At 57.5% G+C, this 55,741-nt stretch carries 58 protein-coding genes, 1 tRNA gene and 1 riboswitch (2 of these 60 only partly in view); of the genes, 19 read left to right on the top strand and 40 right to left on the bottom strand.

Features of this window, described 5'->3' with window-relative positions; genetic code table 11:
* From NFU03_RS08140 to NFU03_RS08075, 14 genes are all read right to left on the bottom strand, one after another.
* Positions 1–1,397: the 5' portion of a (Fe-S)-binding protein gene (locus tag NFU03_RS08140; RefSeq protein WP_251637719.1), read on the bottom strand. It extends 754 nt beyond the left edge of the window; 1,397 of the gene's 2,151 nt are visible here — the first part of the coding sequence; its start codon is at positions 1,395–1,397; the stop codon falls past the left edge of the window.
* 620 nt (positions 1,398–2,017) lie between these two features.
* Positions 2,018–2,716, bottom strand: a complete 699-nt coding sequence (locus NFU03_RS08135) for an alpha-ribazole-5-phosphate synthase (RefSeq protein ID WP_251637718.1) — start codon at positions 2,714–2,716, stop codon at positions 2,018–2,020.
* A complete protein-coding gene (locus NFU03_RS08130) occupies positions 2,713–3,306 on the bottom strand; it encodes a cob(I)yrinic acid a,c-diamide adenosyltransferase (RefSeq protein WP_251637717.1) in 594 nt (197 codons plus the stop codon). The genes NFU03_RS08135 and NFU03_RS08130 overlap by 4 nt, the downstream gene beginning before the upstream one ends.
* A gap of 15 nt (positions 3,307–3,321) precedes the next feature.
* Positions 3,322–3,723, bottom strand: coding sequence for a bifunctional adenosylcobinamide kinase/adenosylcobinamide-phosphate guanylyltransferase (locus NFU03_RS08125; protein WP_251637716.1), 402 nt, complete (start codon positions 3,721–3,723; stop codon positions 3,322–3,324).
* A complete protein-coding gene (locus tag NFU03_RS08120; protein ID WP_251637714.1) occupies positions 3,663–4,262 on the bottom strand; it encodes a histidine phosphatase family protein in 600 nt (199 codons plus the stop codon). The genes NFU03_RS08125 and NFU03_RS08120 overlap by 61 nt, the downstream gene beginning before the upstream one ends.
* Entirely contained in the window at positions 4,235–4,996 is a 762-nt protein-coding gene (gene cobS, locus NFU03_RS08115; RefSeq protein ID WP_251637712.1) for an adenosylcobinamide-GDP ribazoletransferase, read from the bottom strand. The genes NFU03_RS08120 and cobS overlap by 28 nt, the downstream gene beginning before the upstream one ends.
* On the bottom strand, positions 4,993–5,829 hold the full coding sequence (locus tag NFU03_RS08110) for a cobyric acid synthase (protein ID WP_251637711.1): 837 nt from the start codon (positions 5,827–5,829) through the stop codon (positions 4,993–4,995). Before NFU03_RS08110 ends, cobS begins: the two co-directional genes overlap by 4 nt.
* Positions 5,826–7,475, bottom strand: a complete 1,650-nt coding sequence (locus NFU03_RS08105; RefSeq protein ID WP_251637708.1) for a bifunctional adenosylcobinamide kinase/adenosylcobinamide-phosphate guanylyltransferase — start codon at positions 7,473–7,475, stop codon at positions 5,826–5,828. Before NFU03_RS08105 ends, NFU03_RS08110 begins: the two co-directional genes overlap by 4 nt.
* On the bottom strand, positions 7,462–8,430 hold the full coding sequence (gene cbiB, locus NFU03_RS08100; RefSeq protein ID WP_251637706.1) for an adenosylcobinamide-phosphate synthase CbiB: 969 nt from the start codon (positions 8,428–8,430) through the stop codon (positions 7,462–7,464). Before cbiB ends, NFU03_RS08105 begins: the two co-directional genes overlap by 14 nt.
* A complete protein-coding gene (locus NFU03_RS08095; protein WP_251637704.1) occupies positions 8,418–9,887 on the bottom strand; it encodes an adenosylcobinamide amidohydrolase in 1,470 nt (489 codons plus the stop codon). The genes cbiB and NFU03_RS08095 overlap by 13 nt, the downstream gene beginning before the upstream one ends.
* Complete coding sequence (locus NFU03_RS08090; protein ID WP_251637702.1) at positions 9,887–10,882, bottom strand: FecCD family ABC transporter permease; 996 nt, start codon at positions 10,880–10,882, stop codon at positions 9,887–9,889. The genes NFU03_RS08095 and NFU03_RS08090 overlap by 1 nt, the downstream gene beginning before the upstream one ends.
* The gene (locus tag NFU03_RS08085) at positions 10,879–11,889 is read right to left on the bottom strand and encodes an ABC transporter substrate-binding protein (protein WP_251637701.1); all 1,011 of its coding nucleotides are present in this window, start codon (positions 11,887–11,889) and stop codon (positions 10,879–10,881) included. The genes NFU03_RS08090 and NFU03_RS08085 overlap by 4 nt, the downstream gene beginning before the upstream one ends.
* Before the next feature lie 115 nt (positions 11,890–12,004).
* Positions 12,005–12,190, bottom strand: a riboswitch (cobalamin riboswitch).
* A gap of 123 nt (positions 12,191–12,313) precedes the next feature.
* Complete coding sequence (argS, locus tag NFU03_RS08080) at positions 12,314–13,981, bottom strand: arginine--tRNA ligase (RefSeq protein WP_251637700.1); 1,668 nt, start codon at positions 13,979–13,981, stop codon at positions 12,314–12,316.
* Complete coding sequence (locus NFU03_RS08075) at positions 13,978–14,415, bottom strand: YwiB family protein (protein WP_251637699.1); 438 nt, start codon at positions 14,413–14,415, stop codon at positions 13,978–13,980. The genes argS and NFU03_RS08075 overlap by 4 nt, the downstream gene beginning before the upstream one ends.
* Positions 14,416–14,578: 163 nt before the next feature.
* Between NFU03_RS08075 and NFU03_RS08070 the strand changes: the two genes are divergently transcribed.
* Complete coding sequence (locus NFU03_RS08070; RefSeq protein ID WP_251637698.1) at positions 14,579–16,636, top strand: transglycosylase domain-containing protein; 2,058 nt, start codon at positions 14,579–14,581, stop codon at positions 16,634–16,636.
* A gap of 508 nt (positions 16,637–17,144) precedes the next feature.
* Here NFU03_RS08070 and NFU03_RS08065 read toward each other — a convergent pair.
* Positions 17,145–17,675 carry a YwhD family protein gene (locus NFU03_RS08065; RefSeq protein WP_251637697.1) on the bottom strand — a complete coding sequence of 177 codons (531 nt, stop codon included), beginning with the start codon at positions 17,673–17,675 and terminating at the stop codon, positions 17,145–17,147.
* A gap of 68 nt (positions 17,676–17,743) precedes the next feature.
* Here NFU03_RS08065 and NFU03_RS08060 point away from each other — a divergent pair, with 68 nt between their 5' ends.
* Positions 17,744–17,929, top strand: coding sequence for a 2-hydroxymuconate tautomerase (locus NFU03_RS08060; RefSeq protein ID WP_251637696.1), 186 nt, complete (start codon positions 17,744–17,746; stop codon positions 17,927–17,929).
* A gap of 81 nt (positions 17,930–18,010) precedes the next feature.
* On the opposite strand, the gene NFU03_RS08055 is transcribed toward NFU03_RS08060, so the two are convergent.
* Both NFU03_RS08055 and NFU03_RS08050 read right to left on the bottom strand, forming a co-directional pair.
* A complete protein-coding gene (locus NFU03_RS08055; RefSeq protein ID WP_251637695.1) occupies positions 18,011–18,514 on the bottom strand; it encodes a YwgA family protein in 504 nt (167 codons plus the stop codon).
* 16 nt (positions 18,515–18,530) lie between these two features.
* Positions 18,531–19,829 carry an HD domain-containing protein gene (locus NFU03_RS08050; RefSeq protein ID WP_251637693.1) on the bottom strand — a complete coding sequence of 433 codons (1,299 nt, stop codon included), beginning with the start codon at positions 19,827–19,829 and terminating at the stop codon, positions 18,531–18,533.
* A gap of 176 nt (positions 19,830–20,005) precedes the next feature.
* On the opposite strand from NFU03_RS08050, the gene NFU03_RS08045 reads away from it, so the two are divergent.
* The gene (locus NFU03_RS08045; RefSeq protein ID WP_251637692.1) at positions 20,006–20,641 is read left to right on the top strand and encodes an RsfA family transcriptional regulator; all 636 of its coding nucleotides are present in this window, start codon (positions 20,006–20,008) and stop codon (positions 20,639–20,641) included.
* A 30-nt stretch (positions 20,642–20,671) separates the two neighbouring features.
* On the opposite strand, the gene lipL is transcribed toward NFU03_RS08045, so the two are convergent.
* Complete coding sequence (gene lipL, locus NFU03_RS08040; protein WP_251637867.1) at positions 20,672–21,514, bottom strand: octanoyl-[GcvH]:protein N-octanoyltransferase; 843 nt, start codon at positions 21,512–21,514, stop codon at positions 20,672–20,674.
* A 205-nt stretch (positions 21,515–21,719) separates the two neighbouring features.
* Between lipL and hemQ the strand changes: the two genes are divergently transcribed.
* Complete coding sequence (gene hemQ, locus NFU03_RS08035) at positions 21,720–22,472, top strand: hydrogen peroxide-dependent heme synthase (RefSeq protein ID WP_251637691.1); 753 nt, start codon at positions 21,720–21,722, stop codon at positions 22,470–22,472.
* A 469-nt stretch (positions 22,473–22,941) separates the two neighbouring features.
* On the opposite strand, the gene NFU03_RS08030 is transcribed toward hemQ, so the two are convergent.
* Entirely contained in the window at positions 22,942–23,895 is a 954-nt protein-coding gene (locus NFU03_RS08030) for a nuclease-related domain-containing protein (protein ID WP_251637690.1), read from the bottom strand.
* A gap of 643 nt (positions 23,896–24,538) precedes the next feature.
* Here NFU03_RS08030 and NFU03_RS08025 point away from each other — a divergent pair.
* The 3 genes from NFU03_RS08025 to gerQ all read left to right on the top strand — a co-directional run bounded on the left by NFU03_RS08025 (position 24,539) and on the right by gerQ (position 27,150).
* Positions 24,539–25,816, top strand: a complete 1,278-nt coding sequence (locus NFU03_RS08025; RefSeq protein ID WP_251637689.1) for an IS110 family RNA-guided transposase — start codon at positions 24,539–24,541, stop codon at positions 25,814–25,816.
* Between the two features lie 503 nt (positions 25,817–26,319).
* Entirely contained in the window at positions 26,320–26,739 is a 420-nt protein-coding gene (locus NFU03_RS08020) for a cell wall hydrolase (RefSeq protein WP_251637688.1), read from the top strand.
* An 18-nt stretch (positions 26,740–26,757) separates the two neighbouring features.
* Entirely contained in the window at positions 26,758–27,150 is a 393-nt protein-coding gene (gene gerQ / locus NFU03_RS08015; RefSeq protein ID WP_398290021.1) for a spore coat protein GerQ, read from the top strand.
* Between the two features lie 49 nt (positions 27,151–27,199).
* On the opposite strand, the gene NFU03_RS08010 is transcribed toward gerQ, so the two are convergent.
* The 5 genes from NFU03_RS08010 to NFU03_RS07990 are packed head-to-tail and all read right to left on the bottom strand — an operon-like array spanning position 27,200 to position 29,560.
* Positions 27,200–27,580, bottom strand: coding sequence for a DUF423 domain-containing protein (locus tag NFU03_RS08010; RefSeq protein WP_251637687.1), 381 nt, complete (start codon positions 27,578–27,580; stop codon positions 27,200–27,202).
* A 40-nt stretch (positions 27,581–27,620) separates the two neighbouring features.
* The gene (locus NFU03_RS08005; protein WP_251637686.1) at positions 27,621–27,896 is read right to left on the bottom strand and encodes a YwdI family protein; all 276 of its coding nucleotides are present in this window, start codon (positions 27,894–27,896) and stop codon (positions 27,621–27,623) included.
* A complete protein-coding gene (locus NFU03_RS08000) occupies positions 27,893–28,069 on the bottom strand; it encodes a uracil-DNA glycosylase (protein ID WP_251637685.1) in 177 nt (58 codons plus the stop codon). Before NFU03_RS08000 ends, NFU03_RS08005 begins: the two co-directional genes overlap by 4 nt.
* Positions 28,070–28,094: 25 nt before the next feature.
* Positions 28,095–28,772 (bottom strand): uracil-DNA glycosylase, encoded by a 678-nt coding sequence (locus NFU03_RS07995; protein ID WP_251637683.1) that lies wholly within the window; start codon positions 28,770–28,772, stop codon positions 28,095–28,097.
* A 5-nt stretch (positions 28,773–28,777) separates the two neighbouring features.
* Positions 28,778–29,560 (bottom strand): DUF4230 domain-containing protein, encoded by a 783-nt coding sequence (locus NFU03_RS07990; protein WP_251637681.1) that lies wholly within the window; start codon positions 29,558–29,560, stop codon positions 28,778–28,780.
* 90 nt (positions 29,561–29,650) lie between these two features.
* Here NFU03_RS07990 and NFU03_RS07985 point away from each other — a divergent pair, with 90 nt between their 5' ends.
* The 5 genes from NFU03_RS07985 (at position 29,651) to NFU03_RS07965 (ending at position 33,496) form a co-directional block, all read left to right on the top strand.
* The gene (locus NFU03_RS07985) at positions 29,651–29,890 is read left to right on the top strand and encodes a hypothetical protein (protein WP_251637680.1); all 240 of its coding nucleotides are present in this window, start codon (positions 29,651–29,653) and stop codon (positions 29,888–29,890) included.
* Positions 29,891–29,965: 75 nt separating this feature from the next.
* Complete coding sequence (gene thiD, locus NFU03_RS07980) at positions 29,966–30,799, top strand: bifunctional hydroxymethylpyrimidine kinase/phosphomethylpyrimidine kinase (protein WP_251637679.1); 834 nt, start codon at positions 29,966–29,968, stop codon at positions 30,797–30,799.
* A gap of 127 nt (positions 30,800–30,926) precedes the next feature.
* Positions 30,927–31,277, top strand: coding sequence for a YojF family protein (locus tag NFU03_RS07975; RefSeq protein ID WP_251637678.1), 351 nt, complete (start codon positions 30,927–30,929; stop codon positions 31,275–31,277).
* 25 nt (positions 31,278–31,302) lie between these two features.
* A complete protein-coding gene (gene bshB2 / locus NFU03_RS07970) occupies positions 31,303–31,968 on the top strand; it encodes a bacillithiol biosynthesis deacetylase BshB2 (RefSeq protein ID WP_251637677.1) in 666 nt (221 codons plus the stop codon).
* 172 nt (positions 31,969–32,140) lie between these two features.
* A complete protein-coding gene (locus NFU03_RS07965; protein ID WP_251637676.1) occupies positions 32,141–33,496 on the top strand; it encodes a YjiH family protein in 1,356 nt (451 codons plus the stop codon).
* Positions 33,497–33,791: 295 nt separating this feature from the next.
* Here NFU03_RS07965 and NFU03_RS07960 read toward each other — a convergent pair whose 3' ends face one another.
* Positions 33,792–34,736 (bottom strand): L-threonine 3-dehydrogenase, encoded by a 945-nt coding sequence (locus NFU03_RS07960; protein WP_251637675.1) that lies wholly within the window; start codon positions 34,734–34,736, stop codon positions 33,792–33,794.
* 187 nt (positions 34,737–34,923) lie between these two features.
* On the opposite strand from NFU03_RS07960, the gene NFU03_RS07955 reads away from it, so the two are divergent.
* Positions 34,924–35,592: a hypothetical protein gene (locus tag NFU03_RS07955; RefSeq protein ID WP_251637673.1), complete on the top strand. Its 669-nt coding sequence runs from the start codon at positions 34,924–34,926 to the stop codon at positions 35,590–35,592.
* A gap of 11 nt (positions 35,593–35,603) precedes the next feature.
* Complete coding sequence (locus NFU03_RS07950) at positions 35,604–35,774, top strand: hypothetical protein (RefSeq protein ID WP_251637671.1); 171 nt, start codon at positions 35,604–35,606, stop codon at positions 35,772–35,774.
* Between the two features lie 83 nt (positions 35,775–35,857).
* On the opposite strand, the gene NFU03_RS07945 is transcribed toward NFU03_RS07950, so the two are convergent.
* From NFU03_RS07945 to NFU03_RS07910, 8 genes are all read right to left on the bottom strand, one after another.
* Positions 35,858–37,048: a glycine C-acetyltransferase gene (locus NFU03_RS07945; RefSeq protein ID WP_251637669.1), complete on the bottom strand. Its 1,191-nt coding sequence runs from the start codon at positions 37,046–37,048 to the stop codon at positions 35,858–35,860.
* Between the two features lie 72 nt (positions 37,049–37,120).
* Positions 37,121–38,194, bottom strand: coding sequence for a hypothetical protein (locus NFU03_RS07940; RefSeq protein WP_251637666.1), 1,074 nt, complete (start codon positions 38,192–38,194; stop codon positions 37,121–37,123).
* Between the two features lie 88 nt (positions 38,195–38,282).
* Entirely contained in the window at positions 38,283–38,915 is a 633-nt protein-coding gene (locus NFU03_RS07935; protein ID WP_309296261.1) for a YczE/YyaS/YitT family protein, read from the bottom strand.
* Positions 38,916–39,362: 447 nt separating this feature from the next.
* Complete coding sequence (gene ybaK / locus NFU03_RS07930) at positions 39,363–39,836, bottom strand: Cys-tRNA(Pro) deacylase (RefSeq protein ID WP_251637663.1); 474 nt, start codon at positions 39,834–39,836, stop codon at positions 39,363–39,365.
* A 67-nt stretch (positions 39,837–39,903) separates the two neighbouring features.
* Positions 39,904–40,473, bottom strand: coding sequence for a hypothetical protein (locus tag NFU03_RS07925; protein ID WP_251637662.1), 570 nt, complete (start codon positions 40,471–40,473; stop codon positions 39,904–39,906).
* An 81-nt stretch (positions 40,474–40,554) separates the two neighbouring features.
* Entirely contained in the window at positions 40,555–42,726 is a 2,172-nt protein-coding gene (locus tag NFU03_RS07920; protein ID WP_251637660.1) for a DNA topoisomerase III, read from the bottom strand.
* A gap of 112 nt (positions 42,727–42,838) precedes the next feature.
* A complete protein-coding gene (locus NFU03_RS07915) occupies positions 42,839–43,402 on the bottom strand; it encodes an NADPH-dependent FMN reductase (protein WP_251637659.1) in 564 nt (187 codons plus the stop codon).
* An 88-nt stretch (positions 43,403–43,490) separates the two neighbouring features.
* Complete coding sequence (locus NFU03_RS07910) at positions 43,491–45,422, bottom strand: cation:proton antiporter (RefSeq protein WP_251637658.1); 1,932 nt, start codon at positions 45,420–45,422, stop codon at positions 43,491–43,493.
* 332 nt (positions 45,423–45,754) lie between these two features.
* Between NFU03_RS07910 and NFU03_RS07905 the strand changes: the two genes are divergently transcribed.
* Positions 45,755–46,804 carry a hypothetical protein gene (locus NFU03_RS07905; protein ID WP_251637657.1) on the top strand — a complete coding sequence of 350 codons (1,050 nt, stop codon included), beginning with the start codon at positions 45,755–45,757 and terminating at the stop codon, positions 46,802–46,804.
* Between the two features lie 28 nt (positions 46,805–46,832).
* Positions 46,833–47,018, top strand: coding sequence for an SE1832 family protein (locus NFU03_RS07900; protein ID WP_251637655.1), 186 nt, complete (start codon positions 46,833–46,835; stop codon positions 47,016–47,018).
* 51 nt (positions 47,019–47,069) lie between these two features.
* Here the strand turns inward: NFU03_RS07900 and NFU03_RS07895 are convergent, their stop codons facing one another.
* From NFU03_RS07895 to NFU03_RS07885, 3 genes are all read right to left on the bottom strand, one after another.
* Entirely contained in the window at positions 47,070–48,554 is a 1,485-nt protein-coding gene (locus NFU03_RS07895; protein ID WP_251637653.1) for a phospholipase D family protein, read from the bottom strand.
* Positions 48,555–48,681: 127 nt separating this feature from the next.
* Positions 48,682–49,227: an RNA polymerase sigma factor gene (locus tag NFU03_RS07890; RefSeq protein WP_251637651.1), complete on the bottom strand. Its 546-nt coding sequence runs from the start codon at positions 49,225–49,227 to the stop codon at positions 48,682–48,684.
* A 108-nt stretch (positions 49,228–49,335) separates the two neighbouring features.
* Positions 49,336–50,586 carry a hemolysin family protein gene (locus NFU03_RS07885; RefSeq protein ID WP_251637649.1) on the bottom strand — a complete coding sequence of 417 codons (1,251 nt, stop codon included), beginning with the start codon at positions 50,584–50,586 and terminating at the stop codon, positions 49,336–49,338.
* A gap of 326 nt (positions 50,587–50,912) precedes the next feature.
* Between NFU03_RS07885 and NFU03_RS07880 the strand changes: the two genes are divergently transcribed.
* Positions 50,913–52,310, top strand: coding sequence for a dipeptidase (locus NFU03_RS07880; RefSeq protein WP_251637647.1), 1,398 nt, complete (start codon positions 50,913–50,915; stop codon positions 52,308–52,310).
* A gap of 48 nt (positions 52,311–52,358) precedes the next feature.
* Here the strand turns inward: NFU03_RS07880 and NFU03_RS07875 are convergent, their stop codons facing one another.
* The 3 genes from NFU03_RS07875 to NFU03_RS07865 form a co-directional block, all read right to left on the bottom strand.
* A complete protein-coding gene (locus NFU03_RS07875) occupies positions 52,359–52,943 on the bottom strand; it encodes a nitroreductase family protein (protein ID WP_251637645.1) in 585 nt (194 codons plus the stop codon).
* 83 nt (positions 52,944–53,026) lie between these two features.
* Positions 53,027–53,512: an amidase domain-containing protein gene (locus tag NFU03_RS07870; RefSeq protein WP_251637643.1), complete on the bottom strand. Its 486-nt coding sequence runs from the start codon at positions 53,510–53,512 to the stop codon at positions 53,027–53,029.
* A 112-nt stretch (positions 53,513–53,624) separates the two neighbouring features.
* Positions 53,625–53,696, bottom strand: a tRNA-Ala gene (locus NFU03_RS07865).
* Positions 53,697–53,806: 110 nt separating this feature from the next.
* On the opposite strand from NFU03_RS07865, the gene NFU03_RS07860 reads away from it, so the two are divergent.
* Together NFU03_RS07860 and NFU03_RS07855 are read left to right on the top strand one after the other, a co-directional pair.
* The gene (locus tag NFU03_RS07860) at positions 53,807–54,826 is read left to right on the top strand and encodes a DUF2804 domain-containing protein (protein WP_251637641.1); all 1,020 of its coding nucleotides are present in this window, start codon (positions 53,807–53,809) and stop codon (positions 54,824–54,826) included.
* Positions 54,827–54,922: 96 nt separating this feature from the next.
* Positions 54,923–55,384 carry a YusW family protein gene (locus tag NFU03_RS07855; RefSeq protein WP_251637863.1) on the top strand — a complete coding sequence of 154 codons (462 nt, stop codon included), beginning with the start codon at positions 54,923–54,925 and terminating at the stop codon, positions 55,382–55,384.
* Positions 55,385–55,705: 321 nt separating this feature from the next.
* Here NFU03_RS07855 and NFU03_RS07850 read toward each other — a convergent pair whose 3' ends face one another.
* Positions 55,706–55,741, bottom strand: partial view of an ABC transporter ATP-binding protein gene (locus NFU03_RS07850; protein ID WP_251637639.1) — the end only. 1,794 nt of this gene lie beyond the right edge of the window; the window shows 36 of its 1,830 coding nt (coding positions 1,795–1,830); its start codon lies off the right edge, out of view; it ends in the stop codon at positions 55,706–55,708.

The following is a 55,741-nucleotide window of genomic DNA, read 5'->3' as shown; positions in this document are numbered from 1 at the left end:
CCGACCCACAGAAGGTACTCGAAGTCTTCGTCCGCTTTCTTCAATTCTTTTACCGTCGGGATCTTAAGGTCCGGACGGGCATCCCGCCAGTTCTCTTTCTCTTTCCGGTTCAGTCCCCACGGATTGCCCTGGCGTTCGATGTTGGTCATCGCGCGCTGTGCATCCCCGTCCATCTTACCTTCCGTCATGACGAGATAACGGCGTAGGTCGATGATTTTATCAACGTGTTCGTTCATGACCGGACACTGGTCTTCACAGTTCCGGCACGTCGTGCATGCCCAGATTTCCTCTTCGGTGATGACGTCGCCGATCAGGGACGGGTTGTAGATGTCGTCCATTGACGCGCCTTCAAGACCTGCGGCGAGTGCGATCTGGTTGCCTTTCGTGTTCTTGAACATCGGCGCAGGCACCCACGGTTTCTGTTTCGTCGTAAGCGCACCGTAGTTCGTCAGGTTGTCACGCAGTTTCGTGATGAGGTCCATCGGCGACAGCATCTTGCCGGTGCCGGTCGCCGGACACATATTCGTACAGCGTCCGCATTCGACGCAGGCGTACAGATCGATCATCTGCTTCTGAGTGAAGTCGGTGATCTTGCCAACGCCGAGTGTCGGCATTTCGTCTTCATCTTCCACTTCTTCAAGGGCTGCGAAGTCAACCGGCGCAAGCTTCCCGCGGCGGTCAAAGCGCATCATGTACGTATTGACCGGCCCGGCGATCAAGTGCGCGTGTTTCGACTGTGGCACGTAGACGAGGAACGTCAGCAATGTCAGCAGGTGGACCCACCAGGCGACGAAGAAGATTGCAGCGGCGGCGGTCGGCGGCAGGAAACTGAAAACGGTTGCAATTCCCGACGCCATCGGCTCTGTCCAAGTCGTTTCGTGGCCCTGCCAGATCATGTTCATGCCGTTCGCGACGAGGGTCGAGACCATGAGCGTGCCGATGAAGATGAGCACGAGCCCCGATTTCCATCCGCGCTTCAGACGGACGAGCTTCTCCATATAGCGGCGGTAGAATGCCCAGACGACCGCGACGAGGATGACGGCGACGACGATTTCCTGGAAGAATGTGAAGAACGGATACACCGGGCCGAACGGCAGGTGTGAATCCGGTTTCAGACCTTTCCAGATGAGATCGATCGCACCGAACTGGACGAGCAGGAATCCGTAGAAGAACATCACGTGGATGGCCCCGCTTTTCTTATCCTTCAATAACTTTTTCTGTCCGAAAACGTTGACCCAAACTTCTTTCAGGCGCCGCTGGACGTTGTTGTCGAACTCCTCTTTTTGCCCGAGGCGGATGAACTGGATGCGTGTTTTGACGACATATGTGAATAGCGCAAGACCATACGCCACAACAGCCAGGAATAGTACCCAGTTGGCGATCAGTAACGGTGTCATAATGTCCTCCCCTTTTTGTATGGTATGAATGTTCTTACTAGTCTAGACGAAATTAGGCAGATTGTCGATGTGCTAGTTACTAGTTTAAGATATGAATGAGCATTCAGTCAACGACTATTTTGAAATCGCAGGGAATTCTGAGCGGTGTGGAGCGGATTTTTGTGTGGGCGGCGATGGGCATGCGTGGGTATGGGCGGTTGCTGCGGTTTAGGAGCGGAGTGGCGGGGTTTATGAGCGGTTTTTGTGATTTATGAGCGTTATTCGAGATTTATGAGCGGTTCCTGCGAATTATGAGCGTTTCCACGGATTTATGAGCGTTTTCCGCGATTTATGAGCGTTTCCACGGATTTATGAGCGTTTTTCACGATTTATGAGCGTTTCCACGGATTTATGAGCGTTTCCACGGATTTATGAGCGTTTTCCGCGATTTATGAGCGTTTCCCCGGTTTTATGAGCGCTCCCCCGTCCCGGAGCGCGATCCACGCGCCCTCCCGACCCACAGAAATGCTTTGCGCAGCAAAGCACACAAGCTGAAGAACTTGAATTGTCGGAGTGCTGACTTGGCGCGGACTGGGAGTGTGGCAGGTGCGGAGAACTTCCCGCGGATTCAAAAAAGCCGCTCATTCCCCCGCCGGCACGGTGAGCGGGCGGAGTTGGCGGCCGAAATATTTGCGGGCAGCGGGCTGGGCCGCTGCCGGAATCTGGAGCAGGACGACGGTTGCCGGGCCGGCGGAAGTGTGCAGATCGAGCGGGCTGCCTGCGATTCTTGCAGCGGCGGCCGGGTCCGCAATCATCAGTTCGGCGAGGATGCCGGCGGATCCGACGGGCCAGATGCGCATCGGTATGCACAGCCGCCGGACTTCCTGCAGGACGGCGAGTGACGCGATGTCGGCCGCTTCCGTCAGAACAGCTTCGCCGACGAGCGGCGTGCCGTAAGTGAACCAGTCGCCGGATGAACCGGACGGCGATGCGGCCGCCCTGCCGAGGAACGTCACCGTGAGCGCTGACTGGCGGAGCTCCATGTTCGTCTCCGTGCTGCCGCTGATTGGCGGAGCCGGTTCGCCGATTTCATCGAAAATGTCACGAACTCCCGTGCAGTATGCCTCCCAGCTCGCCCCGCCGCTAAAATTGTGCAGCAGGACGGCTTCAGGTTCGGCGCCCGCCGCCCACTGTTCAAGCAGGCAGACGCGCGCGGCGAACCGGGCGGTGATGCGGTCCGGGACCGCCACGAGATCGTCCGGCTTCTCGCCTATGCCGCCGGAGTTGTCCGTCGTGACGATCAGGCCGCCGATTTCGAGCGCGTTCCGCGGGCTGCTCACTCGCCGCCGGAGCCTTTCTTCTTGTCCTCCGTGCGGAACACTTTCGCACTGCGGACATATTCGTTGTCCGGCACGCCCGCCCGTTTGTTGACGATGCGCGCTGCGACGAACAGGTAATCGGACAGCCGGTTCAAGTAGCGCTGCACTTCGCCCGGCACGTCGTCCTCCTGTTTCATGAGGGTGACGGTGACCCGTTCCGCGCGGCGTGTGACCGTCCGGCATATATGAAGCGAGGCGGCGGCCGGTGTTCCGCCCGGCAGGATGAATTTCTCGAGAGGCGGCGCTTCTTCCATGAGTTCGTCGATCCGCTTCTCGAGCACTTCGATCGGCTCGTCGGACAGTTTGTAATGGCGCTCTTTCATGACGTTCGCCAAGTCGCCGCCGCCGTCGAACAGTTCGTTCTGGACCGCTTCGAGGTCGTCGAAAATGTCGCGGCATGTCGCCGGGTCGAGTTCCGACATTGCCTTGCCGATGAATGAATTCAGTTCATCGATCGTGCCGTACGCTTCCACGCGCAGGCTGTCTTTGTCGACGCGTCCCCCGATGAGGCTCGTCTGCCCTTTATCCCCGGTTTTCGTATAGATCTTCATAAGTAACCCTCTCCCTTACTTCAATTTTTGCGGAATGCCGAACCAGATTCGTGTGACCGTTTCCGCTTCCTGAACCAGCCGCTGCGTGAGCCGGCCGCAGGCGTCGCGGAGTGCCCGCGCTGCCGGGTCGGCCGGTACGATGCCGCGGCCGATGTCCGTCACTATGACGAACACGTTCCTGTTCCGGATGAATGAAAGCAGTTCCTCTGCGGCCCGGTCTTCATCCGACAGACGCCCTGCCATCCAGGTTTCGAGCCCCGTCACGACGACCGTGTCATCGGCCGCGGTTACCCGTGCCGCAGATAGGTCGAGCGGACTTTCCTCGCCGAGCCAGACGGCCTGCCCGGCCTGATCGATCAGCCGTTCCCGGACGTATCGCCGTCTGCCGTTCGCTTCTCCGCCGAGTATGACATGCATCGTTCCCCCTCCTTCCAGGCAGCTGCCGAGTCCCAATACAGCCGGTGGCAGCTGCCGTGCGGGACGCCGAAGTCCCAGAATTCCCGCTGCTCCGGCGCGAACCGGGCGAGCAGCAGGCGGATCGGTCCGCCGTGCGTGACGATCCGGGCGCCCGGCGGCAGTCCTAGGAACGCCGCAATGACGCGTTTTTCGAGCTGCTGCATCGATTCCCCGCCGGGCGGGGAGATGTTATACGGATCATCGACCCACTGCCGGTATAGTGTATTAGTTTCAAGCTGGTCATATGTTTTCCCTTCAAATACGCCGAAATTACATTCGCGGAAGCCGGCATCCGGATGGTAGTGTGCGTCCGGAAACAGCAGGGCGGCGGTCTGCCGGGCGCGCAGCAGATCGCTGCCATACACGACAGACGGCTGTTCTGCAGACGGCAGCACGTGCACCGGTACGATCGGTTCATCCGTCCAGCCGATATACTGCCGGAGCCCATTTCCCGCTGTCGGCAGGTGCCGGATCAGGACAAGCTCAATACCGTCAGCCATAGCAGAACCTCCATCCCTTCGATGAATGCCCCACTCAAATCACCCGTGACGCCGCCGAACTGGCGGACGGTCCATGATCGATACAGCCAGATGGCGAGCCCGATGACTGTGAGCAGCCCGAGCGGCAGCACAGTCGTTTTGAGCAGGAAGCCGAGCAGCACGACGACCGCCACGAGGCAGCCGGCCGTCCAGCCGATGAGCGGGCCGCTGCTTATTTTACTTAAGAAGAAGTGCGCGATGCCGCTTTCTTTCGCAGACGGCACCGATACGAAGTAGAGCGTCATCGTCCCTCTCGCTAAAAACGGGATGACCGCCAGCCAGTACCAGGCGGACGGCTGCGTGAGCGCCCACTCGTACAGCAGCGCGAATTTCAGCAAAACGACCGTCAGCAGACCGAGTACGCCGAATGCGCCGATGCGCGGATCCGCCAGGATTTCGTGGCGGTGCTGCTGATCGCGGTAGGAGAAGTACGCATCGCTCGTGTCCGCGACGCCGTCCAGATGCAGACCGCCTGTCAGGATGATCCCGGCTGCAAGCAGCAGGACAGCGGTGAGAAGCGGGCTGAACCCGGCGAAGCTGCTTGCGGCATGGACACCCGCGAGCACGAGGCCGATGAGCGCGCCGATCCATGGCAGGGCACCATACATGATGGTGATGTGGCGGCGGTCCATCGGCAGCTCCCTGCGGACCGGGATGCTCGTGAAGAACTGGAGGGCGAGCAGGATGCCGGTCATTCGCCCACCCCGCCAATGCCGATGATCAATCGGATGAGCGGCCAGTTGAGCGCGGTGCGGACGTGTGATGCCCAGTCTTCGAAGGCATCCGGCGACGTCATGTCCAACTTTCCGTGACGCAATGCGTCCTCCTCGGCGATACCATGGTCCGGCTTATAGGGGATCACACCGGCCACCGGAAGACCGGTATAGGATTCGATCCAGTCAATTCCGTCACGGAAACTGGCTGGATCTCCTTTGAATTGATTGATCACAATGGCTTTCACTCGCTGCCGCTCGTCAGGCGTGAGCAATGCGAGCGTACCTGCAATCGAAGCGAAAACACCGCCGCGGTCGATGTCGGCAATGAGGATCACTGGTACATCGGCCAGCTGGGCTACGCGCATGTTGACGATGTCACGGTCTTTCAGATTCATCTCCACCGGGCTGCCGGCTCCTTCGATGACGAGCAGATCATAGGAGGATGCCAGCACTTGCAGAGATTGCCGGATCGACCCGATCGCTTTGTCGAAATAGTTTTCACGGTAGGACATGCCGGTTGTTTCCGCCAATGGTTCCCCGCAAAACGTGCCGGTCAGCGTGCCGTCCGCACCGGTCTGCAGGATGATCGGATTCATGGCAGAGACTGGTTTCGTACGTGCAGCTTGTGCCTGGATGAACTGCGCGCGGCTGATCGGGATGCCATCTTCAGCGCGTTCTGTATAGGGAGATAGATTTTGTGACTTGAACGGGGCGACGCGCCATCCTTCGTTTGCAAGCAGCCGGCAGAGCGCGGTGCACAGCAGGCTTTTCCCTGCATCGGACGACGTTCCTATCACCATGATTCCCTTCATCGTCTGACGCCCCCTTTGTGGTATACAGGAATGCCGCTGTCCATCTCGATTGCGATGTCTGCGTCTGCGACAATCCGCTGATGGAGCGAGCCGAGTGTGAGCGTGTAGGAACGTGTCGCTTCCTCCGTGTTCAGCGTTTCGTCGAACACTTCGTTCGAGACGATGACGAGCTGACGGGCGATACGTCGGATCTCGCGGTTAGTGCCGAGCAGCGTTTCGAGTTCCTGTTCGAGGCAGCCGGGCTGCTCGATACACGGCGTTCCGGTCTCCCAGCCTGCGAATGCGACGTTCGCGAGCCACGTCGTCGCGCAGTCCCAGAGGACATGGTCGCCCGGCTGCAGCTGCGGCAGCACGCGCTCCAGGTCGGTCGGCTGTTCGATCGTCGTCCAGCCGTCATCCGCCCGGTCGTGCTGGTGACGGGCGATGCGGGCGGCCATTTCGGCGTCCCCCGGTGTGCCGGAGGCGATATAGACGAGGCGGCCGCCGGTCTTTTCCGCTTCCGTCCGGACGAGCTGTTCGGCGTAGGCACTCTTGCCGCTCCGAACCCCGCCGCAGATGAACGTGAGCGTACCGTCCGCCAAGCAAGCGTCGAGTGCTGTGCGAAGGGTTTTCATCTCATACCCGGTTTTCATGCCGATGCGGAGCCAGCGGCCGTCGAGCCCTTTGAAGTTTTCAGTGTGGCGGACAACGATTCCCGAGACGAGCAGTCGCCGGAACACGATGTCCGCCGGTATGCCCGCCGGCGGCTGGAACAGCAGGTAGTTCGTGACGGATGGGAGCACGGTACAGCTGCGCGCTTCCAGGAATTCCATCATCTTGCGGCGTTCGCAGGCCGCATACCGGACCGCTTTCTGCCTGTATTCTTCTTGATCAAGGCAGAGCGCACCGATGCGGGCGGCCACGGCATTGACGTTCCAGTGTGGTGCCCGCCGTTTCAGGCCGGCGATCCGCTCTGAATTCGCGATTGCGTACCCGAGCCGGATGCCGGGGATCGCGTACAGTTTCGTCATGGAGCGGACGATCGTGACGTGCGGGAATTCATCCAGGTACGGAATTAGAGAGTGCTCCTCTCCGACCCAGTCGATGAACGCTTCATCCACGATGACTTCGCAGCCGTGCTTCGCAGCGGTGCGGATCAGGCGGAGCAGTTCGTCCCGCTTCGGCAGCAGGCCTGTCGGGTTGTTCGGTGTGCACAAATAGAGCACATCAGCGTCCGGAAGTGCTGTTTCGATTGCTTCTGCAGGCAGGGCGAATCCGTCTTCCTCCCTCGCCTGGATGCGGGTGATTCGGGCGCCTGCCGCTGACAGCGTCGCTTCATACTCGGAGAACGCCGGGTCGATGAGGATGGCGCTTTTTCCGCGGTACTGCGCTGCGAGCAGCGACAGCAGTTCCGCCGCGCCGTTGCCGAGGATGATATTCTGCTGCGCGACGCCGTGGTAGGCCGCGATGGCGGATAGAAACGGTTCGCCGGAAGGATCGGGATACCGCGCGATGGCCGGGTAGAGCTGCTCCCACTGCTGGAACACCGCTGCCGGGGGGCCGGCGGGATTGCAGTTTTCGCTGAAATCCGTGATCGATGCGGGCGGCATCAGGCCGAGACGGTTGTAAAGCGCATGCGGGTTCGCGCCGTGGTCAGGCAATTGCATAGCAGAGTCCTCCTATCAGGATGCCGAGCGCCCAGACGGCCCACGAGGCGCGGGTGAGCTGGACGAGAGTCCTGTCGATATCGATTGCTGAGAGCGGGCGGAGTCCCGGGCCGAACTGAGGCCGGCGGGACGTGACGCCGCGGTATGTATTCGTTCCGCCGAGCGTGGCGCCGAGCTGCCAGGCCGTGGCCGCTTCCAGCCAGCCGCTGTTCGGACTCGGATGCTTGCGGGCGTCCGACCGCCAGCCGGCAAGCCGGGATTTCAGCGGGAGGCCGCTTGGGTTCGGCGAGAGGAGCACGATGGCGAGCCCAGTGAGGCGCGCCGGGATGAAGTTCAGGACGTCGTCCGTGCGGGCGGATGCTGTCCCGAATTGCGCATAGCGCTCGTCTTTGTAGCCGACCATCGAGTCGAGCGTATTGACGGCTTTGTACAGCCAAATGCCGGGTGCGCCGAGGAGGAAGGCGAAGAGGAGCGGCGCCGTCACGCCGTCCGAACTGTTTTCGGAGACGGTTTCGACGACGCCCCGGGTGATTTCGGGTTCATCGAGCGAATCGGTGTCCCTTCCGACGATCCACGACAGTTTGCGGCGGGCTTCCGGCAGATCGCCGGCTGCGAGCGGAACCGCGACGTCGTGCGCAGCGTCGCCAAGGCTTTTCTGCGCGAGCGCCACGGCGATGAGGACGCTTTCCATGACGGCGCCGGCCGCCGGGTGGATCCAGAACGCCGCGTACGTCAGCAGTCCGGCCGCGAGACTCGCGGGCAGGACGACTACAATGAGCAGCACCATTCCCTTCGCCGTCCGGTATTCCCCGCGGTTCAGCCGCTTCATCAGCCAGCTGATCCACGTCCCGATCCAGCGGACAGGATGCGGCCAGCCGGGCGGATCGCCGATGAGCCGGTCGAGAAGAAAGCCGGCCGTCACAGCAGCCAGGTGCAGGGCGATCAGCTGGTCCATCCTTTCGCCTCCTTGTACGTCCGGATCGCCCGGACGGTGCATTCGTAGACTCCGGTGCCGATCAGTTTACCGAGCGGCGCGACCGGTCCGGCGTAGTCGAGCTGCACGCCCGTCTGCACTGCGGCGATGAGCACGCTGTCCGTCGACGTCCCGGTCGCCTGTGTGCCGGTGAGCGGGTCGAGCACGCGTTCACTCTGCAACGCACGCGCTTTCGCTTCGGTCGCGGTGATCATTGCCTGGATGAACGCTTCGTCGGACAGCCGTCCGTTGACGAAGATCCATGTGTTGATCGTCCCGGCGGTCACTTCGCGCTTGGCGGCGCACGACGCATCGACGGCGTTGCCGACGCCTGCCGTGACGGCGATGACGACGGAGAACCCGTCGCCCATGTAACGCCGGATCTCCGCGTCTTTCGTATGGACGGCGGTCATCATGCCGACCGTGTCGGTCAGATGATGGCCTTCCGTCTCCAAGTAGTGTGCCATTTCCCCTTTGACGTCGTCCGCGTTGTAGGCGGCATCGACGCGCCGGTTGACGAACGTCCGGTACCAGCCCGTCCCCGGATTGTGGACAGCGGATGAGACCGTTTTCAGCGGAACGGCCGTGTTGAGGACGACGGCGTCGGACGTGACGGTGAACTGGATTTCATCGACTGAATAAGCGGGTTCCTTGCGCTCCGGCTTTGACGGCAGCAGCGTCATCTGCGGTTTCGGCAGCTCAGGGTGCGGCTGCGTGACGACGTCCGCCTTGTAGACGCTGCGGATGATCGGCTCCTTGACGACGTCCTGCGGTGCGCCGATGACCGAGACCTTCCCGTCCTGCATGAGCAGCAGGCGGTCGCAGTAGAGCGCAGCGAGGTTGACGTCGTGGAAGACGGAGACGACGGTCTTTCCTTCATCAGCAGCGAGGCTCCGGACCGTGTCAAGAAGCTGCTGCTGGTAGGCGATGTCGAGGTGGTTCGTCGGTTCGTCCAGCAGCAGGAGCGGTGCCTGCTGGGCGAGCGCCTGGGCGACGAAGACGCGCTGCTGTTCGCCGCCGGAGAGCGATTCGATGAGCGTATCGGCGTAGCGCATGACGCCTGTCCGTTCCATGGCGCGGCTGACGGCGGCTTCATCCTCTTCCGTCCAGCTCGAGAAGAGGCCGGTCTGGTATGGATAACGGCCGAGTTCGACAGTAGCCCGAACGGTGTGGGAAAAGGCGTGGGCGTGGAGCTGCGGCAGGACGGCGACTTCACGTGCGAACTCTTTCGCGGTGTAGCTATCCGCCGGTTTCCCGCCAATTTCGATCGTTCCGGTCTGTTTCGGCAGGACGCCTGAGATCAGTTTCAGCAGGGTCGATTTGCCGCTGCCGTTCGGGCCGAGGATGCCGAGCACTTCCCCGGGACTCACTTGAAATGACACATTGTCGACGACCAGGCCTCTGCCATAGCCGCCGGACAGTCCGTGAATATTCAGCATCAGGCATTGCCCCCTTTTCGCTGTCGATAAAAGATGAAGGCAAACACCGGTGCTCCGATGAATGCCGTGATGACACCGACGGGCAGTTCGGTCGGCGCGATGATCGTGCGTGCGAGCAGGTCGCAGATGATGAGCAGCGACGCGCCGTTCAGGAACGACAGCGTCAGCAGGTGCCGATGATCGGATCCGAACAGCAGGCGGGTCATGTGCGGAACGACGAGGCCGACAAAGCCGATCGTCCCCGAGACCGAGACGGCGGCGCCGGTCAAAATGGAGCCGCCGATCAGGATGACGAGCTTGCGGCGGGCGACGTCGACGCCGAGATGCTTCGCCCGTTCCTCGCCGAACAGCATTGCGTTCAGTTCCCTGCGGTTCATCCACAACAGGAAGGAACCGATGGCCGTGAACGGCACGATCATCCAGACGTAGTTCCAGCCGCGCATCGAGACGCTGCCGAGGAGCCAGCCAATGATCTGGCGCAGTTCCTCCCCGGTGAGTGCGATCATGAGCGACAGGACGGAGCCGAGGAACGACCCGAAAATGATGCCCGTCAGGATGATCGTCTCCATGTTGAGTCCGCGGTCGACGAGTTTTGCGAAGCCGAGGACGATGAACATCGTGACGGCGGCGCCGATCATGCTGAAAACGGGCAGCGTGTACAGGCCGAGGAACGGCAGGCTGATGCCGAAAAAGAGTGTCATCACAGCGCCGACCGAGGCGCCGGATGACACTCCGAGGGTGTAGGGATCCGCGAGCGGGTTCTTCAGCAGCCCCTGGAACGCGGCGCCGGCGATCGCGAGCGACGCGCCGACGAGCCCCGCGAGGATGACACGCGGCATGCGGATGTTCCATAGGATTGTTGCGGATGTCTGATCAGTTCCCGGGTTCCAGAGCGTGCTGATCGGGATATGTACGGCGCCGATCGATACACCGAGCCAGACCGCCGCGGCTAGGACGGCGGCTGACACAGTATAGGCGATCAGGGGCTTTCTCACTTGAAGGCCTCAGGGTAGACCGCTTTGGCGACTTCTTCGAGTCCTTCCGCCAGGCGCGGGCCTGTCCGGCTCGTCAAGTTGGCATCGACTTGGACGACATGGTCTTCCTTGACCGCTGTCAGGTCCGCGAAGCCTTCCCGTTTCTTGACGCTGTTGACGACATCCGGTGTGTAGTCATGCATGACGACGATGACATCGGGGTTCTGTTTGACAATCTCTTCCGGGCTGATCATGACCCAACCTTCTTCGGTCACAACGTTTTCAGCACCAATTTTGTCGAGGATCTCCTGCATGAAGGTGTTCTTTCCAGGTGCATAGATTTCCGGGACATCGGATGTTTCGACGAAGACCCGGCGCTTGTCCTGGACGTCCTTCGTCTTCGCTGCGACTTCGTCCGCTTTCGCTTTCATGTCTTCCACAATTTTGGCGGCTTCGCCTTTCTTGCCGACCGTTTCACCGATCGCTTCGATCGTGCCGTACGTTTCGTCGAAGTTCATCGCATTCTTGACGACGAACAGCTGGATGCCCGCGTCACGGATCTGCTGGAAGCCTGCTTCCGCGCCCGGCAGGGACATTTCGTGGCCGAATACGATGTCCGGCTTCAGGGAGATGATTTTTTCGATATTTAAGTTCATGTCGCCGATTTTGTCTTTATTGACTGCGGCCTCCGGGTAGTCGGAGTAGTCGTCGACTGCGATGATTTCGTCATCAAAGCCGAGCGCGAACAGGATTTCAGTGTTGCTCGGAAGGGTCGAGATGATTTTTTCAGGCGCCTTCTCAAGCGTGATTTCCTGCCCGGTCGCGTCCGTCATGGTCAATGGATAGGTGACGGTGTCCGTGCTGTCTTCGGTGGTACTTCCGGAATCCTTGCCGCTGTCCGATTGTTCCGTTGTTGCTGCGCTGTTGTCCGTACCGTTCTTGTCTTTCGTATCGTCCGTTCCGCCGCAAGCGGTCAGAAGCAGGACGGCGAGCACGGCGGTCAGCCAAAGCTGCCATAGTTTCTTCATGTTGGTTCCTCCTGTTTTTGCCAAACAAAATCCCCCGTTCAAATGTACGGAGGATGAGCGCAGACGAAATCAGGCGGAATCCGCCGAATTTCACCGTGCCTATCCGCGTAGGGACCGGGTGATCGACAAAAAGGCAGGTCTCCTGGCTTGTGCTCCGGACGCCCGGCTCCACGCCTTCCCGGTTTTCGGCCGGTGGCAGTTGTGGACGAGCTGGCACTTACAGTGGCGGGACCGCGCCGGACTTGAACCGGCTTCCCTTTTAACCCCGTCTTCACGGGGCACCTTTTTGCGTGTTTGGTATGTATTAGTGTTCCATTGCCATTATACAGAAGTGTGTGAAAAAAAGAAAGGGTGCCTGTGCGCCACACAACTTCGACACTATTCCGAATAGTGTCCGAATTGTGTGCTGCACAGGCACCGGTTTTTACATGCGTTCTGGAGCGTTGACGCCTATGAGTTTCAGGGCGTTGGCGATCGTCGTGCGGGCTGCGGTGATCAGAGCGATACGCGCTTCGGTCAGCTCGCGGTTCTCCGGATCGAGCACTTTCTCCGCGTTGTAGAAGCTGTGGAACGCGGCGGCGAGTTCCTGGATGTACGTTGTGATGCGGTGCGGCGCGCGCAGGCGTGCGGCGTCGCCGACGAGCTGCGGGAAGTCGCCGATCTTTTTCAGAAGTTCAATCTCTTTCTCGGACGTCAGCAGATCGACGTGTTCCGTGGATGCTGCAAAGCCCTGATCCCCTGCAGCGCGCAGGATCGACGAGATTCGGGCATGCGCGTACTGGGCGTAGTAGACCGGGTTCTCGTTCGATTTCGAAACGGCGAGGTCGAGGTCGAAGTCCATCTGCGAGTCGCCGGAGCGCATCGCGAAGAAGTAGCGGGTCGCGTCCAGGCCGACGAGTTCGACGAGTTCACGCAGCGTGACGGCTTTGCCCGTCCGCTTGCTCATCTTGAACTTCTCGCCGTCCTTGTACAGCTGCACCATCTGGGCCACTTCGACTTCGAGCGTGTCGCGGTCGTAGCCGAGCGCCTGGATGGCGGCTTTCATGCGCGGGATGTAGCCGTGATGGTCGGCGCCCCAGATGTTGATGAGGGTGTCGAAGCCGCGGCGCAGTTTGTCTTCGTGATAGGCGATGTCCGGCGTCAAGTACGTGTAGGAGCCGTCGTTCTTGATAAGCACGCGGTCCTTGTCGTCACCGAAATCGGTCGAGCGGAACCACGTGGCGCCGTCTTCTTCGTAGACATGGCCGTTTTCGCGGAGCTTGTTGAGCGCCGTGGCGATCTTGCCGTCTTCGTACAGCGTCGTTTCCGAGAACCAGACGTCGAAAGGAACGCGGAAGTCGGCGAGGTCCTGCTTCAGTTTGCCGAGTTCGACTTCGAGGCCGTATTGACGGAAGAAATCATAGCGTTCTTCGTCCGATACATGGACGAACTTGTCGCCATGCTCCTCGACGAGCTGCTTTGCGATCTCGATGACATCCGGGCCCTGGTAGCCGTCTTCCGGCATGTCCTTGTCCAGGCCGAGCTGCTGGAAATAACGGGCTTCGACGGAGCGGGCGAGGTTTTCGACCTGCTTGCCTGCGTCGTTGATGTAATATTCGCGGGAGACATCGTACCCGGCGAAATCGAGGATGTTGCTGAGCGCGTCGCCGAGTGAGGCGCCGCGGGCATGGCCGAGGTGCAGATCGCCTGTCGGATTCGCCGAGACAAATTCGATTTGAATTTTTTCATTTGCACCTGTATCCGTGCGGCCGTACGCTTCTCCCTGGCTGAGGACCGTCTTGACGACGTCACCGAGGTAATCCTTCTTCAGGACGATATTCATGAACCCAGGGCCTGCGATGTCGACGGATTCGATCGACGTCCCTGCCGTGTCGAGCTGGGCGAGGATCTCTTCCGCGATGGCACGCGGCGGTTTTTTCGCAAGTTTGGTCAGCTGCATCGCGATGTTGGTCGCATAGTCCCCGTTTGCTTTGTTCTTCGGGGCTTCGAGCATGATTTCGGGCAGGTCCTGTTCATCGGCCAGGCCGGTCTTCAGCACTGCTGCGTGCAGCGCCTGTTTCACTTCGTTCTGGATCTGTTCAACTGCGTTCATCGTGTTCCCTCCGCGTAAGTAATAGTCAGTTCATAGCTTCCGAGCAGTCCGTCTTCCGCGTGCATGTCATAGCGGACGTGGAACTCGCCGCTGTTCCGGTCTTCCGTCAGGACGAGTGCATTCGTGACCACTCTCAAATCGAGTTCGAGCGGGCCGTTCGCGTACGAGCCGAGCCGCATGCCATCCGGGGCGAACGGCAGCCGCATCCGGACCGCCCCCGTCCGCATGATGACGGCGTCTTCCGGATCGAGTTTCACGGTCGTCTTCACGACAGCGCCATTGTTCGTCTCTTCGTAGCGCAAGTACCGTTTCCCCGCTTTTTCCATGATGGACCCGTGCAAATCCAGTTCCATGATGTCCAGTTCCTGTCCCGGATGCCGGATTTCCGATTTCAAGCCGATGGATACCGGCACGAGTGGAGGCTGCGTTCCCATCCGTTCACCGCCTTTTATTAGTCTATATTCTATCCATTATAGCGGTTCGCCGGCGTCTTTTTCAATCCTTGCCCGCCGGATGTCCCTTTTTCGCAGTGTTTCGTTTAATTTGCCCGTCTCTTTCTCATACTGAACATAACTGACAGAGGAAGGACGCGATGCTATGCGGCGGATCGATTTTGTGAAGAAGAACAGGCGCAGGGCGCGCTTCCGCTTTGCTGGACTGCTGATGATCACGGCCTGCACGGCTGTGGTCACCGTGCTCGTCTGCCTGCGGGTGTATGCGCAGATCGCAGGACCGCCGTCGCTGAGCGTGCCGGAAGCGTCCATCTTCGTCGACCGGAACGAGCGGCAGATCGGCGACCGGTTTTCCGGCGAGCGGCGCTACTGGGTCGGCCTCGATGACATGTCGCCGTTCCTGGTCGATGCGTTCGTCGCGGTGGAGGACAAGAATTTTTATCGGCACGGCGGGTTCGACTACAAACGGATCGGGGGCGCCGTGCTGAAAGACGTGAAAGCGCGGAGGAAAGTGGAAGGCGCGAGCACGATCACCCAGCAGTATGCCCGGAATCTGTACTTGACGAACGAGAAGTCGTGGACCCGGAAAGCGAACGAAGCCCTCTATGCTTACCGCATGGAAATCTTCTACGATAAAGAGCGCATTCTCGAAGGGTATTTGAACACAGTCTATTTCGGGCACGGCATGTACGGCGTCGAAGCGGCGAGCCGGTATTTCTTCGCGAAGCCCGCGGCGAAGCTGACGCTCGAGGAGGCGGCGACGATTGCGGCAATTCCGAAAGGGCCGTCGATCTACTCCCCTGCTGCGAACCTCGAGAAGTCTGAGAACCGACGCAAGATCGTCCTGCGGCTCATGGAGGAACAGGGGTTCATCTCCCCGGAACAGCAGGAGCGCGCCGGGACCGAAGCGATTGCGCTGAAGACCGAGGAATGGGCGGACACGAAAGACATCGCCCCGTATTTTCTGAATGAAGCCTGGCAGGAAGCCGAGAAGATCCTCATCAGCAAAGGACGGTACCCGGCGGAAGGCGGCTGGACCATCAAGACGACGCTCGACCTCGCGCATCAGAAGAATGCGGAGGAGATCATCGCGGCACAAATGCCGGAAAACGACCTGCAGATCGGCTTCGTGTCGATGAAACCGGAAACAGGCGAAGTGACGGCGATGGTCGGCGGACGAAGTTATGCCGAGAGTCCATTCAACCGGGTCACACAGGCGAAACGGCAGCCCGGTTCTGCGATGAAACCGATCTTGTATGCTGCGGCGCTCGAAGACGGATTTAATCCGCTGACATTCCTGTCGACGGAGAAGACGATCTTCACGTATGACGACGGCCGTTCGTCGTATGAACCGAGCAACGTCAACGGAAAATTCGGCGATCATCCGATATCGCTTGCCCAGGCGCTCGCCGTGTCCGACAACATCTATGCGGTGAAGACGCTCGAGGAGATCGGCTACCGGAAATACAATTCGATGGCCGAGAAGCTCGGCATCCAGGTGAAATTCCCCGAGTCGCCGGCTGTCGCCCTCGGGACGTCCGCGGTGACGCTGTTCGAGATGACGGGCGCCTACAACCGGGTCGCGTCCGGCGGCAGGAAGATCGACCCCGTCCTCATTTTGTCGATCGAGGACTCGCGCGGGAAACTCGTATATGAGCATCCCGAGCAGACGAAGAAACGGGCGATGACGGAGCAGAACGCCTTCGTGCTGACCCACCTGATGACGGGGATGTTCGACCCGGTGTTCAACGATTACCTGACGTCGACTGGCGTGTCGATGCGCGCCTCGCAGACACGGCCGTATGCTGCGAAATCCGGCACGACGCTTTCCGACCAGTATTTGATCGGCTATTCACCGACGCTGACGGCGGGGATCTGGACCGGGTATGACGTCGGCCGGCAGATCGAGGACGCGCAGGACAAGGCTGCGTCGAAGCGGATCTGGATCGACTTCATGGAAGCCGCGCATTCGGGCCAGCGTCCCGAGCCGTTCCTGCCGCCGCGCGGGGTGAAAGGGGTCACCGTCGACATCGAGACGGGCGGGCTCGCCGTGGACGGCTGTTCGAAGCAGCGGCTCGTCTACGTGAAGGAACGCGACGTGCCGAAGCAGTTATGCACGGATAAAACGCTGCGCGAGTCGCGCCTGCAGGGGACGAAGCAGGAAAAAGGGTTCGAGCTGTTCCCGTTTTCGTTTTTTGAGTGATGGCTGGATGGGTCTTGAGCGTTTGGGTGTGGTGCTTGAGCGCTTGCCGGCTGGCTTGAGCGTTTTAGGGGTGGGCTTGAGCGTTTCACAGCTTGCTTGAGCGTTTGGGCATGGTGCTTGAGCGTTTGGCGGGCCTCTTGAGCGCTTAAGAGTCAGGCTTGAGCGGTTGGCGGTTGGCGGCTGGCTTGAGCGGTTTCGCTGGCTGCTTGAGCGCTGAATTGAGCGGTTCGGCGGTGGAATTGATCGCTTAGCCGCGCGAATTGATCGGTTAGCGGCCCGAATTGATCGCTCAGCCGGGCTAATTGATCGGTCCGGCGATGGAATTGATCGCTTAGCCCCGCCACACAACGAAAAAAGCTTCCTGCCGTTGGGTCGAACGGCGGGAAGCTTTTTGTCGTCGGGCGAGCCCGAGTGTCCTAGCCTACAATTGCAAGCTGTCTATAGTTTACTGCGTTTCGCTATGACATTCAACTACATGTTCTCGCAATCTACTTTTGTCATAAAGGTTTCATAAATGCGGCGATGATTCGCTGAGGGCGATGTGGAGCTTCGGTTCGCTGTTGTCCCACATCGCTTCGTTGTGCCCTCTCAGGAAGTCGGCGAGGATCTTTTTCGACGCTTCGTCCAAGTTCTCGACGAGGATCTGACGCTTCATCGACTTGTCCATCCGGTTGACGTGGTCCGCCAAAATTTTGTAACCGCGGCGCTTCTCCCGGTTGACGATCATTTCGCAAGACGTCACTCCAGCATAGTACGGACCGTTTTCATTGAAATCGATCGTGACCCAGACGAGCCAGTACAGTTTGCCGCCTTCCGAGTCGGCGCGGTCCTTCGTGAACTTGATGCCCCGCTCGATATCGCTTTTCGCATGCATGGCGCCGATCTCGATGAACGCGCTGCCCTCTTCCGTATCGATCATGACGGGCGTCACGTTTTCAAGCGACAGTGATCCGATGCCGAATCCTTTGTGTCCGTCGGTCGGGTCGTTCTTTATGATCGTGAAGCCCATCTTCTGTTTCGGTTTTTGCTCGTCTGCCATTTCCGCATGCCCCTCTCTATCTGATACTATGTATACTATACCGAATTTATCGGGGAGGGGGAACTGGAATGCCATATGTGACTGTCAAGATGCTGGAAGGCCGGACGGATGAACAGAAGCGGGCGCTGTGCGAGAAAGTGACAGAGGCCGTGGCGGAAACCGTCAATGCACCGAAGGAGAAGGTCGTCGTATTCATCGAGGAGATGCCGAAATCGCATTATGCGGTTGCCGGAAAACGTCTCAGCGATCAATGACTCAGGAAACCTGATTCAAGAAACATGAAAAGCCGGATGGCACGCAGGTCTCCCCTGCCCCATCCGGCTTTTTCTATACGTTTATGCGACGCACGCCGCCATTTCTGCGATGAAATCAAAAGCAGCGTCCATTTCGTCATCAGTGAAATTTAGTTTGTTTTTCACGATGCGCACTTTCTCGATCTGTTCGGTGCGTTCGAGATGGTCGAAGTAGAGCAGGGTCGAGACGAGTTCGAGGAAACGGGAGCTCTGCCCGTTCAGCCGGCTGATGCACGGTGCGAGCTCGTCCGCCTGGAAATCGGACGTTTCCGAGAACTTGACGCCGTCTTCGGTCGCCTGGTACGTGTACTGCACGTACGAGCCTTTGTCGGTGCAGGTTTCATCCAGAAAACCCATCTCGCACAGTTCTTCCACGCGCAGCGTCAGTTCCTCGGAGTACGGGCCGTACATGTGCAGTTCGTATTTCGCGGCGAAATCGAATTGGAGCTTCTTCAATATGTATACCATCTTCTGTAGTTTCTTCCGTCCGTTCACTTCATCCGCCAAGGCGATCATCCGGACAATCTTTGCGTGTTCCGCAAGCATAAGCGCACGCTCCTTTCTAGCTTTTCAGCAGCTGCAGTATTTCGGTGTACAGCGGGTTGTCTTCCTGCTGTGCTTCCAGGACGTCTTCGGGGAAATAGATTTTGTGGTCCGTGCGCCGCTTGCCGGAGATGGCGTCGACGATGTCAGAGGACCGGGACAGTTCGCTCAGCTCGCCATTCGGCAGCTGGAGGTAGATCGGGACGCGTTCGTTCTCTTCGCCGGGCCGGTAGAAATCGTACGGCAGATCGGAGGACGAATCCGTGACAAGATAATAATCCGGGTCGAGGCCAGCCTGCCTGAACAGCGAATCGAGCTGCAGCAGTTTCCGGTATTCTTTGGCCGGGTCGAATTCCGCGTACTGGAACAGTTTCCGGTTGATGAACCGGTCGCACAGATCGGATAAGATCGGATCTTGTTCTTTCATCCACAATTGGAAATAGGTGAACAGCACGCCTTCGTCGAGCGAGATGTAGTCCTCGAGGGTGATCGTCCTGTCGAAGAAGTTACGGAAAGCGACGGGGTCCTGTTGGAACGTATACCCTGTTTCGTACAATTCTTTCGCCCTGTGCAAAATTTTAATGAGGATGACTTCGGCGCTTCTTGAAACAGGATGGAAATACACTTGCCAGTACATCTGGTAGCGGCTCATGATGTAGTCCTCGACGGCGTGCATGCCGCTGGACTTGATGACGACTTGTTCTTCCGTGGGACGCATGACGCGCAGGATCCTCTCCATGTCGAAGTGGCCGTACTGGACGCCTGTATAGTAGGCATCGCGCTGCAGATAGTCCATCCGGTCGGCGTCTATCTGACTCGAGATCAGGCTGATGACGAGCTTGTCCTTGTATGTCTTACCCACGACGTCTGCGACGCGCTGCGGGAAGTCCGGGCTGACCCTTCGCAGGACGGCATTCACTTCGGTGTCACCCAGCAAGATGGCCTGGGTGAACTTTTCGTGGTCGAGGTCAAATACTTTTTCAAAGGCATGGGAGAACGGGCCGTGTCCGAGGTCGTGCAGCAGGGCGGCACACAGGGCGACGAGCCGTTCGTCTTCATTCCATTCGGGTTTCCCGCTAAAGCTGCTGTCGATGATGCGGCGGACGATTTCGTACACTCCGAGGGAATGCTGGAAGCGGCTGTGCTCGGCCCCGTGGAAGACGAGATACGTCGTGCCGAGCTGCCTGATCCGGCGCAGCCGCTGGAATTCCCGCGTGCCGATGACGTCCCAGATGACACGGTCCCGCACGTGGATGTAGCGGTGGACCGGGTCTTTGAACACCTTCTCTTCTGCCAGTTTCTCGTGCTCGTACGCCATGCTGCACCTCCGTTCAACGTTTCCTTCCAGTATACCAAACCGGCGCGATTTGGACAGCGCAAATCGGCCCATTCCCGAGAAGTTGAAAGTATTAATCTTTTGTTCTGTATAAACGCTGCGCAAGCTGTCCATGCTGTCGGTAGAAAGCGAGAACGCATTATTAGGAGGCATTGGAGATGGTGAAAATCAGACAGGATGCATGGCTGGAAGAAAACGATAAGTTGTTGGCGGATACGGTGCTGCGGCACGTGCGCGAAGGGAGTACGCAGCTGAGTGCTTTTGAAGAAGTCGGGGACGTGCTGAACAGGACGGCAGCCGCATGCGGGTTCCGCTGGAATGCGGTCGTCCGGCAGGATTACGAAAAGGAGCTCGCCCAAGCGAAAAAGGAACGCAAACAGGCGCTGCGCGTGCTCGGCACAGACTTCAAACGGCGCAACGTCCCGCTCTATCAGGCACCTCCAAGTGAAGAAGACCCTCGCGGAGCCTCGGTGCCGCTGTCCGCACTGTCGATGGACACGGTCATCGCCTATCTGATCCGACTTCATCACTCAGGCGGTGCAAACCAGGATGCGCTGCGCTGGCAGCAGGCCGCGAAAGCCGCACAGGAACAGACTGCCGAACTCGAGAAGACGATCGAGCAGCTGAAGAAGGAGAACCGCACAATCCGCGAAGACTACGAACAGTTCGTCGAGATCATGAACCGTGCGCGCCGTCTCGTAACGCTGAACGAGGACAGCGAGCATGTCGCGCCGACGTTCCAGATGGAGACGAACGGAAACTTAATCTCAAAAGAACCGCCTATGACTCACTAATAGGCGGTTTTTCTTTGGAATTAATCCTCTTCAGCCGCGGGCGATCATTTTGGCATTGCGGTCGACGACGCGCTGCAGGTAGTACGTATACAACTCCATTTCATCTTCACGGAAGCCGCCCATTTGGACTTCCCCGGCGAGCGCATGCAGCAGCTGCTGCACACGGAGGTTCACGTCGGTGACGGTGAGAGGGATGCCGAGCAGTTCAGCGAGGGAAGCCATCGTTTCGGGCCGGATATCGGGGTAGGCGAACTTCGTCTCCTCCCCGCCGAGCCCTTTGTCATACAGCTGCCTGACGAGCTCGGCGCGATCGCTGCCGCTGCCCTCGACACACAAGTACACTTGGACGGCGACGCCCTGGCGCAGCCGGCGCTGCGAGATGCCGGCGAATTTCTTGCCGCCGATGCTCAGGTCATAACTGCCCGGGCAGTAGGATCCGACGATTTCATACGCTTCGATCCGGTCCCCCGCTTCCGGTAACAGACGGCGGACGAAGTCGAGCATGACGTCGTAGCCGGCCGGGATATCGATCGAGCCGGCCTGCTCGGACAGCACAATGGAAATATTGAGGACTCCCTGGTCGAGCACGACAGCGAGGCCCCCGGAATTCCGGACGATCGTGCGGTAGCCGGCGGAATGGATGACGGGCAGCGCGTCTTCGAGATGCGGGAGGCGGTGGTCCTGGATACCGAGGACGATCGTGTTGTCATGCACCCACGTGCGGACGGCGGGCGGGCTCAGCTGCTGGCCGACGAGCTGGCAGAGCGTGTCGTCCGCTGCAAACGACTCGAGTGCCGAACGGGTCCGTGCGGAAAGGGATTCATCGAGAAAGCGCCATGTCGGCACGGTCAGGTAAGAGTCTGTCGGTTTCATCATACACATAGCTCCTGTACGGTAATGTCATGCCTTCTAGTGTACACCACTATCGGGCCCGCTTCCACATGACGAATTGGTGACAGAGGTCGCTATGATTCACTGCGGTTTCGCCGGTATGGTACACTGGAAGCAGCACGGCCGCGGCGGTGGAATCTGCCCGCCGGCCCGTACCCATCCCACTTTCAAAGGAGTTCGATTTCCCATGATTGAAGCAGCACAAACGCTCGATGGCTGGTATGTGTTACACGACTTCCGCACGATGGACTGGACCTCTTGGAAACTGATTTCTAAAGAAGAGCGCCAGCACGCTGTCGACGAATTCGTCGCGTACCTCGAAAAGCTGAACAAAGCAGACGAGGACAAGACCGGCGCCCACGCTTTCTATACGATTGTCGGCCAGAAAGCCGATTTCATGCTGATGACGATGCGTCCGACGATGGACGAACTGCAGCAGCTCGAAGCCGAATTCAACAAGCTCGCGATCGCGGACTACACGCTTCCGGCGTATTCGTACGTCTCCGTCGTGGAGCTGTCGAATTACTTGGCAGGCGGCGATTCGGATGAAGACCCGTACCAGAATCCGTACGTCCGCGGCCGCCTGTACCCGGAACTGCCGCGCAGCCAGTACGTCTGCTTCTACCCGATGGACAAGAAGCGCGAAGGCGACGTCAACTGGTACATGCTCGACATGGATGTCCGTAAAGAAATGATGCGCAGCCACGGATTGATCGGCCGCAGCTACGCAGGCAAAGTGAAGCAGATCATCTCCGGCTCTGTCGGCTTCGACGACCATGAGTGGGGCGTCACTCTGTTCGCAGACGACGTGCTTCAGTTCAAAAAACTGATCTACGAAATGCGTTTCGACGAAGTGAGCGCCCGCTACAGCGACTTCGGCGAGTTCTTCGTCGGCACGATTCTGCAGGACGACCAGCGCGCCGATTTCTTCGCCGTGTGAGGGATTATACATGTGGAACCGCCGCAGCCTTGAGGGCTGGGCGGTTTTTTTATTGTTTTGGTGATGCGGGCGCGGTGGGTATCGGCGCGGGCAGGGATTCTGCGGCGCGGGCGGCGGCGCGGGCGGCAGGTTTATGAGCGTTTTTTAGGATTTATGAGCGGTTTCAGCGGTTTATGAGCGCTTTTTGGGATTTATGAGCGATTTCGCCGGTTTATGAGCGGTTTTTGAGATTTATGAGCGGTTTTCGCGATTTATGAGCGGTTTTCCAGTTTTATGAGCGATTCTCGAGATTTATGAGCGTTTTTTCGATTTTATGAGCGTTTCCACGAGTTTATGAACGTTTCCCGCGGTTTATGAGCACGCCCACGCGCCCGCCTACATCCCTATAAACAGCGGAATCCCCCGGCGCCCTCCCCTCCCCAAACAGAAAACGCTTCGCAGAGCGAAGCGCAGCAAGCTAATCTTGTTTTTACTCGGCGAGCGTATAAGCTGCCGCCTTCCGTGTCCCCATCTTGCGGAGGATCGGGTTCTGCAGCGCCCGCTTGGCGACGTGGCGGCACGTCAGCCCGGTGAATGTGCAGAAGTCCCGGTTGGTCAGCGTCTCCCCGGCCAGCATGAAATACTCCTCGATCGTCTGCGTGTACGGCGCGCGCGTTTCTTTTCCGCAATGCGTGCACCGCCATTTGCTGCCCGACGCCGCCAGCACGGCATCCGCCGTGCAGCTGCCGCAAAGCATCCCCTGTTTCAGATCCGCCGCAGCGATGCCGTAACGGGCGGCGAGCGGAAACGGATTGTATTCAAAGTGGCAAACGAGCAATTCATCCGCCAGCGCCCGGATTTCCGGCGCCGAAAGCACCGGCTGCCCGATCTGCAGCTCCCGGAAATACGACGGCGCTTCGTAATTGGATAAAACCGGCATGGACGGCGCCTCTTCGATGACGATTTCATTATTGTGCGCGAATGTGATCAGCCCCGTCACCGGCACCGCAATCCCCCGGGCGGCCAGCCAGCTCTCAAAGAAATGGATCTTCCTCTCAAGCTCCGCCGCCGGGCTGCGGAACACGGTCCGCGTGCCCGCCGGCGTCTCTTTCAGGAACTGGAGCGGACTGCCTTTGACGATGATCCGGTCCGCCACATTTTTCACTTCGCTGATGACGATCCGGTCGGGGGCGATGAAAACGGAGTCCATCTGGAACCGGACGCTGTCATGCAGGAGACTGAGATCGTTCAGAATCGCATGGGGGAAATCCGTCCGCACTTCCTGCATGCAGCGGTCGTACTCCTGCTCCCCGCCGTACCCTGCGCGATGGTTGTACAATTCTTCCTGGATGAATCGGTATTTCTCATGGGACGCCGGAAGCCTCCGGACCAGTGCGTGAAGACCTTTCAATTGTTTCGGCGGCTGACGTTTTTTATAGAGCATAGCTGACATCCTCTCTGTTTTCATCGAGTGTATCTGGTTTCCAACCAAAAGGGAATAGCTATCGCAAAGATCGCAATTTGCCCTGTTTTCAAGGGCCAAACTCGAAGTTTGGGATGAAAAAATGGTGAAAATGAAATCCACAGCGGGGCTTCGGCTCGCCGGAAGGTGCGTTCTGGAAACAATGGGCGATCCGGGAGTGTCATACACCCGACAGAAAATGCTTCGCAAGGCGAAGCACACAAGCAAGTCTTGGTTTTGACTTGTGGAAGGGCATGCTGCGCGGCGGACGTGGCCAGTGGGCGCTAGAGAGTACCGCGTACAGGGAGTTTGGCTGACGGTTATGAGCGCTTATCAGGATTTATGAGCGGTTGCTGCGAGTTTATGAGCGTTTACAGGGATTTATGAGCGATTTCACAAGTTTATGAGCGTTTTTCACGATTTATGAGCGTTTCCACGAGTTTATGAGCGTTTTCCGCGATTTATGAGCGTTTCCACGAGTTTATGAGCGTTTTTCATAATTTATGAGCATTCCTGTTTTGAACTTTTGAAGGGGTTGCACAAAAAAGAGCCCTCCTGGTATGATGCGGGGTGTCATGTTCCGTAGAAGAAATGACCCCTAATTGGATACCGAGGAGGACTCGACATGAATGATACACAAAACCAGAAAATCATGCAAGTGACAGAAAAGACATTAGTGGTCGGCATCGACATCGCCAAGAAGACCCACTACGCCTGTATGGTGGATGAACGGGGCCTTCTATTAAAAAAGCCATTCCCCGTCTTCCAATCCAGGCAAGGGTTTGAATTTCTCCGACAGGAGATTCAACGGGCGATGAAGGAGTTCGGTAAGACGGATGTGCTGGTAGGAGCGGAGCCGACAGGCCATTATGGCCTGGACCTCCGGCAGTTCCTCCACGAACGGAAAATCCCCTTCGTGGCTGTCCAGACCATCCACGTCAAGCGGTCCAAAGAGCTTGACGATAATCTCCAGACCAAGAATGACAAGAAAGACGCCATTGTGATCGCAAAGCTCATTAAGGACGGGCGGTACAACTATCCTCGCCACCTCCAGGACGTCGAAGCAGAACTCCGTGTAGGATCCACTCTTCGCAATCGCCTGGTGGAAGAGCGCTCGGCCTTGAAAAACAAGCTGATCCGTTGGACAGATATCTACTTTCCGGAATTCCGGCAGGTGTTTGGTTCATTCGGCAAAATGGCCTTGGCTGTTTTGGAATACACGCCCCTCCCTGTAGACTTTGACGGCAAATCTGTCGAAGACTTAAAGGCTCTCTACAGACAGTCAGATGGATTGCGGTCTGTCCAAATGGCGTCAGTGAAGAAACTGATTCCCCTTCTCGGCACGACGATCGGCGTGTCTGAGGGAACTATCATGGCCCGCTTGGAGATCCAGTCCCTGACCACCCGTTTCAAACAGATTGAGCGGGAGTTAGCCGTGTTGGAAAAGGAGCTGACGGAGATGGTTCAGGCAACTGATGAATACATGTACCTGAGCTCCATCCCGGGTATCGCGAATCCCACCATCATCGACTTACTGTCCGAAGTAGGCAGCTTCACCCACTATAAGCATCCACGCCAATTAGAAAAATTAGCGGGACTAATGCTTAGGGAAAGCTCATCAGGACAGCACAGGGGGGTTAAGCGGCTCTCCAAGCGTGGCAGAAGGCGTCTCCGAGCCATCTTATACCGCGTCGCACTGCCATTGGTTAAGCACAATCCAGCATTCCGTCAGTTGCATCTGTATTACACAACGCGTCAAGAGAATCCATTGAAGAAGAAAGAGTCGATGGTTGTCCTCTGCCGCAAGCTACTGCATGTCCTATTCGGCATCTGTAAGAGTCGTACAGCATTTGACCCGCAACGGATGATCCAAGATATACCCGCATTGGCCGAAGGCCTTTAAGCATCTCTTCTGACGAAAGACAACAACAGGATGACACGGAGAAGCAGGCAAGAAAAAACGATAGGACCACCGAGTCCCCTTATGAGCATAGCCAGCCTCCGCCTTATACTAGATCCGACGAAGGAATGTGAGCGCCTAGACGCCAAGAGACATGGGAGGGTACATCAGTATAAGGCAAGCGGAGATCCAGAGTGCATCGTATACAAAGCCCGCCGAGGTGGAAATTCTCTCCATCCCCGACAGCGCAGCGTACGACCATTCTTCAATATTTTCACTTTTATAAAAGGAACTGGATGTATTACTCTTGAAAAAAATTTTTTCTTCCCCAAATCATACCTTGAACCCTTGATACATCAATGTTTCAAGAGGGAGGGAGCGCTTTCACAAGTTTATGAGCGGTTCCCATGATTTATGATCACTTCCACAACTTCATGAGCTCCACCAACCACCTGGTATGTTTGACGGTCGTTCATCATAAGAATGGCTTGAGGGGGGTGAAGCGTGTGGCGGTGATTCAGACGAACAGCAAGCAGCTGGATCTGCTGGCGCGCCTGATGCGGGCGGAGGCGGAAGGCGAGGGCCAGCTCGGGATGCTGATGGTGGGGAATGTCGGCGTGAACCGGGTGCGGGCCAGCTGCCTCGACTTTACGGATATCCGCAATCTGGAGGATATGGTGTTCCAGCGTCCGGGAGGGTTCGAGGCGACGACGAAGGGCTATTTCTACCAGCGGGCCCGTGAGCAGGACCGGAAGCTTGCGAGACGTGCGGTGAATGGCGAGCGGTTCCATCCGGCGGAGCGGTCGCTCTGGTTCTTCATGCCGGCCGGGGATTGCCCGTCGCAGTGGTACGGCCAGTACAATACCGGGCGCTATAAGTCACACTGTTTCTTCTCGCCGACCGAGCAGGACTGCCCGACCATCTAACTTTGAAAGGATGACAATTTGGTACAGTATCAATGGTCACCATCTTACCCGCAACCGCAATACGGCTATCCGGCGCCGCAACAGCAGCAGCCGCAGCAACAGCAGATGGTTCCGCCGCAAGTGACGATCCCGAGCGGACGTCCGCCGGCGGGTGCGTTCCGGGAAGAATCGTACATTGAAAACATTTTGCGGCTCAACCGCGGGAAGGTCGGGACGTTCCATTTTTCGTTCGAGCACGCGACCGAAGCTGGCACGAATGTCAAAGCGGTCACCGGGATGGTGGAAGCGGCCGGCCGCGATCATGTGATTTTAAGCGAGCAGCGGACTGGAAAACGGTTCTTGTTCCCGATGATCTATTTCGACTATGCGGAGTTCAACGAAGAGCTCAATTACTTCCCGCAGCGGCCATGAAAAAACACCGGAAATCCTTGGCGGACCAAGGATTTCCGGTGTTTTTCGTTCACCGTCCGAATTTCACAGCGGCTACGATGAGCATGATCCAGCCGGCGATGAATGCAACGCCGCCGATCGGTGTGATGGCGCCGAGTACGCCGATGCCCGACAGGCTGAGTGCATACAGGCTTCCGGCAAAGATGATGATGCCGGCGAGGAACAGCCAGCCGGCCCACGTCAGCGCGTTCGACGGGCCGAACAGCGCCGGGCTCATGAGGATGCCGACCACAAGCAGTGCGGCGGCGTGGAACATCTGATAGTGGACCGCCTTTTCCCAGATGTCCAGATAATGGGCAGACAATTTGTCCGCGAGCGCGTGTGCGCCGAATGCGCCGAGCGCAACGGCAATAGCGCCGTTAACCGCCCCAGCGATGATGAAAAATGGCATGGTTTTCCCTGCTTTCTTAGTGGATGTCGGTTTATTTGGATTAAAAATCGAACAGCGATCCGCCGTTTGCGTCTTCCTCTTCCAGCAGCTTCCCTTCCATCGGGCTGCTGACGGGCACTGCCGGAACGGATGGTGCGGCAGCAGGCGGACGGATCACCGGTGATGGGCTGCCCGCTGCGTCTTTCGCGCCGAGGACGAGCCCGCACAGCGACTGCATCGCCGCGAGCGACTCCCGGATTTCCTGTTCGTCGGATGAATTCTTCGCTTTCGCCAGCTGTTTCTGGAGTTCATCCAGCACGTGGGCCACTGCGATCATCGGCCGCCGCCCCCTTTCTTCGGTTCGAACTTCATGCATTCCATGCCGGAAGAGCGCAGCACGACGGCGGACGGCAGCTCGCGCGTCTTGAAGCCGTACGCTTTGCAGGCGCGCGGGTGCTGCGGCTCCCATGTCACATAGAAGTTCCGGCATTCGAAACAATTGACTGCCATGATGGATACGCCCTCCTTCGGCTGATTATGTGTCGGTCTGGCACCAGTCGATCGGCTCCTCGCCCCATTGCTCGAGCCAGCCGTTCGTCTTCGAGAAAGGCTTCGAGCCGAAGAAGCCGCGGCTCGCACTGAGCGGACTCGGGTGTACGGATTCAATCGTAACATGCTTTGTCAAATCGATGAGCTTCTTCTTCTCCTGGGCCGGCTTCCCCCAGAGGATGAACACGAGCGGCTCGTCCCGGTCGGACAGCTTGCGGATGACCGCGTCCGTGAACTGCTCCCAGCCGTGTTTCCGGTGGGAATGTGCTTCGCCGTCGCGCACGGTGAGCACGGTGTTCAGCAGCAGGACGCCCTGCTCCGCCCAGCCTGTGAGCGAGCCGGCTGCCGGTTTCGCACAGCCGATGTCCGACTCGAGTTCCTTGAAGATGTTGCGCAGGCTCGGCGGCGTGCGGACGCCGTGCTGCACGGAGAAGCTGAGGCCGTGCGCCTGGCCGGATCCGTGATAGGGATCCTGACCGAGCAGGACGACTTTCACAGTTTCATAAGGGGTCTGCCGGAATGCATTCCAGATGTCATGCATGTCCGGATAGACGGCATGCTCAGCGTATTCCTTTTTCAGAAATCCGCGAAGTTCCTGGTAGAACGGCGCGTCGAATACATCTTCGAGCACCGGGTCCCAGCCGTTCTTGAAGGTCGGTTTCATGCAGCTCACTCCTTGAATTTGATGGTCACGTCATAGCCTGCGAATGAAAACATTTCGCGCAGCGTCTGTTCTGCATTGCGCTCCGCGGTTTCTAGCACGCCCTGCCCCGCGCTTTCTTCCCGGATCATCTTCTTCGCTTCATCCGCAAGGTCATAGGCTTCTTCGATGTCCGCTTTCTGGCGGAACGCCCCTTCATAGGAATAGACCTCCACCTGGTCGAAGAAGATTTCCGCACCGCCGAGGAATTCAGGTTTCGGCAGGGTCAGTTCCGCTGTCTTCGCGTCTTCGTTGATCGTGATATCCTTCTTGTCCACACTGGTGAAATCGACGCCGGCCTTAATGGCCCCCGGGATAACGACGAGCAGCTGGCGCTTCGTCCCGGGCAGGTTGAGCCCGATGCTCTGGCCGAACAGTTCGTTGTCCTGACGTTCGATAATCACTTTCGTATACGCTTCGGCTGTCGCCATTTCGTTCAGGTCCCGGATCTGTTCGAGGAACGACGTCTTCTGTTCCGTCGCCGTGCTCCCCTGCTTCAGCAGGTAGAAAGCGAGGAACGGCAGCGTGACGACGAGGAGCAGGACGGCGAGTGCGATCAGCAGGAACGACTTGCGCCAGAGCGAGAAAAAGACTCCGAGCAGCTGCCAGACGTTCCGGCGTTCTTTCCTCGTCCGTCCGCCGGCTTCTTCGACGGTGACGGCCTTTTCATCGTCGGATGCTTTCAGTTCCTTCAGCAGCCGCTCGACTTCCTGCAGTCTGCGGTCGTCGTCGGGCGGGGTGTTCGGTGGCATGGCAGTCTCCTCCTATCCTGTACGATTACGCATTTGGTATGTATGTTCTTCCCTGCGCCGTGGTATGATGGCGCCAAGGAGGGGATTGCGGTGTCGATGCGTGAAAAAGTGAAACATATAACGGCGGCTGTGAAGGACGGGGAATCGGTCCCCGAGTCTTCGAAACGCGCAGGGATGGCCGTGCTGTACGTGATTTTCGGTGCAGGGCTGTGCCTGCTGCTCGCCTTGACGGCCGGGCTCGTCCAAAGCGGCCATTATATAGGAAGCGCGGTCGTCCTGCTGGCTGCCGGAGGGCTCGGGTTCATCCTCCTGAACGTCATCCGCGCGTAGGCCGCACTGTTTGTGTTTGTGATTCTGTTTGAGTACACTTAAGTATACCCTATTCGTAAAGGAGTCCTCTACAAAATGACACTGAAAAAGACATTGACGATCGCCGGGTCGGACACTTCTGGCGGCGCCGGCATCCAGGCGGACCTGAAGACTTTCCAGGAGCTCGGCACGTACGGCATGACCGCCCTGACTGTCGTCGTGACGATGGATCCGGACAACAACTGGAGCCACAACGTCTATTCCCTGCCGATCGACATCGTCAAATCGCAGATCAAAACCGCCCTCTCGACAGGCATCGACGCTGTGAAGACAGGCATGCTCAGCACGGAGGAGATCATTCAGACCGCCGGGGAAGCGATCAGTGAATCTGGTACGGAACACGTCGTCATCGATCCGGTCATGGTCTGTAAAGGTGAGGATGAAGTGCTGAATCCGGGCACGGTCGGCGCCATGATCGAGTACTTGCTGCCGCGCGCGGAAGTCGTCACGCCGAATTTATTCGAAGCGGGCCAGCTCGCAGGCATGAAGACACCGGGCACGGTCGAGCAGATGAAGACCGTTGCGGAGAAGATCCATTCGCTCGGCGCGAAAAACGTCGTCATCAAAGGCGGCAAGCAGCTGCAGCATGACAAAGCCGCAGACTTGTTCTATGACGGCACGACCCACCTGCTGCTCGAATCCGAGAAGACGGACACGCATTACAACCACGGGGCCGGCTGCACATTCGCCGCCGCCATCACTGCGAACCTCGCGAACGGACAAGACACCCGGAGTGCGGTCGTCGAAGCGAAGAAATTCGTCGCCGCTGCGATTGCGAACGGCTGGAAGCTGAATGAGTATGTCGGTCCGGTCATGCACGGTGCAAAAAGCCGTTTCGGCGCGCCCGACGTGACAACAACTGAAGTATGATTGTGCTAAGCATTGAAGAGACCGCTCTTCAGTGCTTTTTTTCATCCGGAAACCGCAAAATCGCAATTCAATCCGGGAATCGATATAATTAACTGCAGCTTGGAAAACAGCTGGAGGAGGAATTTACATGGAACTTGCAGAAAAAGACCAGCTTCAGAAGCTGATCGATTCCTTTGCGGGCAAAGATGTCTATCTCCATCTGGAGACGACGAACGGCTCTTATGCTTCGCATTTTCAGGAAGGTTTCTTTAATGCGGGTGCGTTCATCCGCAATATTGTCGTGAATTATGAATTAGGGAAAGTCGCCGGGGACTCCCCCCACCGGATCGGCCTGAAACTGCCGTCGGGCTGGGTGTATGCTCAAGGGATCACCCATTATGAGCTGGACGAACACGGACGGCTGCTGATGGCCGGGCTCGGACCGGACGGCAAGCTCGCGGTCGCGCTCGAGATCAGCGAAACCCCGTTCACGTATTAAGTATACAGAAGGAGGAAGTTGACTGATGGAACAAGAACGTCATGTATTGGTCGTGTTCCCGCATCCGGACGACGAAGCATTCGGCGTATCGGGCACGATCGCAACGTATATTGAAATGGGCGTCCCGGTGACGTATGCCTGCCTGACGCTCGGTGAAATGGGCCGGAACCTCGGCAACCCGCCATTCGCGACACGCGAGACGCTGCCGGCGATCCGCAAGAAAGAACTGCAGGCGTCCGCGGATGCGATGGGTCTGACGGATCTGCGCATGATGGGTCTGCGGGACAAGACGGTCGAATTCGAGGACGATGAAAAAATGGTGAAGATGATTAAGGATCTGATCGACGATACGAATCCGTCGCTCATCATCACGTTCTACCCCGGTCTGTCCGTCCACCCCGACCACGAAGCGACAGCGCGCGCGGTCATCGAAACCGTCCGCCGCATGGATGCGTCCGAGCGTCCGAAAGTGTACACGATCGCGTTCGATAACGACACCGTCAACCAGATCGGCCACCCCGATGTGCATCATGACGTGTCAGGCGTCAACGAGAAGAAGCTCGGCGCCATGAATGCCCATGCCTCTCAGACTGTGTGGATGATGGCAGATATGCAAAAACGTCTGGACGCGAAGGACCCCGATGCGCTAAAATGGTTGAATACAGAACATTTCTACACTTATACATTTTAACTGCGGTAACCGCTTTCATTGGCGGATTGACCCGGAACGCCCGTTTATCGGGCTTTTCTCCGGGTATACATACAGGGCTTTGAAAAAAATAGTCGTTTACAAATCGATATTCATTCATTAATATGAATAAATATACATATTGTGCATTATTACTTACATAAGGAGCCTTCAAATGAGAAAAGCGTCATTATCGAATTGGTTATTGTTTTTAGTGCCGTCCATCATCGGAGTTCTGCTGTTCATGATTCCGATGAAGATCGGCGGGGATTGGAAGGTTCCGATCGCAGTACTGGCCGACTGGATGGCCGGTCTTGTCGAGCCTGCGATGCCGTTCGCGGCGATGGTGCTGATCATCGTGTCAGCGGTCGGTTCGGTCATCTATCTGTTCATCCCGGCAAAGGGGGATGGCAGACCGCCGTTCGTCCAGACGCTGTTCAAAGTGACGCCGTTCTGGACACTGACCCGCGTGGTCGGTGCGGTATTCGCGGTCATGGTGACATTCACGATCGGACCGGAGGCGGTCTGGAGTGAGAATACAGGCGGCATGCTGCTGTCACCGGACGGCCTCGTGTCGTTCCTGTATACGATCTTCCTGTTCGCGGGGCTGTTCCTGCCGCTGCTGCTGAACTTCGGGCTGCTCGAGTTCTTCGGGACGATGATGGTGAAAGTGATGCGCCCGCTGTTCAGACTGCCGGGCCGCTCGTCCATCGATGCCCTGACGTCCTGGGTCGGTGACGGGACGATCGGTGTCCTGCTGACGAGCAAGCAATACGAAGACGGGTTCTACACGAAGCGGGAAGCCGCTGTCGTCGCGACGACGTTCTCCATCGTGTCGATCACGTTCTCGCTCGTCATCATCCGGGAAGTCGGACTCGAATCATACTTTGTCCCATTCTATGCAACCGTCGCACTTGTCGGACTTGTGCTCGGCCTCATCATGCCGCGCATCTATCCGCTGTCACGGAAACCCGACGAGTTCATCGACGGGACACCGCAGACAGGCACAGAAGAAGAGATGCCGGAAGGGTATAACGTCGTCAGCCACGGGCTGGAAAACGCCTTGGCTACGGCAGATAAGAACCGTTCGGCCGGCCAGATGATCGGCGACGGGTTCCGCAACGTGCTCGACATGTGGATCGGTGTTGCGCCGATCGTCATGGCGTTCGGGACGATCGCGACGATGCTCGCCGAGTATACGAGCATCTTTACGATCCTCGGAAAGCCGTTCGTGCCGCTGCTCAACCTGCTCGGCGTGCCGGAAGCTGCTGAAGCCGGCTCGCTCATGGTCGTCGGGATCACCGACATGTTCCTGCCGGCGCTTCTTGCAAACGGCATGATCACGGATCCGATTACGCTGTTCACGGTCGCGACTGTGTCCGTCGTCCAGCTGATCTACTTATCCGAAGTCGGCGGCCTGATCTTGGGGACGAAGATTCCTGTAGGCATTTGGGACCTCGTCGTCATCTTCCTGCTCCGTACGATTATCGCCCTGCCGATCGTGGCAGGTGTCGCACATTTGCTGTTTTAACAGTTTGGCTCCCGGTCCGCCTGGCGGATCGGGGGTTTTTTGGTTGGGGGAAGTGCTTATTTGGCGCGGCTGGGGGATGGTTGGGGCATTTTTTGGGGTGCCGCGGGACTGGGCGGGGTGTGTGGCGCGGCGGGTTTATGAGCGGTTTCAGCGATTTATGAGCGGTTTCTGAGATTTATGAGCGGTTTCAGCGATTTATGAGCGGTTTTCCAGATTTATGAGCGATTTCCGAAGTTTATGAGCGCTCCCTTATCACTCCATACAAAAACGCCTCGCAGCGCGGGGCGTTTTTGCATCAGGCATTCACTTTTTCACGGATCTTTTCGAGCATGTCAGTGACCATGGCGTCCATGTCGTACGTTGCCTGGAAGCCCCATTCGGCTTCGGCCGCTGAACAGTCGAGGGAGTTCGGCCAGCTGTCGGCGATCGACTGGCGGACCGGGTCGACGTCGTAGGCGATCTCGAACGACGGGATATGTTTGCGGATGGCCGCTGCCAGTTCGGCAGGGTCGAAGCTCATCGCCGTCACGTTGAACGCGTTGCGGTGGATAAGATTGTCCGCGTCCGTCTCCATCAGGTCGACGATCGCCTGCAGCGCGTCGGGCATGTACATCATGTCCATGTAGGTGCCTTCGGCGATGAAGGACGTGTAATTCCCGTCTTCGACCGCTTTGTAGAAGATGTCGACCGCGTAATCGGTCGTGCCGCCGCCGGGCTGTGCGACGTAAGAGATCAGGCCCGGGAAGCGGACGCCGCGCGTGTCGACGCCGAATTTGTGGTAATAATAGTCACAGAGCAGTTCGCCCGAAACTTTGTTGATGCCGTACATCGTCGTCGGCCGCTGGAACGTATCCTGCGGTGTATGGTCTTTCGGCGTCGACGGGCCGAATGAGCCGATCGAACTCGGCGTGAAGAATTGGAGGTTCAGCGCGCGTGCAGTCTCGAGCGCGTTCACGAGGCCGCCCATGTTGAGGTTCCAGGCGAGCATCGGGTTCTCTTCCGCTCTCGCCGACAGCAGGGCTGCCATGTGCATGAGCGTGTCCGCGCCGAACTCTTTTGCAAGCGCAGTCATTTTGTCGCCGTCCGTGACATCGAGGATGGCGAACGGCCCGTCCATCTCCGTCTGCGGCTCCCGGATATCGGTTGCTAGAACATTATCCGTGCCGTATTCATTGCGTAGTTTGACGATCAGTTCCGAACCGATCTGACCGAGCGCTCCGGTCACCATGATTTTCTTCATCTGTCTGCCTCCTGCACCTGTTTGTATTTTTGGAGAGGACATACTTTCCCTCTATCTTGAAATAGCCACTTGTTATCAATAGAATTGATTATAAACTGTTCTTCTCATAAAAACAATCATGCGGATGGAATTCTGGATTGCTGTCTGAATTATATGATACAATACAGGTAACTGGAGGGTGTGTCTCTTGAAAGATAATCCATTTGCCGTGCGCGGTTTCGCAAAGTGGCTGGCGCTGTTCGCGGGCGGCGTCTTGCTGACGGTAGCGCTGCTATTCGCGAATATTCCGTTCTGGGCCGTGTTTGCAATCGTCCTCACCGTCTGGATCGTGGTGACGATGGGCTGGCCGCTGTATGTGCTTTACGTTACAAAAGATCGCCGGAAGATCGATGCGTTCCTGACGAAGAACCGCTCGAACCCCCTCTTCGCCTACGCCTACGCGGTCGGCCATGAAGCGGACGAAGCGGTCATCGGGGCGCTCGAGACGATTTTGCAGACGTACAAGCAGAAGAAAGTCCAGTCGGTGTATGCTGCGAATCTCGCGGTGTGGCAGCAGGACGCAGAAGCGCTCCACCGGCTCGCCGTCCACTTGCCGACAGCGGATTATGTGAACTACTATACGGCCGCCGCCGTGCTGTTGGAAGGCGACACAGAACGTGCCGAAACTCTCCAGAAGTCGATCCGGAAACCGTGGATGGCGCACGCGCTTGCCGCAAGTATCGCCAAGGAACACGGCGATCAGACCGCCTGCCGCCGGGAACAGGAACTTGCCGCAGCGCATGCACGCGGGATCCAGCATTACGTCCTCACGTCGATTTTTCAGCGGGACGACCGGTTTTCACCTACTATCCAATAGGAGGGATTGCAATGGATTACGTTGAAGACACAGTTGTCGAACTGCACGATGGCCAGCGGGGCATGATCGTGCTTGTACGGGCGAACGGCCGGACACAGTATGACATTGAACTCCCGAATGGCGAGATTACGACCGTTTACCATGATGAAGTGGCGCACCCTGTCGATATTCCGACGCGCTGATCATGTCCTATAAATTTCATCTGCAAGAAAAAAAGCTGCCGCGGCAACGTCCTGAGAGACGTTTACCGCAGCAGCTTTTCGTGTTATTGGATGACGCCGAGCTCTTTGCCGACTTTTTCGTAGATAGCGAGCGCGTCGTCGAGCATTTCCTTCGTATGGGCAGCGGTCGGCATGTTGCGCACGCGGCCGGTGCCTTTCGGGACAGTCGGGAAGACGATCGATTTTGCGTAGACGCCTTCTTCCGCGAGCCGTTTGGAGAACTGCTGGGTGAGCTTCTCCTCGCCGATGATGCACGGCGTGATCGGTGTTTCGGAGTTGCCGATGTTGAATCCGAGCTTTTTCAGGCCGGCTTTCAAGTAGTTACCGTTATCCCACAGCTTGTCGTGCAGTTCGGTGGATGCGCTGATTTTATCGAGCGCGCCCATGATCGCTGCGACGTCGCCCGGCGGTACAGCCGTCGAGAACAGGAACGGACGGGAACGTACTTTCAGCCAGTCGATCAGCTTCTGTGTACCGGCGACGTAGCCGCCGACGACACCGACCGCTTTTGACAAAGTGCCCATCTGCATATCGATTTCCTTTTCGAGACCGAAATGTTTGACGGTCCCCTTCCCTTTACCGGTGACGCCTGAGCCATGCGCGTCATCGACGTACGTGATCAAGTCGAATTCCTTCGCGACCTCGACGGCTCCCGGCAAGTTCGCAATATCGCCGTCCATCGAGAAGACGCCGTCCGTGATGTACATCACTTTGCCGTATAGGCCGGATTCCGTCGCTTCTTTCGCTTTCGCACGCAGATCGTCCATGTCCTGGTGCTTCACCCGGATGATCTTCGCTCCGGAGAGGCGGCAGCCGTCGATGATGGACGCGTGGTTGAGTTCATCGGAAAGGATGGCGTCGTTTTTGTTCATGACTGCGGAAATGGCCGCCATGTTGCAGTTGAAGCCCGATTGGAATGAAATCGCCGCTTCGGTGCCTTTGAATTCAGCGAGCTTCTTCTCGAGTTCGATGTGGATATCGAGCGTTCCGTTGATCGTCCGGACAGCGCCAGCACCTACACCGTATTTCTTGACTGCTTCGATGTTGAGCTTTTTCAGGTCTTCATCTGTCGCGAGACCTAAGTAGTTGTTGGATGAAAGATTGATAAGGTCTTTGCCTTTGATTTTGATGATCGGGCCGTTCGGGCCTTCGACAGGTTCGATTTCGTTGTACAGTCCCTGGTCTTTCAGCTCCTGCAGGTTTTCGTCTAGAAATTCGTTGAGTATGTGTGACAAACTGATCTCCCTTTCAGACACGTGATGCTCTTAGTGTAGCACAGTCCGGCCTGTACCCGGAACCGAAGTGCGTCAGATCGGGAGCAGTCCGATGAGGGTTTCCGACTTTTCGTGGAACGCTTTCTGATCGAGCGCGCTGTCCATGCCGGCGTCGATCTGGCCCATGCGCCGCGCGTACGCGTGCATGGCGTCAGCGGCCAGGCCGATCGTCGCTTTGTAGCGTGTCCGGATGCCGTCGATCTGCCGTTCGGCGAGTTCGTCTTTCATGCATAATCCGACGAGATTGAGGATTTCATCCCCCTCCCGTTCGACATCGTAGACGTGCGGCTCCGTCGCGTCGATCAGGCAGACGCCGAGCTCCGGGAACTGGATGACGTCGATGCTGCCCGCATCCAGACCGCACCAGCCGTATTCCGTGTCGATTCCCCGTTTCTCCGCTTCCGCCGCCAGGGCTTTCATCATTGTCGACTTGCCGGTTCCGGGCAGCGACTTGATGAGGATGCGGCGCTTCGCCGATTTCGTGATGGATGGGATGAAGTCGTAAGCTCCTTTTGCGGACAGGGAGCCGATGATGCGGTGTGTCACGGCGGCATCCTTGTTCAGCCGGATCGTGCCGAACAAGCCGGCGGTGAGCGACTCGGTGATCCGGGCGTGCTCCGGCCAGTCCATGCGCCGTATGTTGACCGCTTCCCATTCGTCATGGATGGCTTTCGCTTCGGCGAGTGCAGTAAGTGCCGTTTCGAGCGCGGCTGCCGCTTCTTCGGTGAGCGCAGCGACCGACGGATTGACGGAACGCAGTTTGGCTTCGTCATAGACATCGTAGAAACTGACGATGCGGTGTTTTCCGCCGAGATCGTTCGGTTCCATGGCAACCGGGCCGGATGCCGATACATAGAGCACGCCGGCCTCTTTGACGTAGATGGCGTCGGTCTTCTCGATGTGCAGCGGACTCCGGAACCGCTCGATGTCGAATCCGCGCTTCACGTAGAGGGCGGCTATGTCGTTCAGCACGCCGGACAGGGCGAATGTCGGCGGGGATTTGATGAACACTGTCGTACCGGCTTCGCGGATCAGGTGTTCATATTTGTGGATGATGCCGTCCCCTGTATAGGCTGTTCCCATCGATTCTGTAATTGTTCCATTCATCGCAACCACCCTTTCTATACTCTTCCTACCTAGCGTATGAAGCAGCGGATGAAAAAAGCACAGCCGATGGAGGGCTGTGCTTTGTGTCTTATAGAAGGGCTTCCGTATCCGGTTCTCCCGCGGCCCGCAGCAGCAGGCGCTGGCATTGGGGCATCGCGTAGTGGACGAACTGCCCGATCAGCAGGGCGATGATGACCGTCCCGATCCCGACCGGTCCCCCGAGCGCCCAGCCGAGCAGCGCGACGATGACTTCGATCGATGTCCGGACGACTTTGACGCTCACATTGAATTTGTGTACGATAAGCAGCATGAGACTGTCCCGCGGCCCTGCGCCCATGTTCGGCGAGACGTATAAGCCGATGCCGTACGACATGATGACGACACCCGCGACGAACATTCCGACGGCGCCTGGAATTGTTGTGACGTCCGGCAGCAGCCAGTTGAACAGATCGATGAACGAGCCGAGCAGCAGCATGTTGAGCCACGTGCCATACTTCGGCCACCTTTTTTGCGCGGCGGCCGTCACGAGGACGATGATCAGCCCGGTGAGGATGCTCCACGACCCGATCGTCAGCCCGATTTTCTGATAAAGCCCGACGTGCAGAACATCCCACGGCCCGATGCCGATGAGCTGCCCTTTAATGGTCATCGCGATGCCGAGGGCGAGAATCATCTGCCCCACTATGAAAAAGATCCACCGCCATTGGCGTAAAGTCAGCATATGCATTCTTCTTTCTATCGCCGGATGATGTACGCCGGCAAAGTTTCTCTGTTTATTGTAGCATATGTCGGTGCGGGCGGGATTGGGACCCGGGGAGCTGGCGTGGGCGCTGCCTGCCTGTTGCCGAGCACTTCCGGACTGGAGTGGGTGATCTCCCCGGCCTGCATGCCCCACAGAAAATGCTTTGCGCAGCAAAGCACACAAGCTGAAGGTCTTGTAGATTGGGGGAAGGTCATTTGGTGCGGCCCGAGGGTGCGCGCCGGGACAGGGGCCGGCCGCGGACGGAAGGGGTTATGAGCGGTTTCTGCGATTTATGAGCGTTTTTGCGAGTTTATGAGCGTTTTTTGCGATTTATGAGCGTTTCAGCGGATTTATGAGCGTTTTTTGAGATTTATGAGCGCTTTCCAAGATTTATGAGCGTTCGCACAACAGCCGGGCACCCACTATTCATTTACACAAATCCACAAACGTCCCGCCGGTCGCTTCGGCATAATCATCAGGCTTCAGTTTCATCTGGAAACCCGGTTTACCGGCGCTGGCGTATAGAGACGGCTTGGCTGCGGCGGATTCGTCGATGAAGACGGGGAGCTGTTTTTTCATGCCGATCGCGGAACAGCCGCCGCGCACGTAGCCTGTGACAGCGGTGAGCTGCTTCAGCGGGAGCATTTCGATCTTCTTCTCACCCGCCGCCCGCGCTGCTTTCTTCAAGTCGAGTTCGCGGACGACCGGGATGACAAAGACATAATAGCGTTCGGGGCCCGCTGTCGCGACGAGTGTTTTGTAGACATCGGCCTCGTTACCGCCGTCCGCCGCCGCGTTTGCGTCTTCCGACAGATCCCGCTCCAACAGTTCGTGCGGGATGCCAAGCGATTCCAAAATGCGGATTGCGTTCGTTTTGATGTGCTTGTTCTTTTTCGCCATGTGCTCCGGCTCCTTCCTCTATCCAAAAAGACCCGCCACAAATGGGCGGGTCCAGATTCACTATCACTTATGCCGTCAGGAAATACGCGGGCTGGGCGACTTCGTAGCCTTGTTCCCGTGCTCCCGTTTGTACGGAATAGGCAGCGGCGGCCTGTTCGTACAGGTCGCGTTCCGCTCCGGTCACTGCCGGTTGTGCAGGGATCATGCCTTCCGTCCGTTCCTCGAGCGCCGCTTCGGCAAGCTGGGCCGAGCGGAGACGGTCTTCGAGTGCGAGCTGTGCCTGCGCTTCCATGATTTTCGCGGAAGCGGCTGCGGCGAGCTGGTGGTCCACCTCTGCCGGCTCCGACGCGGACAGCGCTTCCCGGCGGACGTTCCGCCAGCTGTCGATCGTCTCTTCGAGCGTTTCGCCGAGCGGCAGTGCGACCTGCTTCAGCTGGCCGGCGCCGAGTTTGCGGAATGGTTCTGCAGCCTGTGTTTCAACGGCTGACTGCATCTGACGGACGGCCGCTTCCCGCTTCTCTTCGTTGCCGCGTGTGTAGGCGGCGTCCCGGGTATAGGCGGTTTCCGCTCGCAGTCGGCCGGCCTGGCCGTTCTGCATGGGTGCGGTCACCGATGGATAACTTGTAATGGATACCATACGCTCACCTCCGGACGAGTTTTGTTAGTTTCATTATATACCAGCAGTGCGATGCCTTCCTTGAGACGAAGGCAGCTTTTTTTACTTATCGAATAGTTTCTTCAGCGCATCCGCCATTGCAGTGTTTTCCGGTTCTTCGTGCTCCTGCTTCTTAAGGTACTTCTGGACGTCGCGCTTATCAGCCTTTTTACCTGTACTTTGCGCCCGCCGTTTTTCGAACGCTGACAGTTTTTCGCGGTAGCCGCATTTGCAGACGAAGATCTTGCCGTCGCCGTGTCCGCGCAGCTCGAGCTTTTTCTTGCAGTTCGGGCAGCGGGCGTTCGTCAAGGTGGAGACGGTCTGGCGGTGTCCGCACTCGCGGTCCTGGCAGACGAGCATCTTGCCTCGCTTGCCATTCACTTCGAGCATCGGCTTGCCGCAGTCCGGGCACATCTTGCCGGTGACGTTATCGTGTTTGAATTTCTTATCGTCCGCCTGGATATCACGGATCGTCTTTTTCGAGAAGTCGACCATCCCGCGGATGAACTGATCTTTCTTCAGCTTGCCTGCGGCGATTTTGGACAGGTCGTTCTCCCATTCCGCTGTCAGCGCGGGTGACTTCAAGTCTTCCGGGACGAGCTCGAGCAGCTGGCGCCCCTTGGAAGTGGTGTAAATGTCATTCCCTCTTTTTTCGATGACAAACATGCCGAACAGCCGCTCGATGACGTCTGCACGCGTCGCCACGGTGCCGAGTCCGCCCGTTTCGCCGATTGTTCTGATCAATTCCTTCGACTCCCCAGCCATGAACTGCGACGGATTTTCCATTGCGGCGAGCAATGTCCCTTCATTGAAACGGGCAGGCGGCTTCGTCTTGCCTTCCGTCCGGTTGAAGGCACGGATCTGCAGCGTCTCCCCTTTTTTCAGCGCCGGAAGCGCGTCGGTGTCCGCTTCTTCTTCATCAGATGAATAGACCGCTTTCCAGCCTTCATCGGTGATCGTCCGGCCTTTCAATGCGAACGTTTCTTCGCCCGCTTCGAGTTCAGCCGTCAGCTGGTCATAGCGGAACGGCGGATAGAAGACGGCGAGGAACCGTTTGACGATCAGGTCGTACAGACGGCTTTCGGTATCGGACAACGCGTGCAGCGACGGGCTTTCCTCCGTCGGGATGATCGCATGGTGGTCGGACACTTTGCTGTCGTTGATGACACCTTTTTGCGGTTTGAGCGCGCCTTTCCGCAGCAGTGCGTTCACCGCTTTCCGGTACGGCCCGATCTCGACCGCTTTCACCCGGTCCTTCAGCGTATTTTCCATGTCGCCCGTCAGATGCTTCGAGTCCGTCCGCGGGTACGTCACCGCTTTGTGGCGCTCATACAGGTTCTGCAAGGTCGACAGCGTTTCCTTCGCGGACCATGACCAGCGGCGGTGCGCTTCCTTCTGCAGCTCGGTCAAGTCGAACAGCGGCGGCGCCGGCTGTGACTTCGGCGTCGCATTGACGTCGGTGATCCGGCCTTCCGTGACCGATTCAAGCGCACTGAATTTCCGGTTGATGACGGTTTCATCGAATACTTGCGTCTGCCCTTTCGCATCGCGCCATGTGAAACGGCCGGCTTCGGTCAGCGCCTGGATGCCCCAGTACGGTTTCGGCTGGAACTGCTGGATCTGTTTTTCGCGTTCCGCAATCATCGCAAGTGTCGGCGTCTGCACCCGGCCGGTCGACAGCTGGGCATTGTGCTTCACAGTGAGCGCACGGGTCGCGTTGATGCCGACGACCCAGTCCGCTTCCGCACGCGCAGCGGCCGCTTCATACAGGTTGTCATACGCTTTGCCGTCTTTCAGGTTCGCGAAACCGTCTGTGATGGCCTTGTCGGTGACGGATGAAATCCAGAGTCGCTTGATCGGCTTGCGGTTTTTCGCAAGTTCGAGGATCCAGCGGGCGACGAGCTCCCCTTCGCGCCCGGCGTCTGTCGCGATGATGACGTCTTTCACGTCATCGCGGCGCAGCAGCGCTTTGACGGCGTTGTATTGTTTCGTCGTCTGTTTGATGGGCGTCAGCTTGAACGGTTCCGGGATGATCGGCAGGTGCTCCATCTTCCACTCTTTGTATTCGCTGCCGTAGCCTTCCGGATCTGCATGGGTGACGAGGTGGCCGAGTGTCCATGTGACGATGTACCGGTCCCCTTCGAGGAAGCCGTTCCCTTTTTTATGACAGCCGAGCACGCGCGCGATGTCGCGGGCGACGGATGGTTTTTCTGCAAGTACGAGTGATTTTGCCATGTTGAATCCCCTTTCAGTTGTGTCCATTATACGCAATCGCCGCATGCTTTTCAGGTTTCATCCACCAAAAAGCCCGCCCGCCGGAATTCCGGTGCGGACGGGCGTTTCCTGCTTATTGTTCGTCGATCATGCCGACAGTGAGGGACTTGCCCATTTCCGTGTATTTCACGAATACACGGGCGAGTTCTTTCAGGCGGTCATGGACGTTTTCGTCTATGATTTTGCCCGTTTCGTCGAAATGGTCGCGGTGCGTGTAGACGTAGTTCGGCGTCACGAGGCACCGGAAGTAGTCGAGGATCGGTTTCATCTGGTTCTCGACGACGAGATGATGCTGGTAAGTGCCCCCGTTCGCGACGATCGATACCGGTTTGTACCGCATCGTGCGCGGCGGCAGCATGTCGAACGCGTTTTTCAGCACGCCGGGGATCGAGCCCTGGAATACCGGTGTCGCAATCACATAGCCATCCGCTTCTTCGAACTTGCGGACGAGCTTCTGCATGTCTTCGTTGTATTGGTCGGCCGGGCGCCCGTCGACGAACTGATGGTCATAATCCGCGAAACTGAGCCGCTCCATTTCAAATCCGCAGCCCGTTTCCTCGATATATGTCTCGACAGTATCGAGCACGACGCCCGTTTTGCTGCCGATAATGGTCCCGTCCACAAACAAAACTTTCACAATGACCGTACCCCCTAGTAATTTTCTCCTTCTTCATCCTATCAGAAAGGACGGTCCTTGACCCGGAATCCGCTCGCTGCCGCTTCGGTCAATCTGGCTGTATCGGCGGTGGTGCTTCTCCCGGCAGAGGGGATTTTCCTTTTCCCGACTCTTCCAGGAAACGCTTTTCGACATTCGCGAGCGCCGCTTCATCCCCGCCTCTTTCTTCCGCAATGCGCTCCTTCGCCCGCTCGATCTGCTTGACGGGATGCGACAGGGCGACGACCGTGTCCCCTGCATACGCCTGCAGTTCTTCGTTCGGCGTGTAGAATACCACGCTGCCGTCTTCCCGGAGAATGTACAGCAGGACGGAGCGGTCATCGCGCTCCCTCAAATATTGCGTGTAGCTGTATTGTTTGGACAGTGCCGTCTTGCGGAACACGTGGCCGAGATTCATGCGCTCTTCCAGGTCGTAGATCGACAGCGCCGGCGTGAACAGCGTCCGTCCGCCCGTCACATTGAACGATTCGACCCCTTTGCCGACATGGAATGCCGTCTGGAATAAATTCTCACGGCCGATATCATACAGGAAGTCGGCGCAAATGTGGGCATTGTACGTATCCGCTTTCGTCATCGCGAGCATGTAGCGGTACGGGGTCAGGTCGAGATTGTACTCCGTCTGTTCCGAGAGGATGTCCCCGACGTGGCTGGGCATTCCGAGTTTGCGCGCGTGGGACAGCCCTGCCCACGAGTTGTCGATCATCAGCACGGCGTTCCCTGTCTCTTCAACCGATCTAGCGAGCTCCGCTCCGAATTTCGTGCCGCCGACAATGAGGACACCCGATTCGTCGGTCGTTGTCAGGTTGAGCCGGCGCGCGATCGGTCCGATGGAGAAGCCGTGCAGGACGACGGTCGACAGGACTAGCGCGAATGTCAGCGCCGTCAGCAGTTCCGCGTCTCTATAACCGTTCTCGAGCAGGATCGATGCGAAGTAGCCGGATACGGTGAGCGCCACGATGCCGCGCGGGGCGATCCAGCCGATCAGGTGCCGCTCCCGGTACGTCAGATCGGTGCCGATGGTCGAAATCCAGATGGACAGCGGCCGGACGATGAACAGCATCGCGAGCACGTAGAGGATGATGTGCCAGTCCGCAATCTCGATGAGCACGTGCGGGTTGAGCGACGCCGTCAGCATGACGAAGATGCCCGATATGAGGAGTACGGAAATGTTCTCCTTGAACTGGCGGATATCGTGGATGGACGTCAGGTGCATGTTGGCCATGACAATTCCCATTGCCGTGACAGCGAGCAGGCCGGTTTCGTGCATGACTTCGTCTGATACGACGAACGCGAACAGCACGACGGCGAACAGCACGGGCGCCTTCAGGAACTCCGGGACCGCCCCTTTTTCGAATGCCGCACCGAGGATGCGGGCGGACGCCCAGCCGATGAATACCGCGAACAGCGAGGCGGCCGCGAACAGGCCGAGCGCACCGAGCGTCACCTGGGCGTTCATGAATTTGATGAATTCAAAAGCGAAGACCGCGAGCAGCGCGCCGAACGGGTCGACGATGATCCCTTCCCACTTCAGGAGTGCCGCCGGGCGCGGTTTCAGCTTAGCCTGCCGGAGCATCGGCAAAATCACTGTCGGGCCGGTGACGATGAACAGGCCGCCGATGACGAATGCGACTGCCCACGAGAGGCCCGCCAAATAATGCGCAGCGAGCGATCCGGCGATCCACGCAATGAACGCTCCCGCCGTCACGATGCGTGTCAGCGGTTTGCTGAATCCTTTGATCTCCCGGAAGTCGAGGTTGAGGCTCCCTTCGAACAGGATGATGGCCACGGCGAAGGAGATGATCGGACTGAACAGGTCCCCCATCGACTCTTTCGGATTAATGAAGCCGAGGACCGGTCCGGCGAGGAGTCCTGCAATCGCCATGACGACGATCGCCGGGAGCCGGAACCGCCAGGCCACCCATTGGGACAGGATGCCGATCAGAACGACGAGCATGAGATCGGCCGTTAGTGATCCTATCATTCGGTTTTCGCCACTCCTTCCACGGTGAAATTTCGTTATAGTGTACCACATTCAGTTTTGGAAACAACTGATATACATAGAGTGTGAGATGGGCAGGTGGACTTGAGCGCTTTTGGCTTGCTCTTGAGCGTTTCAGGCACATGCTTGAGCGCTTCCGATCTGCGCTTGAGCGTTCCGGCACTGGCTTGAGCGTTCCGGCACTGGCTTGAGCGTTCCGGCACTGGCTTGAGCGTTTTCGACTTCCGCTTGAGCGTTTCCCACTTCCGCTTGAGCGTTCTGCATATCTTCGTCCCGCTTTTCATAGAGTGGACAGCAAGAGATTGCAAGAAAGGATGATTCCCATTACAGCGAAACAGACGAAGCTGATTGCATTTGACTTATCATCGACTGATGAAAACTGCGGATATCCTGTGCGGCGGGCGCTCCGGATCGCCGAAGAGCTCGCGGAAGAAGCGTCTGCGGTGTTCATCACCCGCGCCGGCCTTCCGATCCCTGACCAATACCGGTGTGTACAGGCCGCTACGCAGCGCGACCTGCTGAGTGCGCTTTCGTTTCTCAAACCCGACCTGCTCATCCGCGACAGCGGCAGCACATCGAGAGAGGAAGCGGAAGCCGTACAGAAACTTGTGCCGTCCCTCCTCCACTTCGACGACTTCGGGGAAGGCGGACAGGCCGCCGATTTTGTGATCCAGACATTATATGGAGAATTCGATACGAGTGTGACCGATTCCTATAAAACCGGCATCGGGACGTTTTTGACGGATGCGCGGGCTGCGGACTTGCGGCGTCAGCGGGAAAAGCAGACGCCTGGCGATCCGCCCCGTCTGCTGATCGCGTTCGGAGAAACGGATCCCGGCAATCTGACGTTCCGCGCACTCCGCCACGTCATGAACCTGCAGATCCCGCTCAGCGTGACGATCCTGCTCGGGACATCCTACGCCCATGATGCGAGTTCACTACGCATGATGGCGCTCAGCCGGCGCAATACGGCCATCAAAAAAGCGCCGCATGATTTCCTGAGCCTTGCGGCGGAGGCGGATATCGTCCTGTGCGGCGGCGGCTACATGCCGTATGACGCGGCGAGTCTCGGCGTCCCATGCATCATCCTCGCCCAGAATCCGTTCGAATCCGAGCTGCAGTTCCCGTCCGACCGCGATGGGTTCACGCATCTCGGGCTCGGCCGCAAAGTGAAGCAGTCGAACTTGCTGAATGCGATCATGGAGCCGCTTCTGCATGATTCGCTGCGCCAGCGCGACATCGACCGCCAGCTCACCCTGCCGCTCGGCGAAGAAGCGGACAGCGTGTTCGAGACGATCCGCTACCTGCTCGATCACCCGAAACGGTCCGTCCCCGGCAAGCCGGTTCCCGATGTGGTAAACTGAGTAAAACCGCAGCAGGAGGCAGGGACTTATGACCAAATCACAGATCGAATCGGAGATCGCAGAACTGAAGATGGACTACATCAGCCTTCAAGGTGATATCGAGAAACTCGAATCGACCGGGCATGGCGATTCTGTCCAGAAAGCTGAAGCGCGTCTTGCCAAGATGGAAGACCGACTCTCAGAACTCAACCGCCAGCTCGCTGAATTATCCTGATCATGTCAAAACCTCTTGTCTGTCAATCCGGCAAGAGGTTTTTTCATTCATTCAATAGGACGTCAGCTTCAGCCATTCCTGCAGGGCATAAATAATGCGCTGCGGTTTAGTCAGTTTGCTCTGGTAGTCTTCGATGTTAAGCGTATACAAGGCGTCTTCGTTGTCCCACAGCCTTGTGAAGTAGGCATCGAGTTCACCTGCGAGCTTGCTGTCAGACGGTGCAATGACGTACAGATCGTTCTCCAGGTTGTAGTTGTCGAGAGTCCTCTCGGTCAGGTTCGCGGACCCGTTCAGCACGTGGACATCTCCCGCGCGCTCCACCATTACGAGTTTCGTGTGGAACTGACCGACGACGGTATTGTACCAGCGCACATCGATCCGGCCGCCGCTGTCCTCGATGAGTTTCTGCACGACGGGCCGGTTCGGCAGGCCGGATTTCTCGTTGCCGAAGGAGTTCTTGTTCGGGTCGAGGATCAGTTTGACTTCGACACCCCGCTTCGCCGCTTCGGTCACTTCCTTGACGACATCCGGCTCTGCGATGAAGAACATCGCCATGCGGATCCGGTCGCCTTTCCCGGCGGCTTTCAGTTCACTCATGAGCAGGTCTTTCACTTTCTTCTCCGTCACATACTGGATGGCGTATTCCCCGTCTTCCGGCTCTTCCGCCTTCACGCGCGGCAGCGTCTGCCCCGTCTCGCCTTTCGTGTAATTGACGACCGCTTCCTCGGCGGCGATCATGTCGTTGATAATCGGGCCGTGCACTTTGAACGCGACGTTGCCATGGAATCCGCTCGCGTCATGCGGGTTGCCCGACGTGACGAGCCCCGCCTTCTCCGTCGCAATCATCTTGCGGTGGTTCGACTTCACGTTGAGCAGTTCGACGTAGGAAGCGAGCCGGAACTTCGGTGCTTCCGAAGCCATGGCGTTCGGAATCCAGCCTTTGCCGCCGATATCCCCCCAACGGAAGATCGTCCGGTACAGCCCTGAGTAGAGCGGCATTGAATCCCTTAGCGGCTCCAGATCGGTGATGACGACTTCGACGCCGGCCTCTTTCAATTTGGTTAACCATTTCGACGGATAGGATCCGTATCCTGTGTTCACGGGATCGGTGACGAAGACGATCGGCAGTTCCGGATTCGCCCGCTTCTTCTCGACGAGTTTCTTTGTCAGCGTCTCCGCGATCTTCGGGAAATCGATGTCTTCGTCGGAATAATGATCCATCAGGAAGAAATCGAGGATGATGAAGTCTTCCGCTTCGTCGATCATCGAATAGACTTCATCGAATATATGAAGTTCGTGCTGCATGCCGTCCCCTTTTTTATCCTGGGCATAGGTGAGGTCGGTGAACATCTCCACATCGTCCGTCCGGTGGAGACTGCCTGCATAATCGATGCCCTCCGGCAGCGGCTTATATGTATGATAGATGATTTCGGCTGCATAGATGACGAGGAACACCGCAAGAGCGCTCCATAGGATCTTGCGCGTCGTGCCGGACAGCCGTTTCTTCTTTTTCGTTCGTTTCCCTTTCTTCCCCATCGTGCTCCCCCTCGCGTTGCTTCCATCACTGACACATTCCCTTTCAGAGTAGCATGCAAACGCACAGCAAAAAAGACTCCCCCTGGTCGATTCAGGGAGAGCCTTTGAGAAGTTTCTATCAAGCCTGTCAGGCGATAACAAGATCGCTGACGGCCTGGTCTTGCGTCAACAGTTCCTTCAAATACTTTTTGGCGCGGAACAGTCGGGATTTCACTGTTCCAATCGACACTTGCATCTTCTCGGCGATCTCGATGAGCGAATACTGGTTGACGTAGAAGTATTCGATCGTCGTTTTGTAGATGGTGTCGAGCTGGTCGATCTTGCTGCGGACAGCAGCACGCAGGTCCTGCTGTTCCACGAGCTCGCCCGGCAGCGGACTTCCGCTCGGCACGAGGTCGAGCAGCGGGATGTCAAGCGTGTCCGGCTGGTTCATGACGTATTTGCTGCGGCGCACGTCCTTGCGGTAGCGGTCGCGGAATGTGTTCATGCAGATCGTCGTCAGCCATGCTTTCATGCGGTCGACGCCTTCCATACGGCCGCTCGACCGGACGACTTTCACCCAGACGTCCTGCATCAGATCTTCGGCTTCTTCTTTGTTCCGTGTCAGTTTCAGACACAAATGGTATAAGTAACGTCCATATTCTTCATGCAGTTCGTCTAATGTCGGGTTCATCGTCCAACGCCTCCGTGTTCTAGCTGTTATCTACAGTATGCGTGATAACGGGCGGGCGAACTATCGGAGTTTCTTTCAGTTACCTTACAAACGTGTAAGGTGGGATCGTCATGCTTCGTCTTCGACCGCTTCGTCGGGACGGCGTGTGATCTTGAGGCGGACGATCCGGTTGCGGTCCATTTCCTCGATCTCGAACAGCAGCGGTCCATACGTGAACCGCTCGCCGGGATCCGGCACGTGGTCAAGTTCCTGGAATGCGAATCCGCCGATCGTCTCGTTCTCTGTCGGCAGGTCGATGCCGAGCAGCGCGACTGCCTCTTCGATTTCGAGGCGGCCCTGGCAGACGAGCGTGTCTTCCGTATGCTCGTAGATGAGCGCGTCTTCCGTTTCATCGGTCTCATCTTCGATCTCCTGGCCGATCATTTCCTCAATGATGTCTTCGTGGGTGACGATGCCGAGTGTGCCTCCGTATTCGTCGAGGACGATCGCCATATGCTTCTTGTGCGCGAGCATCATCTTGAACACCTTTTCGACGCTCGCCGTCTGCACGACGAACAGCGGATCCCGGTCGATCATGTCTTCGAACGGCAGCTCAGGTTCGATGGACCATTCGATCAGCCGCTTCGAATAGAACACGCCGATGATCTTGTCGATGCTTTCTTCATAGATCGGATAGCGGGTGTAGAAGTACTCGAGGACGGTGCCTCGGACTTCTTCGTACGTCGACTCGAGCGGCAGCGCCACGACGTCTGTCCGGTGGGTCCCCATGACGTCCGACACGTCTTTCTCCGGGAAATCGAGCACGCCCTTCAGACGGAGGGACTCGTCCTGCTGGAACGTCCCCTCGACCGAGGCGATATCGACCATCGACCGCAGATCCTCTTTCGTCAGCGTCGCTTCCTTCACTTTCCCTTTCGACAGGATGCGGATAAAGAGATTTGTGAACAGGGCGAGCAGGAACGTCAGCGGCGTCATCAGTTTGACGATGACCGTGATGATCGGCGACACCATGTACGCGAGTGTTTCCGCGAATGTCGCGGCGATGGTCTTCGGCAGCACCTCGCCGAAGATGATCAGGATGACGGTCAGGACTCCGGTCATCAGCCCGAGCGGAAGTCCTTTGTCGATGGCGATCTTCGTGACGATGGTCGGCATCATGATGTTGGCGACGTTATTGCCGATCAGGATGGCGGTGATCATCCGGTCGGGTTTCGAGACGAGCGCACGGAGCCGGATCGCTTTAGGATCCCCCTGCTCGGCACGCATCTGGATTCGCATGCGGTTCACTGCGGTAAGTGCGGTTTCACTTCCTGATAAGAAAAATGACATCACCAAAAAGAAAGCAAGTGCGATGAACAAGGGCGATTCCTCCTGATAAATTTCCTGTTCCGTTCCGAGATACAGTGCTGACGTCCGCGATGGACAACAGGTTGCATACCGGGGAACGATTTTTGGTATGTATCCGAATTTCTAAGCTGTTGCAACAGTATAGCATATGCTTCCAGTGAATACGGCTGCGGAAGTCTCCTCTTGTTAGAATTCACAGAAACTCTGCTATACTTGAGGAATCAGCACCGCTGGCCGCACTCCGCAACGGACTGCCGGAGCAAGCGGGCAGGCAGCAGCGGGAATTGTTTCTGCTATTCCCGCCCTGCCGTCACTTTAACCGAAATGAGGGGATTTTCATGGCAACGATGGATCAACTGAATGGGTACTTTGAACAGCACCGCGAAACACACTTGAATGAGCTCAAGGAGTTCCTGAGCATTCCGAGCATCAGCGCACTTTCCGAACACAAAGAGGACATGACGAAAGCCGCCGATTGGCTGGCGGCATCCCTGAAACAGGCAGGCCTTGAAAACGTGTCGATCGAACCGACCGGCGGCCACCCTGCCGTCTATGCGGACTGGCTCCATGCAGAAGGCCAGCCGACGATCCTCATCTACGGACACTACGACGTCCAGCCAGTCGACCCGCTGAACCTGTGGGACAGCGCGCCGTTCGAACCGGAAGTGCGCGAAGGCAAACTGTTCGCCCGCGGTGCGACCGATGACAAAGGTCAAGTGTTCATGCATGTGAAAGCGGTCGAAGCGCTCATGCAGCTGGACGGCAAGCTTCCGATCAACGTAAAGTTCATCATCGAAGGTGAAGAGGAAGTCGGCAGTCCAAACCTCGTCGCATTCATCAAAGACAATAAGGACAGGCTCGCAGCCGACACGATCGTCATTTCCGATACGGCGCTGTATGCCCCTGGCCAGCCGGCGATCTGTTATGCACTGCGCGGCTTGAGCGGCGTGCAGATCGATGTCCATGGCGCGAAGAGCGACCTGCACTCCGGCGTGTACGGCGGCGGTGTGCCGAATCCGATACATGCGGTTGCGGAAATCCTCGCATCGTTCCACGACAAGGAAGGGACGATTTTGGTCGAAGACTTCTATGAAAATGTGCGTCCGCTGAGCGATGATGAGCGGCAGGCATACAAAGAATTGAATTTCGATGAAGAAGAACAGCGTAAGGAGCTTGGTGTCCCTGCACTCTTCGGTGAACCGGGCTATTCGTTCCTCGAGCGCACATCCGCTCGCCCGACTCTCGAAGTGAACGGGGTATTCGGCGGGTTCAGCGGCGAAGGCATCAAGACCGTCCTTCCTGCAGAAGCGGGCGCGAAGATCACATGCCGTCTTGTCCCTGACCAGACACCGGGCGAAATCGTCAACAAACTGAAAGCCCATGTCGAAAAGCATAAGCCGGAAGGGGTGACTGTGATCGTCACGCCGTTCGACCAAGGCCTCCCGTACATCACACCGTTCGATCATCCGGCACTCGAAGCGGCGAGCCGCTCGTATGAAAAGGTGTATGAAGTGCCGACGGTCTACACTCGCGGAGGCGGGTCGATCCCGATTGTTGCGGATTTCGATGCCATCCTCGGCCTCCCGGTCGTCCTGATGGGCTTCGGTCTCGAAACCGAAAACCTGCACGGACCGAATGAACACTTGACACTGGAAAACTTCGACAAAGGCTTGCGCGTCCTCGGTGACTATTACGAAGAATTGGCCGGCCTGACGAAAGACCAGCTGAAGAAGTAAATGAATGTTAAAAAACGCCCTGTTCCGATACCGGAATAGGGCGTTTCTTCATTCTGCAGAGTCTTCCTGCCAATAAGTGACCAGCTCTTCCGCCGGCGTGCGCGGTTTCGCTTTCGGCAATTCGTCGAAATGACCGAACTGCAGCATGCTGATGATGCGCTCACCCGGCTGCACACCGAGTTGTGCACGGAACTTCGGATCATCGAGGAAGCCCGGCGTCTTCCAGCAAGTGCCGATCCCTTTATCCCACGCGAGGAGCATGACGTTCTGGATCAGGATGCTGGCAGCTGCAAAGTCCTCATGCCGCTGTTTCTGACGCGCGTCTTCCGGCACGATGACGAACAGTGCGGCGCTCGCTTTCGTGAACTTGATCATCTGCTTCTCCAACGTTTCCTCGTTCAGCTCTTTCCATTTCGGAACACCGAACTCCCGCAGCACAGCGAGGAATTCCTGGTAATTCTCTTCTGCTGCGAGTACGAAACGCCATGGGTTGCGGTTGCCGTGATTCGGCGCCCAGACAGCGTCTTCCAGAATATCCGTGATATCCCGCTGTTCCACCGGCTGGCCGTTGAAGCTCTTGATGGAACGGCGCGAAATGATTGCGTCTCTTACAGATAGTGCTTGTTCATCCATTTTTGTATCCCCTTTAGCGTTGATACTCCCCAGTATACAACAACCGGAGGGTCTTTTTCGAATTTCGGCACGTTTCGGACGACTCAAGTGAACTGGTCATTGATGTGGAAGAAGATGTATTTCGCATTCGGCCGGTAGGCGTACGAGTCCTTATAGTCCCAGCTGCGCTTTTTGACATCGTACGTATGCGCATTGACGAGCGGCGAGGCGCCGTCTTTCGCGGTGACGATCGTCGAATGATCGAACCGGCCGTCGCCCTGGAAGTCATATAAGATGACGTCACCGAGTTCAAGCTGTTCCGCGGACGCGACCTGGACGGCGGTCAGCCCGCGTTTCGAGCCGGCCAAGTACCAGCGCAGCGAATGCGCGACGGACCAGCTGAAACTCCAGTTGTCCCCCTTGATCCACCAGCCGCGGTCCCGTGCCGGACTGCCATGCATCGGCGCACCGCCCGCCCGCAGGCATTGCGAAATGTAATTCGTGCAGTCGACGTCGAACGACGGATACTCCGGATTGCGCCCATCCCACCACCGATCGGCATACCTGACAGCTGCTTCGCGGTCATACATGATTTCGCCCCCTCCTGAGAACACTATGCGGTCCCCGGGCGATCCATGCCAAACAAAAAACGCCCGCACTTGGCGGACGCATTCCTGAAAATGAAATTCGTGTAATGAAGTATGGAGCATACCGGATTCGAACCGGTGACCCCTTCGCTGCCAGCGAAGTATTCTCCCGCTGAACTAATGCCCCGAGTATGATTGGATTCACGCGCGTTCCAGTGCGTAAATTTTGTGCCAATCTGCTACAATTAGAAGTATACCAAGAAGCGCGAGAAAAGACAACTGTCAGGAGGACGGCATATGCAGCATGCAGAACGTGAATTGACCGCCCCGGTCCTGCTTTGTGATCCAAAAGGGCTGCTGAATCCTGAAGCGATCGGCTTTGCAGCGCAGCCGATCATCCAAAGCAACCTGAGGGGCCAATTCCCCCATAAGAAAAGATGGAATACGTGGACGGTGTACGGCGAAGAGGTTATGTTCACCGCCACGGTCGCCCATTTTGACATCGGTGCGGTCTGTCTCGTCTATTTCCTCGATTACGAAACGGAGCGATTTTTCGAAAAGCGGATTTCGCTGCCGTTCGCCCGGCATGTCAAGATGCCCGAGGAAGTGCTGGCAGACCTGAAGTTCGAGGACAGCCGCCTGTCCCTGCACGTCGTCCAGGAAGACAGGAAGACCCATCTGTACGTGTCCATCGCCGATTTCGATAACGAAACACTCCATGCCGATTTCCTGATCACGCATCCGGAAGACGATGATTCCGTCAATGTCGTCATCCCGAGAAACCGCAATGTGTTCCAGTTCACGGCGAAGCATCATATCCTGCCGACGTCCGGTTTCCTGCAGATCGGCCAGAAACGCTATGAGTTCAACCCGGACTACAGCTTCACGGTGTACAACTATACGCGCGGTGTCTGGCCGCGCAGCACCGAGTGGCAGTGGGCGATGGCGTCCCAGCGGTCCGGCGGGCGCCGGATCGGCCTCAACTTCGGCGGCTGCTGGACGGACGGTACCGGCATGACGGAAAACGCGGTCATCGTCGACGGAGTGATGACGAAAATCCATGAGGATGTACTGTTTTCCTTCAATCCCGAACGCATGATGGAACGATGGACCATCCATACTAAGTTCACCGATTGTGTGGACCTCACCTTCACACCTTTCTTCGAACGGGAGGCGGCCGCCCGCAGACGCGGTGTTAAAGCGGATTTTACGCAAGTGTTCGGCTACTTCAACGGGACAGTCCGGCTCAATTCAGGTGAACGGCTGCTCGTCCGCCGGCTGCTCGGCTCATGCGAAGCGTTCACAGCCAAGTGGTAACCTCCGTCCCGTCTGTTTAAATCCAGTCGAAAACAGGTAGAGTAGTACTAGCAGACAATCGGATCACTTCAGAAAGGACGTGGCATGGTGAAAAAAATGATGACGATGGGTACTGTCCTGTTCGCCGGGATGCTTGTGGCAGGAGGCTGCGGCAACGCGAGCAAAGAGGCGGACAACGACAACCGGGAAGAAGCGGACATCATCACGACGGACGAAAAGGAAGGCGGCGACCGTGATACCGGTGACGCATACGGCTTCAACGACCTCGACCTTGAAATCGACACGAACGGCGAAGATGCCGTCGACGCCGAGTACAAAGTCGAGAAGGATTTCGAGCCGGAGTACGAAAACAAACAGACGAACCTTGACTTGAAAGGGCAGAAAGCCATGGACGAGCTCGACAAGATGTTCACCGCGGTGAACCTGGAAAGCAATATGTCCGGCGAAGAAGCCCGCGACAAGATCCTCGAGTACTTCCAGATTGATGACTATTCGAAGTTCAAACTCGACATCAAGTTCGATGACGGCAAAACCTTGAACTACAAAGATGAAAAATGATGAAAAAAACCACCGGGCCCGGTGGTTTTTTTAATGTCTGGAACTGTGGAGTGTTGGTGCTGTCCATAAAATCGGGAGAGTGATCATAAAACATGGGCAACGCTCATAAATCACGAATACCGCTCATAAATCCTGGAAATCGCTCATAAATCCTCAATACCGCTCATAAATCCTGGAAATCGCTCATAAATCCTCAAAAGCGCTCATAAATCTCGGAAACCGCTCATAAATCATAAAAACCGCTCATAAATCCCCAAAAGCGCTCATAAACCACTCCGCCGGCCGAGGAGTCGCGCAACCCCGAAGCAGCCCCACCACACCCTACAATTTCGACTGCGCGAGCATGTTGTAATAGAC

Source organism: Sporosarcina sp. NCCP-2716, assembly GCF_023707985.1.
In the GTDB taxonomy this organism is placed as follows: domain Bacteria; phylum Bacillota; class Bacilli; order Bacillales_A; family Planococcaceae; genus Sporosarcina.
Note: the sequence above shows the minus strand (reverse complement) of the source record. Positions and strands in the feature narration are given on the sequence as shown.

Excerpts from the sequence above, each read along its gene's own strand:
- NFU03_RS08130 (WP_251637717.1), bottom strand. The coding sequence starts at position 3,306 with ATGAAGATCTATACGAAAACCGGGGATAAAGGGCAGACGAGCCTCATC.
- NFU03_RS08125 (WP_251637716.1), bottom strand. The coding sequence starts at position 3,723 with ATGCATGTCATACTCGGCGGAGAAGCGAACGGCAGACGGCGATACGTC.
- NFU03_RS08120 (WP_251637714.1), bottom strand. The coding sequence starts at position 4,262 with ATGGCTGACGGTATTGAGCTTGTCCTGATCCGGCACCTGCCGACAGCG.
- cobS (WP_251637712.1), bottom strand. The coding sequence starts at position 4,996 with ATGACCGGCATCCTGCTCGCCCTCCAGTTCTTCACGAGCATCCCGGTC.
- NFU03_RS08110 (WP_251637711.1), bottom strand. The coding sequence starts at position 5,829 with ATGAAGGGAATCATGGTGATAGGAACGTCGTCCGATGCAGGGAAAAGC.
- NFU03_RS08105 (WP_251637708.1), bottom strand. The coding sequence starts at position 7,475 with ATGCAATTGCCTGACCACGGCGCGAACCCGCATGCGCTTTACAACCGT.
- cbiB (WP_251637706.1), bottom strand. The coding sequence starts at position 8,430 with ATGGACCAGCTGATCGCCCTGCACCTGGCTGCTGTGACGGCCGGCTTT.
- NFU03_RS08095 (WP_251637704.1), bottom strand. The coding sequence starts at position 9,887 with ATGCTGAATATTCACGGACTGTCCGGCGGCTATGGCAGAGGCCTGGTC.
- NFU03_RS08085 (WP_251637701.1), bottom strand. The coding sequence starts at position 11,889 with ATGAAGAAACTATGGCAGCTTTGGCTGACCGCCGTGCTCGCCGTCCTG.
- argS (WP_251637700.1), bottom strand. The coding sequence starts at position 13,981 with ATGAACGCAGTTGAACAGATCCAGAACGAAGTGAAACAGGCGCTGCAC.
- NFU03_RS08075 (WP_251637699.1), bottom strand. The coding sequence starts at position 14,415 with ATGGGAACGCAGCCTCCACTCGTGCCGGTATCCATCGGCTTGAAATCG.
- NFU03_RS08070 (WP_251637698.1), top strand. The coding sequence starts at position 14,579 with ATGCGGCGGATCGATTTTGTGAAGAAGAACAGGCGCAGGGCGCGCTTC.
- NFU03_RS08065 (WP_251637697.1), bottom strand. The coding sequence starts at position 17,675 with ATGGCAGACGAGCAAAAACCGAAACAGAAGATGGGCTTCACGATCATA.
- NFU03_RS08060 (WP_251637696.1), top strand. The coding sequence starts at position 17,744 with ATGCCATATGTGACTGTCAAGATGCTGGAAGGCCGGACGGATGAACAG.
- NFU03_RS08055 (WP_251637695.1), bottom strand. The coding sequence starts at position 18,514 with ATGCTTGCGGAACACGCAAAGATTGTCCGGATGATCGCCTTGGCGGAT.
- NFU03_RS08050 (WP_251637693.1), bottom strand. The coding sequence starts at position 19,829 with ATGGCGTACGAGCACGAGAAACTGGCAGAAGAGAAGGTGTTCAAAGAC.
- NFU03_RS08045 (WP_251637692.1), top strand. The coding sequence starts at position 20,006 with ATGGTGAAAATCAGACAGGATGCATGGCTGGAAGAAAACGATAAGTTG.
- lipL (WP_251637867.1), bottom strand. The coding sequence starts at position 21,514 with ATGAAACCGACAGACTCTTACCTGACCGTGCCGACATGGCGCTTTCTC.
- hemQ (WP_251637691.1), top strand. The coding sequence starts at position 21,720 with ATGATTGAAGCAGCACAAACGCTCGATGGCTGGTATGTGTTACACGAC.
- NFU03_RS08030 (WP_251637690.1), bottom strand. The coding sequence starts at position 23,895 with ATGCTCTATAAAAAACGTCAGCCGCCGAAACAATTGAAAGGTCTTCAC.
- NFU03_RS08025 (WP_251637689.1), top strand. The coding sequence starts at position 24,539 with ATGAATGATACACAAAACCAGAAAATCATGCAAGTGACAGAAAAGACA.
- NFU03_RS08010 (WP_251637687.1), bottom strand. The coding sequence starts at position 27,580 with ATGCCATTTTTCATCATCGCTGGGGCGGTTAACGGCGCTATTGCCGTT.
- NFU03_RS08005 (WP_251637686.1), bottom strand. The coding sequence starts at position 27,896 with ATGATCGCAGTGGCCCACGTGCTGGATGAACTCCAGAAACAGCTGGCG.
- NFU03_RS08000 (WP_251637685.1), bottom strand. The coding sequence starts at position 28,069 with ATGGCAGTCAATTGTTTCGAATGCCGGAACTTCTATGTGACATGGGAG.
- NFU03_RS07995 (WP_251637683.1), bottom strand. The coding sequence starts at position 28,772 with ATGAAACCGACCTTCAAGAACGGCTGGGACCCGGTGCTCGAAGATGTA.
- NFU03_RS07990 (WP_251637681.1), bottom strand. The coding sequence starts at position 29,560 with ATGCCACCGAACACCCCGCCCGACGACGACCGCAGACTGCAGGAAGTC.
- thiD (WP_251637679.1), top strand. The coding sequence starts at position 29,966 with ATGACACTGAAAAAGACATTGACGATCGCCGGGTCGGACACTTCTGGC.
- NFU03_RS07975 (WP_251637678.1), top strand. The coding sequence starts at position 30,927 with ATGGAACTTGCAGAAAAAGACCAGCTTCAGAAGCTGATCGATTCCTTT.
- bshB2 (WP_251637677.1), top strand. The coding sequence starts at position 31,303 with ATGGAACAAGAACGTCATGTATTGGTCGTGTTCCCGCATCCGGACGAC.
- NFU03_RS07965 (WP_251637676.1), top strand. The coding sequence starts at position 32,141 with ATGAGAAAAGCGTCATTATCGAATTGGTTATTGTTTTTAGTGCCGTCC.
- NFU03_RS07960 (WP_251637675.1), bottom strand. The coding sequence starts at position 34,736 with ATGAAGAAAATCATGGTGACCGGAGCGCTCGGTCAGATCGGTTCGGAA.
- NFU03_RS07950 (WP_251637671.1), top strand. The coding sequence starts at position 35,604 with ATGGATTACGTTGAAGACACAGTTGTCGAACTGCACGATGGCCAGCGG.
- NFU03_RS07940 (WP_251637666.1), bottom strand. The coding sequence starts at position 38,194 with ATGAATGGAACAATTACAGAATCGATGGGAACAGCCTATACAGGGGAC.
- NFU03_RS07935 (WP_309296261.1), bottom strand. The coding sequence starts at position 38,915 with ATGCTGACTTTACGCCAATGGCGGTGGATCTTTTTCATAGTGGGGCAG.
- ybaK (WP_251637663.1), bottom strand. The coding sequence starts at position 39,836 with ATGGCGAAAAAGAACAAGCACATCAAAACGAACGCAATCCGCATTTTG.
- NFU03_RS07925 (WP_251637662.1), bottom strand. The coding sequence starts at position 40,473 with ATGGTATCCATTACAAGTTATCCATCGGTGACCGCACCCATGCAGAAC.
- NFU03_RS07920 (WP_251637660.1), bottom strand. The coding sequence starts at position 42,726 with ATGGCAAAATCACTCGTACTTGCAGAAAAACCATCCGTCGCCCGCGAC.
- NFU03_RS07910 (WP_251637658.1), bottom strand. The coding sequence starts at position 45,422 with ATGATAGGATCACTAACGGCCGATCTCATGCTCGTCGTTCTGATCGGC.
- NFU03_RS07905 (WP_251637657.1), top strand. The coding sequence starts at position 45,755 with ATGATTCCCATTACAGCGAAACAGACGAAGCTGATTGCATTTGACTTA.
- NFU03_RS07900 (WP_251637655.1), top strand. The coding sequence starts at position 46,833 with ATGACCAAATCACAGATCGAATCGGAGATCGCAGAACTGAAGATGGAC.
- NFU03_RS07895 (WP_251637653.1), bottom strand. The coding sequence starts at position 48,554 with ATGGGGAAGAAAGGGAAACGAACGAAAAAGAAGAAACGGCTGTCCGGC.
- NFU03_RS07890 (WP_251637651.1), bottom strand. The coding sequence starts at position 49,227 with ATGAACCCGACATTAGACGAACTGCATGAAGAATATGGACGTTACTTA.
- NFU03_RS07880 (WP_251637647.1), top strand. The coding sequence starts at position 50,913 with ATGGCAACGATGGATCAACTGAATGGGTACTTTGAACAGCACCGCGAA.
- NFU03_RS07875 (WP_251637645.1), bottom strand. The coding sequence starts at position 52,943 with ATGGATGAACAAGCACTATCTGTAAGAGACGCAATCATTTCGCGCCGT.
- NFU03_RS07870 (WP_251637643.1), bottom strand. The coding sequence starts at position 53,512 with ATGTATGACCGCGAAGCAGCTGTCAGGTATGCCGATCGGTGGTGGGAT.
- NFU03_RS07860 (WP_251637641.1), top strand. The coding sequence starts at position 53,807 with ATGCAGCATGCAGAACGTGAATTGACCGCCCCGGTCCTGCTTTGTGAT.
- NFU03_RS07855 (WP_251637863.1), top strand. The coding sequence starts at position 54,923 with ATGATGACGATGGGTACTGTCCTGTTCGCCGGGATGCTTGTGGCAGGA.